At 39.6% G+C, this 57,671-nt stretch carries 55 protein-coding genes and 1 pseudogene (1 of these 56 running past the window's edge); 21 read left to right on the forward strand and 35 right to left on the reverse strand.

What is annotated here, in order from left to right; all coding sequences use genetic code 11:
- Both NL42_RS04295 and NL42_RS04300 read left to right on the forward strand, forming a co-directional pair.
- Positions 1 to 132 (forward strand): annotated as a pseudogene (locus tag NL42_RS04295) (MarR family winged helix-turn-helix transcriptional regulator); the annotation flags it as partial.
- A gap of 88 nt (positions 133 to 220) precedes the next feature.
- Positions 221 to 652 carry an organic hydroperoxide resistance protein gene (locus NL42_RS04300; protein WP_003655074.1) on the forward strand — a complete coding sequence of 144 codons (432 nt, stop codon included), beginning with the start codon at positions 221 to 223 and terminating at the stop codon, positions 650 to 652.
- Between the two features lie 60 nt (positions 653 to 712).
- On the opposite strand, the gene gspE is transcribed toward NL42_RS04300, so the two are convergent.
- Positions 713 to 2,203 carry a type II secretion system ATPase GspE gene (gene gspE / locus NL42_RS04305; protein ID WP_461311884.1) on the reverse strand — a complete coding sequence of 497 codons (1,491 nt, stop codon included), beginning with the start codon at positions 2,201 to 2,203 and terminating at the stop codon, positions 713 to 715.
- A 96-nt stretch (positions 2,204 to 2,299) separates the two neighbouring features.
- Between gspE and NL42_RS04310 the strand changes: the two genes are divergently transcribed.
- Together NL42_RS04310 and NL42_RS04315 are read left to right on the forward strand one after the other, a co-directional pair.
- On the forward strand, positions 2,300 to 3,121 hold the full coding sequence (locus NL42_RS04310; protein WP_016139202.1) for a hypothetical protein: 822 nt from the start codon (positions 2,300 to 2,302) through the stop codon (positions 3,119 to 3,121).
- 9 nt (positions 3,122 to 3,130) lie between these two features.
- Complete coding sequence (locus NL42_RS04315; RefSeq protein WP_461311885.1) at positions 3,131 to 4,048, forward strand: mechanosensitive ion channel family protein; 918 nt, start codon at positions 3,131 to 3,133, stop codon at positions 4,046 to 4,048.
- Here the strand turns inward: NL42_RS04315 and NL42_RS04320 are convergent.
- Positions 4,038 to 6,842 carry a DUF2339 domain-containing protein gene (locus tag NL42_RS04320; protein ID WP_461311886.1) on the reverse strand — a complete coding sequence of 935 codons (2,805 nt, stop codon included), beginning with the start codon at positions 6,840 to 6,842 and terminating at the stop codon, positions 4,038 to 4,040. The two genes, NL42_RS04315 and NL42_RS04320, sit on opposite strands and share 11 nt — an antisense overlap.
- Before the next feature lie 154 nt (positions 6,843 to 6,996).
- Between NL42_RS04320 and polA the strand changes: the two genes are divergently transcribed.
- Positions 6,997 to 9,768 carry a DNA polymerase I gene (polA, locus tag NL42_RS04325; protein WP_461311887.1) on the forward strand — a complete coding sequence of 924 codons (2,772 nt, stop codon included), beginning with the start codon at positions 6,997 to 6,999 and terminating at the stop codon, positions 9,766 to 9,768.
- Between the two features lie 55 nt (positions 9,769 to 9,823).
- Here the strand turns inward: polA and NL42_RS04330 are convergent, their stop codons facing one another.
- From NL42_RS04330 to ppx, 5 genes are read right to left on the reverse strand one after another with little or no spacing between them, the layout of a single operon-like run.
- Positions 9,824 to 10,393, reverse strand: coding sequence for a YggT family protein (locus NL42_RS04330; protein ID WP_309951929.1), 570 nt, complete (start codon positions 10,391 to 10,393; stop codon positions 9,824 to 9,826).
- 21 nt (positions 10,394 to 10,414) lie between these two features.
- Positions 10,415 to 11,251 carry a pyrroline-5-carboxylate reductase gene (gene proC / locus NL42_RS04335; RefSeq protein ID WP_461311919.1) on the reverse strand — a complete coding sequence of 279 codons (837 nt, stop codon included), beginning with the start codon at positions 11,249 to 11,251 and terminating at the stop codon, positions 10,415 to 10,417.
- Positions 11,223 to 12,506 carry a tRNA lysidine(34) synthetase TilS gene (tilS, locus tag NL42_RS04340; RefSeq protein WP_461311920.1) on the reverse strand — a complete coding sequence of 428 codons (1,284 nt, stop codon included), beginning with the start codon at positions 12,504 to 12,506 and terminating at the stop codon, positions 11,223 to 11,225. Before tilS ends, proC begins: the two co-directional genes overlap by 29 nt.
- A 56-nt stretch (positions 12,507 to 12,562) precedes the next feature.
- Positions 12,563 to 13,384 (reverse strand): acetyl-CoA carboxylase carboxyltransferase subunit alpha, encoded by an 822-nt coding sequence (locus NL42_RS04345; RefSeq protein ID WP_003655062.1) that lies wholly within the window; start codon positions 13,382 to 13,384, stop codon positions 12,563 to 12,565.
- A gap of 18 nt (positions 13,385 to 13,402) precedes the next feature.
- Positions 13,403 to 14,923, reverse strand: a complete 1,521-nt coding sequence (ppx, locus tag NL42_RS04350; protein ID WP_461311888.1) for an exopolyphosphatase — start codon at positions 14,921 to 14,923, stop codon at positions 13,403 to 13,405.
- A 278-nt stretch (positions 14,924 to 15,201) separates the two neighbouring features.
- Between ppx and trxA the strand changes: the two genes are divergently transcribed.
- Together trxA and rho are read left to right on the forward strand one after the other, a co-directional pair.
- The gene (gene trxA / locus NL42_RS04355; protein WP_003655060.1) at positions 15,202 to 15,528 is read left to right on the forward strand and encodes a thioredoxin; all 327 of its coding nucleotides are present in this window, start codon (positions 15,202 to 15,204) and stop codon (positions 15,526 to 15,528) included.
- 322 nt (positions 15,529 to 15,850) lie between these two features.
- The gene (rho, locus tag NL42_RS04360) at positions 15,851 to 17,119 is read left to right on the forward strand and encodes a transcription termination factor Rho (RefSeq protein WP_016139209.1); all 1,269 of its coding nucleotides are present in this window, start codon (positions 15,851 to 15,853) and stop codon (positions 17,117 to 17,119) included.
- Between the two features lie 164 nt (positions 17,120 to 17,283).
- Here rho and NL42_RS04365 read toward each other — a convergent pair whose 3' ends face one another.
- A complete protein-coding gene (locus NL42_RS04365; protein ID WP_336166107.1) occupies positions 17,284 to 17,436 on the reverse strand; it encodes a hypothetical protein in 153 nt (50 codons plus the stop codon).
- Positions 17,437 to 17,530: 94 nt separating this feature from the next.
- Here NL42_RS04365 and NL42_RS04370 point away from each other — a divergent pair, with 94 nt between their 5' ends.
- Complete coding sequence (locus tag NL42_RS04370) at positions 17,531 to 17,776, forward strand: hypothetical protein (protein WP_107880772.1); 246 nt, start codon at positions 17,531 to 17,533, stop codon at positions 17,774 to 17,776.
- Positions 17,777 to 17,931: 155 nt separating this feature from the next.
- Here NL42_RS04370 and NL42_RS04375 read toward each other — a convergent pair whose 3' ends face one another.
- The 3 genes from NL42_RS04375 to pheS are packed head-to-tail and all read right to left on the reverse strand — an operon-like array spanning position 17,932 to position 21,619.
- Positions 17,932 to 18,228 carry an integration host factor subunit alpha gene (locus NL42_RS04375; RefSeq protein ID WP_000126166.1) on the reverse strand — a complete coding sequence of 99 codons (297 nt, stop codon included), beginning with the start codon at positions 18,226 to 18,228 and terminating at the stop codon, positions 17,932 to 17,934.
- A complete protein-coding gene (gene pheT / locus NL42_RS04380; RefSeq protein WP_461311889.1) occupies positions 18,225 to 20,606 on the reverse strand; it encodes a phenylalanine--tRNA ligase subunit beta in 2,382 nt (793 codons plus the stop codon). Before pheT ends, NL42_RS04375 begins: the two co-directional genes overlap by 4 nt.
- A gap of 32 nt (positions 20,607 to 20,638) precedes the next feature.
- Positions 20,639 to 21,619, reverse strand: coding sequence for a phenylalanine--tRNA ligase subunit alpha (pheS, locus tag NL42_RS04385; protein WP_016139213.1), 981 nt, complete (start codon positions 21,617 to 21,619; stop codon positions 20,639 to 20,641).
- A gap of 157 nt (positions 21,620 to 21,776) precedes the next feature.
- Here pheS and NL42_RS04390 point away from each other — a divergent pair, with 157 nt between their 5' ends.
- The gene (locus NL42_RS04390; RefSeq protein ID WP_461311890.1) at positions 21,777 to 22,769 is read left to right on the forward strand and encodes a hypothetical protein; all 993 of its coding nucleotides are present in this window, start codon (positions 21,777 to 21,779) and stop codon (positions 22,767 to 22,769) included.
- Positions 22,770 to 22,775: 6 nt separating this feature from the next.
- On the opposite strand, the gene NL42_RS04395 is transcribed toward NL42_RS04390, so the two are convergent.
- The 4 genes from NL42_RS04395 to rpmI all read right to left on the reverse strand — a co-directional run bounded on the left by NL42_RS04395 (position 22,776) and on the right by rpmI (position 24,553).
- Entirely contained in the window at positions 22,776 to 23,279 is a 504-nt protein-coding gene (locus tag NL42_RS04395; RefSeq protein ID WP_461311891.1) for a GNAT family N-acetyltransferase, read from the reverse strand.
- A gap of 57 nt (positions 23,280 to 23,336) precedes the next feature.
- On the reverse strand, positions 23,337 to 23,894 hold the full coding sequence (locus NL42_RS04400) for an NADAR family protein (protein ID WP_461311921.1): 558 nt from the start codon (positions 23,892 to 23,894) through the stop codon (positions 23,337 to 23,339).
- A gap of 93 nt (positions 23,895 to 23,987) precedes the next feature.
- The gene (gene rplT, locus NL42_RS04405) at positions 23,988 to 24,347 is read right to left on the reverse strand and encodes a 50S ribosomal protein L20 (RefSeq protein ID WP_000124858.1); all 360 of its coding nucleotides are present in this window, start codon (positions 24,345 to 24,347) and stop codon (positions 23,988 to 23,990) included.
- Between the two features lie 11 nt (positions 24,348 to 24,358).
- The gene (gene rpmI / locus NL42_RS04410; protein ID WP_003655048.1) at positions 24,359 to 24,553 is read right to left on the reverse strand and encodes a 50S ribosomal protein L35; all 195 of its coding nucleotides are present in this window, start codon (positions 24,551 to 24,553) and stop codon (positions 24,359 to 24,361) included.
- A gap of 236 nt (positions 24,554 to 24,789) precedes the next feature.
- Between rpmI and nreB the strand changes: the two genes are divergently transcribed.
- Complete coding sequence (gene nreB / locus NL42_RS04415; RefSeq protein WP_461311892.1) at positions 24,790 to 26,043, forward strand: nickel resistance MFS transporter NreB; 1,254 nt, start codon at positions 24,790 to 24,792, stop codon at positions 26,041 to 26,043.
- A gap of 45 nt (positions 26,044 to 26,088) precedes the next feature.
- Here the strand turns inward: nreB and NL42_RS04420 are convergent, their stop codons facing one another.
- From NL42_RS04420 to thrS, 4 genes are all read right to left on the reverse strand, one after another.
- Positions 26,089 to 26,517 carry a YqaA family protein gene (locus NL42_RS04420; protein WP_016139218.1) on the reverse strand — a complete coding sequence of 143 codons (429 nt, stop codon included), beginning with the start codon at positions 26,515 to 26,517 and terminating at the stop codon, positions 26,089 to 26,091.
- Positions 26,518 to 26,574: 57 nt separating this feature from the next.
- The gene (locus tag NL42_RS04425; RefSeq protein ID WP_461311893.1) at positions 26,575 to 27,195 is read right to left on the reverse strand and encodes a glutathione S-transferase N-terminal domain-containing protein; all 621 of its coding nucleotides are present in this window, start codon (positions 27,193 to 27,195) and stop codon (positions 26,575 to 26,577) included.
- A 227-nt stretch (positions 27,196 to 27,422) separates the two neighbouring features.
- Positions 27,423 to 27,974, reverse strand: a complete 552-nt coding sequence (gene infC / locus NL42_RS04430; RefSeq protein WP_080592984.1) for a translation initiation factor IF-3 — start codon at positions 27,972 to 27,974, stop codon at positions 27,423 to 27,425.
- Between the two features lie 5 nt (positions 27,975 to 27,979).
- A complete protein-coding gene (gene thrS / locus NL42_RS04435) occupies positions 27,980 to 29,902 on the reverse strand; it encodes a threonine--tRNA ligase (protein ID WP_016139221.1) in 1,923 nt (640 codons plus the stop codon).
- Between the two features lie 394 nt (positions 29,903 to 30,296).
- Between thrS and NL42_RS04440 the strand changes: the two genes are divergently transcribed.
- Positions 30,297 to 31,934 carry an acyl-CoA synthetase gene (locus NL42_RS04440; protein WP_461311894.1) on the forward strand — a complete coding sequence of 546 codons (1,638 nt, stop codon included), beginning with the start codon at positions 30,297 to 30,299 and terminating at the stop codon, positions 31,932 to 31,934.
- A 47-nt stretch (positions 31,935 to 31,981) separates the two neighbouring features.
- Here the strand turns inward: NL42_RS04440 and yjgA are convergent, their stop codons facing one another.
- From yjgA to mazG, 9 genes are all read right to left on the reverse strand, one after another.
- A complete protein-coding gene (yjgA, locus tag NL42_RS04445; RefSeq protein WP_016139223.1) occupies positions 31,982 to 32,518 on the reverse strand; it encodes a ribosome biogenesis factor YjgA in 537 nt (178 codons plus the stop codon).
- Positions 32,519 to 32,520: 2 nt separating this feature from the next.
- A complete protein-coding gene (locus NL42_RS04450) occupies positions 32,521 to 32,790 on the reverse strand; it encodes an HPr family phosphocarrier protein (RefSeq protein WP_013198928.1) in 270 nt (89 codons plus the stop codon).
- Positions 32,787 to 33,638 (reverse strand): RNase adapter RapZ, encoded by an 852-nt coding sequence (gene rapZ / locus NL42_RS04455; protein WP_003655028.1) that lies wholly within the window; start codon positions 33,636 to 33,638, stop codon positions 32,787 to 32,789. Before rapZ ends, NL42_RS04450 begins: the two co-directional genes overlap by 4 nt.
- 24 nt (positions 33,639 to 33,662) lie before the next feature.
- Entirely contained in the window at positions 33,663 to 34,511 is an 849-nt protein-coding gene (gene panC, locus NL42_RS04460) for a pantoate--beta-alanine ligase (RefSeq protein WP_049837867.1), read from the reverse strand.
- 3 nt (positions 34,512 to 34,514) lie between these two features.
- Complete coding sequence (panB, locus tag NL42_RS04465) at positions 34,515 to 35,324, reverse strand: 3-methyl-2-oxobutanoate hydroxymethyltransferase (RefSeq protein WP_004794557.1); 810 nt, start codon at positions 35,322 to 35,324, stop codon at positions 34,515 to 34,517.
- A 46-nt stretch (positions 35,325 to 35,370) separates the two neighbouring features.
- The gene (gene folK, locus NL42_RS04470; protein ID WP_336166096.1) at positions 35,371 to 35,853 is read right to left on the reverse strand and encodes a 2-amino-4-hydroxy-6-hydroxymethyldihydropteridine diphosphokinase; all 483 of its coding nucleotides are present in this window, start codon (positions 35,851 to 35,853) and stop codon (positions 35,371 to 35,373) included.
- Complete coding sequence (gene pcnB, locus NL42_RS04475; protein ID WP_461311895.1) at positions 35,850 to 37,313, reverse strand: polynucleotide adenylyltransferase PcnB; 1,464 nt, start codon at positions 37,311 to 37,313, stop codon at positions 35,850 to 35,852. The genes folK and pcnB overlap by 4 nt, the downstream gene beginning before the upstream one ends.
- Positions 37,314 to 37,438: 125 nt before the next feature.
- Positions 37,439 to 37,843 carry a ComEA family DNA-binding protein gene (locus NL42_RS04480; protein WP_461311896.1) on the reverse strand — a complete coding sequence of 135 codons (405 nt, stop codon included), beginning with the start codon at positions 37,841 to 37,843 and terminating at the stop codon, positions 37,439 to 37,441.
- Complete coding sequence (gene mazG, locus NL42_RS04485; RefSeq protein ID WP_461311897.1) at positions 37,812 to 38,618, reverse strand: nucleoside triphosphate pyrophosphohydrolase; 807 nt, start codon at positions 38,616 to 38,618, stop codon at positions 37,812 to 37,814. Before mazG ends, NL42_RS04480 begins: the two co-directional genes overlap by 32 nt.
- A 111-nt stretch (positions 38,619 to 38,729) precedes the next feature.
- On the opposite strand from mazG, the gene NL42_RS04490 reads away from it, so the two are divergent.
- The gene (locus tag NL42_RS04490; RefSeq protein WP_461311898.1) at positions 38,730 to 39,503 is read left to right on the forward strand and encodes an SDR family oxidoreductase; all 774 of its coding nucleotides are present in this window, start codon (positions 38,730 to 38,732) and stop codon (positions 39,501 to 39,503) included.
- Positions 39,504 to 39,551: 48 nt separating this feature from the next.
- On the opposite strand, the gene NL42_RS04495 is transcribed toward NL42_RS04490, so the two are convergent.
- The 4 genes from NL42_RS04495 to cysM are packed head-to-tail and all read right to left on the reverse strand — an operon-like array spanning position 39,552 to position 45,053.
- On the reverse strand, positions 39,552 to 41,858 hold the full coding sequence (locus NL42_RS04495) for a RelA/SpoT family protein (protein WP_016139235.1): 2,307 nt from the start codon (positions 41,856 to 41,858) through the stop codon (positions 39,552 to 39,554).
- Between the two features lie 30 nt (positions 41,859 to 41,888).
- Positions 41,889 to 43,280 (reverse strand): 23S rRNA (uracil(1939)-C(5))-methyltransferase RlmD, encoded by a 1,392-nt coding sequence (gene rlmD / locus NL42_RS04500; RefSeq protein ID WP_461311899.1) that lies wholly within the window; start codon positions 43,278 to 43,280, stop codon positions 41,889 to 41,891.
- Positions 43,281 to 43,289: 9 nt separating this feature from the next.
- A complete protein-coding gene (locus NL42_RS04505; protein ID WP_461311900.1) occupies positions 43,290 to 44,108 on the reverse strand; it encodes a 3'-5' exonuclease in 819 nt (272 codons plus the stop codon).
- Positions 44,109 to 44,120: 12 nt separating this feature from the next.
- Entirely contained in the window at positions 44,121 to 45,053 is a 933-nt protein-coding gene (gene cysM / locus NL42_RS04510) for a cysteine synthase CysM (RefSeq protein ID WP_461311901.1), read from the reverse strand.
- A gap of 172 nt (positions 45,054 to 45,225) precedes the next feature.
- On the opposite strand from cysM, the gene NL42_RS04515 reads away from it, so the two are divergent.
- The 6 genes from NL42_RS04515 (at position 45,226) to NL42_RS04540 (ending at position 52,131) form a co-directional block, all read left to right on the forward strand.
- Positions 45,226 to 48,033 carry a GacS-like sensor histidine kinase gene (locus tag NL42_RS04515; RefSeq protein WP_461311902.1) on the forward strand — a complete coding sequence of 936 codons (2,808 nt, stop codon included), beginning with the start codon at positions 45,226 to 45,228 and terminating at the stop codon, positions 48,031 to 48,033.
- Between the two features lie 95 nt (positions 48,034 to 48,128).
- On the forward strand, positions 48,129 to 48,917 hold the full coding sequence (locus NL42_RS04520; protein WP_005302380.1) for a crotonase/enoyl-CoA hydratase family protein: 789 nt from the start codon (positions 48,129 to 48,131) through the stop codon (positions 48,915 to 48,917).
- 11 nt (positions 48,918 to 48,928) lie between these two features.
- Entirely contained in the window at positions 48,929 to 49,798 is an 870-nt protein-coding gene (locus NL42_RS04525) for an NAD(P)-dependent oxidoreductase (protein ID WP_461311903.1), read from the forward strand.
- 13 nt (positions 49,799 to 49,811) lie between these two features.
- Positions 49,812 to 50,606 carry a hydroxypyruvate isomerase family protein gene (locus NL42_RS04530; protein ID WP_461311904.1) on the forward strand — a complete coding sequence of 265 codons (795 nt, stop codon included), beginning with the start codon at positions 49,812 to 49,814 and terminating at the stop codon, positions 50,604 to 50,606.
- Between the two features lie 81 nt (positions 50,607 to 50,687).
- The gene (gene rsfS, locus NL42_RS04535; protein WP_336166077.1) at positions 50,688 to 51,089 is read left to right on the forward strand and encodes a ribosome silencing factor; all 402 of its coding nucleotides are present in this window, start codon (positions 50,688 to 50,690) and stop codon (positions 51,087 to 51,089) included.
- Between the two features lie 220 nt (positions 51,090 to 51,309).
- Complete coding sequence (locus tag NL42_RS04540) at positions 51,310 to 52,131, forward strand: SDR family NAD(P)-dependent oxidoreductase (protein ID WP_461311905.1); 822 nt, start codon at positions 51,310 to 51,312, stop codon at positions 52,129 to 52,131.
- A 63-nt stretch (positions 52,132 to 52,194) separates the two neighbouring features.
- On the opposite strand, the gene NL42_RS04545 is transcribed toward NL42_RS04540, so the two are convergent.
- The 3 genes from NL42_RS04545 to NL42_RS04555 are packed head-to-tail and all read right to left on the reverse strand — an operon-like array spanning position 52,195 to position 55,115.
- Positions 52,195 to 53,649 (reverse strand): NAD(P)(+) transhydrogenase (Re/Si-specific) subunit beta, encoded by a 1,455-nt coding sequence (locus NL42_RS04545; protein ID WP_017391250.1) that lies wholly within the window; start codon positions 53,647 to 53,649, stop codon positions 52,195 to 52,197.
- Positions 53,650 to 53,661: 12 nt separating this feature from the next.
- Complete coding sequence (locus tag NL42_RS04550; protein WP_003654992.1) at positions 53,662 to 53,976, reverse strand: proton-translocating transhydrogenase family protein; 315 nt, start codon at positions 53,974 to 53,976, stop codon at positions 53,662 to 53,664.
- Between the two features lie 11 nt (positions 53,977 to 53,987).
- Positions 53,988 to 55,115 carry a Re/Si-specific NAD(P)(+) transhydrogenase subunit alpha gene (locus tag NL42_RS04555; RefSeq protein ID WP_267531110.1) on the reverse strand — a complete coding sequence of 376 codons (1,128 nt, stop codon included), beginning with the start codon at positions 55,113 to 55,115 and terminating at the stop codon, positions 53,988 to 53,990.
- A gap of 239 nt (positions 55,116 to 55,354) precedes the next feature.
- On the opposite strand from NL42_RS04555, the gene NL42_RS04560 reads away from it, so the two are divergent.
- The 3 genes from NL42_RS04560 to NL42_RS04570 form a co-directional block, all read left to right on the forward strand.
- Complete coding sequence (locus NL42_RS04560) at positions 55,355 to 56,281, forward strand: DMT family transporter (protein WP_461311906.1); 927 nt, start codon at positions 55,355 to 55,357, stop codon at positions 56,279 to 56,281.
- 67 nt (positions 56,282 to 56,348) lie between these two features.
- Entirely contained in the window at positions 56,349 to 56,756 is a 408-nt protein-coding gene (locus tag NL42_RS04565) for a RidA family protein (RefSeq protein WP_461311907.1), read from the forward strand.
- Between the two features lie 18 nt (positions 56,757 to 56,774).
- Positions 56,775 to 57,671, forward strand: partial view of an MFS transporter gene (locus NL42_RS04570; RefSeq protein ID WP_461311908.1) — the 5' portion only. The gene runs 294 nt beyond the window's last position; only the first 897 of its 1,191 coding nucleotides appear in the window; it begins with the start codon at positions 56,775 to 56,777; the stop codon falls past the right edge of the window.

Consider the following 57,671-nt stretch of genomic DNA (forward strand, 5'->3'; position numbering starts at 1 on the left):
GAAGGAAAAAAATTAAAAGATCAGGCAATGAATATTCCAGCCGAAGTATTAGATGCAAGTTCATGTGATATGACAACGCTACTGGACCTAAAAGATCAACTTACTAAACTCCGTACAAACCTAGTCAAATAAACAGCAATTTTTTCAAAAAATGTACTTGTCAAAATATTTAAGTCGTGTACGATATATTTGTATTCAATTTATTTTAGGAATAAAAACGATGTCATTAGAAAAAGTTGTTTATCGCGCAAAAGCTAAGGCAACCGGTGGTCGTGATGGCCGCGCAACCTCATCAGACGGTGTATTAGATGTACAACTTGGTGTACCTAAAGAAATGGGTGGCGCTGGTGGTGCTGTAACAAATCCTGAGCAATTATTTGCAGCTGGTTATTCAGCATGCTTTTTAGGCGCTTTAAAATTTGTTGCAAACCGCGATAAATTTAATATTAGCAAAGATGCGTATGTAGAAGGCGAAGTAGGTATTGGCCCAATTCCTACAGGTTTTAGTATTGAAGTAACTTTAAATGTTTACTTAGTTGGCATGGATCGTGAAGAAGCTGAAAAGTTAGTTGCAGCAGCTCATATCGTTTGCCCATATTCAAATGCAACTCGCAATAATATTGATGTGAACTTTAATATTGTGACTGAGTAATTTTTTAAGTTTAAAAAAAATGCCCGAATCTTATCGGGCATTTTTATTGCACGTTACAAATTATGCTTCACTTGCTTCATTGGTTACTCGAAGCACTTCTTCGAGTGTAGTTTTACCTGTAAGTACTTTGCGTAAACCATCATCACGAATAGAGCCAGAGTACTGACGAGCATGATTTTCTAATTCATATTCAGCCGCATTTCCGTGAATCTGACGGCGCATAGAATCATCAACAGGCACGATTTCATAAATAGCCGTACGCCCATTGAAACCTAAATGAGAACAGTGATCACACCCTTGAGCCTGTGGTAACTTCAACATAGACTCACTATGAATATGCTGAAATACCTGTCTTTCGAAAGTATCTGCTTCACGCCATGTCATACAATGTTGACATAAGGTACGAACCAAACGTTGAGCAATCACTCCAATTAAAGAGCTCGATAATAAGAATGGTTCAATCCCCATATCTTTAAGTCGAGTGACCGCGCCAATAGCTGTATTGGTGTGCAGTGTAGATAAAACCAAATGACCTGTTAATGATGCCTGTACTGCAATTTCAGCAGTTTCTAAATCACGAATCTCACCAACCATGACCACATCTGGATCTTGACGCAACATTGCTTTTAAAGCACGAGCGAATGTCATATCCACTTTGGTATTAACTTGTGTCTGCCCAATACCTTCAAGCTGATATTCAATCGGATCTTCGGCAGTCAAAATGTTACGCGTATTGTCGTTTAGATCCGATAAGGCTGCATACAAGGTCGTCGTTTTCCCCGAGCCTGTAGGACCTGTTACTAAAATAATGCCATGGGGACGATGTACAAGTTGAGTTAAACGCTCATAGTCATTTGCCATCAGACCCAAATGGATCATATTAAGACGACCAGCTTGTTTATCAAGCAACCGCATTACAACCCTTTCACCATGTGATGAAGGTAAAGTCGAAACACGGACATCTACTTCACGACCAGCAAGACGTAAAGAAATACGACCATCTTGCGGCACACGTTTTTCCGCAATATCGAGTTTTGCCATGACTTTAATACGTGAAACCAGCAAAGGTGCCAACTCGCGGCGTGGCTGTACAATTTCACGTAATTGACCATCTACACGTAATCGTACAGATAGTTTCTTTTCGAAAGCTTCAATATGAATATCAGAAGCTCCTACTCGAATTGCTTCTGAAAGTAGCGCATTAATAAGACGAACAATTGGGGCATCATCTTCTTGATCCATCAGATCTTCTGTTTCAGGAACCTGATCAGCCAAACTCAATAAATCAGGATGGTCTTCTAAACCTGCTGCAACTTGTTGTGATTCCCCTGTATCGCCAGCATAGCTCGTACTTAAGAGCGTATTAAATTCTTGTTCAGTACATAATTGGTAGTGAGCTGGCTTACCTAGAATTCGTCTTGCTTCCTGCAATGCAATTTTTTCAGTATTTTGACGTCTAATAATAAATACTTGATCACCGTCATAACGAAATAAAACACCATGACGCTTGGCAAAACTATATGGAACTTGTATTTGTTTCAATATTTGCATCACAATTTATAATGATGAGTAAGATGATTTTGAGTGTACTCTAAGCAGATTACAGCGTGAAGTCTGTTTAACAACTCGGTAGAGGAATTTTACGTCTTGTTTGAAAATAATGAATATCAGCCTCGCCCCCAGAATTCCTTAAAATGGTGGGGAGAACAGCGCTTTGAAATTAATCAGTCTAAAGCATGGCAATTTGGTTCAATGCTTTTTCGTCTAACGCGCGGTATAAAAGAATGGCGTATCGAATATTATCGCCCATCTCTTCAAGACGATAATGAGCAAGATTGGCACCCAATCGCAGATCCGAATTTTGCCTTTCCGCATACTGTTCAAGTAGAACGCTACATGTTTCGGAAAACTAATCCGGAATTTCTACTTATGCCACGTCTGGCAGACCGCTCCGTAGTCATTAAACCTGTTGATCCGATCTACATTCCTGCGGGCCAACGCGGAACTCTTTATATTAGTACACCCCTATGGATTGCAGGTTTAGTCGAAAGTCAGCATGAGCCTTTGTTTGAGATTCCTCTAATTCAACCAAAAGACACATGGTTTGGCCCAAATGCTCAGCAAGGCGAAATTTGTTATGCCACTTCAGTAGATGGGCGTACCGATTTGAATCTGTTAACACCCCGTGCGTTTCGTGCTGTTACTCCAATTGATTTTCACAACACCAGTAATCACCAATTGCGCTTTGACCGCATGAACGTGCCCGTTACCGCTTTGCCTCTTTTTTACAGTGAAAGTACTGGTCGTTTATGGACTTCTCAAATTAAAGTTTATTATGAAGGCTCTGATCGTCCCGCACGCATTCGTATTGAAAATCGTACTCCACCACTTGCTGGTGAAGTGACTTATGTTCACCCACCACGTTCACCTGGTGGAGCATTATTCAATATGTTTGATTCATTCTTTTAAGAGGTTTATATGGCTGATATAAGTATTCCTAAGGATATCGCTGATAGCCTCACAAGTATATTTACCAATATCAATACCGAACGTATTAGTGAAATTTTAGTCGGTGTTGTGCTGTGTTTTATTGGTTTTGTTCTTGCCCGTATTATTTCAAATACATTTATTAGAACCATTGGCTCACGTTTTAATGCTCATCAACGTCTAGTGTGGCGCCGCGGTATTTTTTATTTTATTTTCTTACTCTTCATTATGACGAGTTTAAAAGAAGCTGGTTTTAAACTCAGTGTATTTCTTGGCGCAGCAGGTATTTTAACCGTAGCGCTCGGTTTCGCATCGCAAACTTCTGCAAGTAACTTAATCAGTGGTTTATTTTTGATTGGTGAAGGTTCATTTGAAGTCGGTGATACCATTCAAATTACCCTGATTCGTGGAAATACGATTGAAGGTGAAGTGATCTCGATTGATTTGCTTTCGGTTAAGCTACTTACATTAGACAATGTCTATATTCGTTTGCCAAACGAACAACTCATTCGCGCTCCCGTGCACAACTTATCTAAATACCCAATACGGCGTATTCCAATTACACTTGCAATTAACTTTCACGAAGACATCATTAAAGTTCGCGAGGTTCTACTGAATGTAGCAGCTCATTATCCTCTTGTATTAGATGACCCAAAGCCTGCTGTTACAGTGACTGCATTCAGAGAATCATCAATTGAGCTTTTATTTACAATGTGGTGTCGACAAGAAAACTCTTTAAAAGTTCGAGATGAGATGCAAGAACGAATCCGAAATGGATTTTTAGATAACCGAATCGAAATTCCTGTTCCTAAAATGGGATTGATTGATCGACCATCTAATGTTTTTGCTGAAGATGATATCGATCAATACAGTAATCAAAAAGAATTAAATCGAGAGCCTAAAGCTTAGGCTCTTCATTTTTCTGTACAGCGGATGATGGTGGTAATGGCGCAAGATAAGCAATAATCAACATTACCCCACCCGCTCCAATAAATGAAATGACTCGAGTTAAAGTCGCACTTTGTGATAGATCGAGCAAAATCAGCTTTAATACAACAATTCCTAAGAGTGCAGCACCTACAAACCACAATTGACGAATCATTTTTCGGCTAGAGAACGTGGTTAAAATGAATGCCAAGATTACCCAAAGCAATGTCAAACTTAACTGCACCAAGCCATTTGTCCAAATTGCAGTACTCCAGAGTGGTGTCGCCCAGTAATGGTGTAAGCCTCTGACCACCACACTACTGAATACCAACAACCCCACTAGAATTGTTGTAATTTTAAAAGTCCACTCCAGTGATTTATCTTGATCAAAAGCATGCTGATAAATAATAAAGAGTAGACCGGCAAATACTGAAATTGAAAAGAAATCAGTTAAGTTAATCAAAGGAACAAAGTAAAGGTACTCAGCAGAATGCCGATCTACACTCACCACAAGCAACCAAAGTAAACTTAGACACCACACCAGAATTTGATGTAACACTGTAGTTTTATGAGCCTTATACGCCCATAGTGAATAAACCACAGGAACGAAAGCCAAAGCAACAATTGGCATTTTTGGAAAGATCGCCAACCCCACCGTTGCTAATGCCAACCAACTTAAACCAGCCCACACCTTTAGATATCCAAACTGACCTGACTGTGGTTGAGCCATAATAAATAAAGCACTAAGAAGCGTTGCTGCAATGAGGAAAGTACCCTGCTGCAATATACTCGGCCATTTAAACATGCTGAATACTTGGCTGGTAAAGACCTCACCTAAAATTAACAACAATAACAGGCTAATTAAACTTAACTGTAGACTCTGCCATTGGACTCTTAGTTTGTAGTGAACGACTACACTAAATATTGATAATAATAGTATCGCAATCATCAGATATGGACTTAAGCCGTGATGTTGCCATTTCAAAATTTCTATACCAGCTATAGCACCTGCATACATCCCTAAGCACAAGAAAATACCGCTAAACATGCTGGCACTAAAATAGTGTTGTTCTTTACTGTTGAATTGCAATAAATAGAAAGCTGAAATAAATTGGGCCACTGCATAAATGCTTGTGCTTAGAGTAGGGAACTCTTCATTCGCCCAGAATTGATAAAACAATGCAACTGAACTGAGTAAAACTAAAATTACACCAATATATCGGCTTAAACGGTAGCGCTCAGTTACTCCCCATACAATTAGGGCCGTACCTTGAGCAACCCAACCAATCGCAGTCCAATGCGCCCCTTTCGCGAGTGGAAAAATTAACGCAAAAAATGCAACGGCGAGGATGAAAAAGCTTTTAGCAAGAACTGAAAGTTGAGGATGGGTCTTTTTGATCCAGAAAGTTAATACCGCATAGGTACCAGCCAAAACACCAGCACCAATCGTCAACGCTTGAGTAGACTCATGGACTAAATAGGCGTGTAGCGTAAAGCCTAGTACAGGCACACTAAAAATAAGACCAACATCTAAGAGTGGTGGTAAACGAATGCCTTCTTGTTGTTCACGTGCTGAAACTCGAGATATATTTTGGCTATAACGGACACTAAGCCAAATAAACAGTGCTATATGCAGCCATAGAATCCAATCTAATGTGTCAAATTTTGCTGGTTCTGCATAAAAACCTATCGCGCTACCGCCAATAAACATCGTGGCAAAGAAAGCAATCTGATTTAAGATTTTCCAAGGCTGAATAAAATTAACAGCAGCAACTGCTAAGTTAATTACCAAATAGTAGCTAAATAGGAAGACTACATCTGGACGATATTGGGGAATAACTAAAGGTGCTGCGTAAGCCATCCCAAGTGCTAAAATAGCTAAATAAATTGCCTGTTGTTTTAAACTTAAAAATACGGTGATTGCTAATAAAACAGTAAACAGAATACTTGCTGTAGTTAGATTGGCGATTACACCAAAATGATGTGAGAACACGAGTGTTAGGAATACAACAGCTAGTCCTACACCCTGCAATGCCACAGCAAAAAGCTGATTTTTCTTTTGCAAGCTATAACCAAATGCTGTTAATACACCTCCGGCAATCGCAATGAAACCAAGTTTTACGCCTAAGCTGAGCTGCCAGTGCTCGCTTGCGAAACGCAGTAATAACACTACCCCAACCATGAGCACAGCAACAGCAACTCTTAAAATTGGGTTGCCATGGACCATCCAATCAATTGCTGGTTGCCACCATGCAGTTTGTACCTGAGTTGGATATTCTTCTTGATTTAAAGGTGCTGTTTCAGCTGGGACTAACACGTCTGTATTATGGAAGTTAGCTTGCTCTAGTACGGGAGTTATAGTTTCTGTTTGTAGAGTATTATTTACATGAACAGTTTGTTTTGCTGACTCGATATACAACAGTCGAGTATGAAATGCACTAATCGTTTGGATCAGGCACAACAATAAAACCAGCAATGCACCGCCAGCAATCCACATCCAGTGATTCATATAGGCAACTAATGCAACCAAGGCGGCTGCATAAATCACTATTGTTTGCGTATGAATAGAATAAAGTGGCTTTTTCTGCTGAGAAAACTGTTGTTCTAAATGAGTCAGACGCTGATGCAGATTTGATAATAGCTGAACCAGTACTACCACGAGTGCAATAGATAAAGCAGCAACAGCACTCTGAAATTTAAAACCAATTGAAATGGCTAAAAACAAAGTCAAAGCGATCAAAACAATGATCATTCCCTGTTTGTCTTTTTTATACATGGGCTTAGCAATATGACACCTTCATTACATGTCATCTTACTTTAAGCCAATACAAGCGTATATTTATACATACAAAATACTGCAAAAATCATAATCCTGCATTCATAGCCGTTTTCACGTAAAATACCCGTAATTCAAATTAAGGAATTGTTCAATGCCACCATTTGTCTTGGTTGATGGGTCCTATTTTTTATTTCGTGCATATCATGCATTACCACCATTGACGACCTCTACAGGGTTACATACCAATGCAATACGTGGAGCAATTTCTGCGATTCAAAAACTTATGCGTCGTATGCAACCGACGCATATGGCAGTCATTTTTGACACTCCCGAACCAACCTTCCGTCATAAGCTTTCACCGATCTATAAAGGTGACCGTCCAACCATGCCTGAAGAGTTAGCTCAACAAATTCCATATTTACATGCATTGATTAAAGCTCAAGGGATTCCTTTATATAGTCTTCCGGGCGCTGAAGCAGATGACATTATCGGTACACTTGCTAAACGTGCTGTGCTCGAAGGCCATCATGTGCTTATCTCAACAGGAGATAAAGACATGGCTCAGCTCGTCAATGATCATGTCAAACTTGAAGATAGCTTTAAAGATCGCGTAATGGACACCGACGGTGTATTTGAAAAATTTGGCGTTTGGCCAAATCAGATTATCGACTATTTAACACTAATGGGTGATGCATCCGACGGTATTATGGGTGTCCCAGGCGTAGGTGCAAAAACAGCAGCTAAGTTACTGACTGAATATGGCACTTTAGAAAATATCATTGCCAACGCAGACCAGCTTAAAGGCAAAATTAGTCAAAATATCAAAGATAATTTAGACAATATTAAGCTTGATCATCAGTTAGCTAGCATTGTGTGTGATCTTCCTTTAGAGCTCGACTGGCATGAATTAAAGCTTATCGATCCAAATGTTGACGCTTTACGCAACTTATATACTGAGCTTGAGTTTAGAAATCAGTTACAGTCGCTTGATCATCCAAATAATCCAAACAGTTCTACTTATAAACAACAAGTTTCACAAGTAGTCGTTCAAGATGAAGTTAAGCCGGCTGATTCTATAGAAACCGAAGATCAGGCAAGCCTAACCAGTCAAGATGATCAGCTTGGAACTGCAAACTATCATACTGTTTTAACTCAAGAAGCATGGGATCAACTCTTGCAACGCATGCAAAATGCTGATCATTTTGCCATTGATACAGAAACTACAAGTCTTGATTACCGTATTGCCGAGATGGTTGGTTTCTCAATCGCCTTTGATGCACAAGACGCTTATTATGTGCCTTTAGCGCATAATTATGAAAATGCACCGCAGCAGCTGGACCGTGAACAAATTCTGGCTCAAATTAAGCCTGTATTAGAAAATGAAGCGGTTAAAAAAATCGGTCATCATCTTAAATATGATGCACACATTTTTGCAAACCACGGTATAGAGCTAAAAGGCTGGTATTTCGATAGCATGCTGGCATCTTATGTACTAAATGCAGCAGCAACTCGTCATGGCATGGATGATGTAGCTCGTGTCTACCTAAGCCATTTAACAACGACTTTTGAACAAATTGCTGGCAAAGGTGCAAAGCAGAAAACCTTTAATCAAATTGAGATTGAAGTTGCTGCTCACTATGCAGCAGAAGATGCGCATGTGACCTATCGTTTGTATGAAGTACTTTCAAACAAACTTAAGCCATTTCCTGAGTTAGAAAACATTTTATATAACATCGAAATGCCAGTTGCCCGAATTTTGTCAGGCATGGAAGAAGATGGCATTCGTTTAGATCATGCATTCCTAGATAAATTAAGTGTTGAATTTGCAAAAACTATGGAAGGTCTTGAAAACAAGGCCATGGAAATTGCAGATGAAACTTTTAATATTGCGTCACCTAAACAAGTAGGTGAAATCCTATTTGATAAATTAGGAATCAAAGGCGGTAAAAAGACTGCAACTGGACAATACAGCACCAGTGAAAGTGTTTTAGAAAAAATTGAACATCCTTTAGCGGAAATTATTCTAGAACATCGTGGTTTGGCAAAGCTAAAAAGTACCTATACGGACCGTCTGGTTGAGCAATCGCATAACGACACCCATCGTGTACATACGAGCTATCACCAAGCACTCACAGCGACAGGTCGCCTCTCCTCATCCGATCCTAACTTACAAAATATTCCAATTCGTAGACAAATTGGCCGTCAAATTCGTAAAGCATTCATTGCACCAGAAGCCCGAGTTTTATTGGCTGCCGATTACTCGCAAATTGAACTACGTTTAATGGCACATTTTTCTCAAGATGATGCTTTAGTACATGCGTTCAAGCACGGACAAGACGTTCACCGCCGCACTGCTGCAGAAGTATTGGGTATTGCAATTGAAGATGTAACCAATGATCAACGTCGTCAAGCCAAGGCAGTAAACTTTGGTCTACTGTATGGTATGTCTGAGTTTGGCTTAATTCGTCAATTAGGCTTCACACGTCAAGAATCGCAAAATTATATTAAGCAATATTTCCAACGCTATCCTGGCATCTATGAATATATGCAACGCACACGTCAAGTTGCATCAGAACAAGGCTTTGTTGAAACTATTTTAGGCCGTCGTCTATATACACCTGATATTGATGCAAGAAATGTGATGGTGCGCAAGGCTGCCGAACGTGCTGCCATCAATGCACCTTTACAAGGTAGTGCAGCTGATATTATTAAAATTGCGATGATTGAAGTAGATAAAATTCTGCCAAAAAATCAAGCAAAGTTACTTCTTCAAGTACACGATGAATTAGTTTTTGAAGCCGATCAAAACATTGCTGAAGAACTTTCCAAACAAATCGCAAAAGTCATGGAATCAGTTGTAGAAATTTCTGTGCCTTTAGTGGTTGAGGTAGGACAAGGTCTAAACTGGGATGATGCCCATTAATTAGCAGAAATAAAAAAAGGGCTGTTAAATACAGCCCTTTTTTTATTGAGTCAGCTTAAAGACCTGTTAAGAGAACTTTAGCGACTTCATTCATTAAAATCTCGGCAATATAGAGCGCCAAAAACGCCAAAATCGGAGATAAGTCAATCATTCCCATATTAGGCAATAAACGACGGAATGGCGCAAGTAATGGCTCAGCTAAATCTTGAATCACCTCAATATAAGGTGAACGAGATTGAGTAAACATAACCACCCAACTCAAAATGATTGTTGCAAAAATTAAATAACGACAGAAACGAATCAAGTCCTGAATCATAGTCACAAATGTCAGAATCAATAAATGAATCGGACTATTTGGCATAGACCCAGAAAGATACATCACACCGAAAATTTTCAGTAAATACAAAGTAATTAAAAGAACCAACGCAGCCAAATTAAATCGGCCTTTTGCGACCGTCGGAAAAATTCGGCCAAAAACATCAACAATCTTAGTCGCTTTTACGGTCGATAAAACCACAGGATTATAAGGACTTACTGCCGCTAATTGCATTAAAAAACGGAAAAAGACCAATAAAATCGCGACATTAATTAAAATTCCAAAAATTAGCGCAGAATTTGCACCCATAGTTGTCTTATCCTATTTAAGCTATTTCGCACTGTCACTCAATTCTTGAGCCAATTCTTGGCTACGCTTCTGAGCAGCAGCCAATGCAGATTGAATATTTTGGGAGATTTGTGCACGGTCAAAAACTTCAAGTGCAGCTTGTGTTGTACCATTTGGCGAGGTCACATTCTTACGAAGTTCAGATGGAGTATTTGAACTAGTAATTGCCATTTGAGCTGCACCTAACGCCGTTTGAAGAGTTAAAGCGGTTGCAACTTTTTCATCCAGTCCTAAATTTTTACCCGCACGGATCATACTTTCCATCAGATAGAAAAAATATGCAGGGCCTGAACCAGAAACTGCTGTTACCGCATCAATTTGAGCTTCGGAGTTTACCCAAATTGTTAAGCCTGTGGCCGCTAAAATCTGACTTGTTAATTCACGATCCGAAGCACCGACTACATCATTTGCATAGATACCGTGCGCACCTGTTTGAACCAGAGCTGGTGTATTCGGCATAACCCGAACGATTCGATCGCTATCAATTAAATTTGATATCGTTTGAATTTCAGCACCAGCAATAATTGAAATCACCAATTTATCTGATAACAAACCTTTCAACGGACGTAAAACTGTCGCCAAAACTTGCGGCTTTACCGCCAGTACGACAACATCAGCATTTTGAATTGCAGTCACGTTATCTTGTGTTACATGAACTTCTTTCTCTTGTAATAATTGACGGATCTGCTCAACAGGATCTGAAACAGTAATACGTGTCGGTGGTAAACCTCTTGAAATGAGCCCGCCAATTAAAGCTTGGGCCATATTACCGCCACCAATAAAACAGATATTACAATTTACTGCACTTGCCATAACCATATTCGCCATTTACCAGATTACAAGAATAAGAAATTAAATCTGGTTGCCATCCTCCTTGCTCACAATACGGAGACTGAGCCAACCAAAATCCTTTCGGTGTAAAAACCCCAAGCATAACATTATCTATGACTAATATTTGAATTGTATGACGAAGCCAAGGCAAAATATGTGCTTCTTGAATTGCTTTTTTTAATGGCCACTGGCCAACACGACCATATAAATGGACTTTTTCTCCACCTTGGCGTCGAATGATTGTTAGTTTTTTATTTAATAAAGATGGAGCCAAACCAATATTTTTCTGTGTAATCTGAAAATTTCCTGAAGCATAATGCACTATTTCTCCCATTTGGAAATGATGCTCCGATTCAGCTTCAACTGAACTTAATGTTTCAGCAAGAAAAGCCTGCTTACTCAATCTATAAAGATGATGTTGATAACGGACATAGTAAAACTGATTCCAGTGTAATGCTGCTTGTGCATCGGACTTTGAATCAATCACTTCATTTTTTAGGCGCTCGACCATTTCAAATGCAGGTCGATATTGCCCACTACTTTTCATCCAAACTGAAAGCAACTGGCGCTGACGGGCAGCTGATAAATCTAAAAGTTTAGTTAAGTCTAAACAATCAGCTGTACCACAATGTTTTAAATCAACTTTTAAAACTTCTTCTAAAATTTCAGAAGCATCTTGCATCAAATAACTGGTTCGACTAAGTGCTTGCTGCATTTTAGGAAAGCGGTTTTGTAAAAAAGGCCAAAGTTCCTCACGTGACCACGCCCTATCATAATGAATATCATAATTTGTAGGGTCATTTACATACTCAATTTCAAGTTGAGTAGTCCAATCGGCAATTTGCTCACGAGTTAAATCTAAAAAAGGACGCCAAATTGTCATGTCTACACGGTAATCAATGGACTGCATTGCAGCCAATCCATCAACACCTGCACCCGATAACAACCTCAACATTACTGTTTCAGCCTGATCTTGCTGATGATGAGCAAGCACTAAAATTTCGTTGGCTTGTAAATGTTGTCGATAAGCTTGATAACGTGCCTGACGTGCTTGAGCTTCCAAATTACCTTCGGTAACTTGAACTTTTTGAATAATAAAAGGAATATCTAAACGAGTAGCTTGTTCAGCGACTAGTTTCCCCCACTCTGCACTTTGTGATTGCAGTTGATGGTCGATATAAATTGCTCGGATCTTTTGAGGGAAAATTTGAGACATCAAATGTAGCAGCAGCATAGAATCCATGCCGCCACTACATCCAATAAGAAAAGAACTATTTTCTGAAAACAGTTGAGCCTGCTTTAAGACATTATGCCTAAATTTGCGCTGCCAAACTTCATTAAACGTTGATAACGTGCTTCGCATCGTTCATTTGCATCCAGTGGTAGCAATTCATCCAAAGCTTGCTTCAAAACTACTTTTAGGTTTTGCATGACTTGCTCAGGGTCTAAATGTGCCCCTTCGCCTTCATCTACTACATATTCAACAATACCTAGAGATTGTAATTTGTCTGCTGTCAAACCTAAAGCTTCGCTCGCTTGAGCCGCTTTTTCAGCAGTTTTCCATAAAATAGATGCGCAGCCTTCTGGTGAAATCACAGAATAAATACTGTGTGACAACATAATGACTCTGTCAGCCACACCAATACCTAAAGCACCACCAGAACCGCCTTCACCCAGTACTGTTGCAACAACAGGAACTTTCAAACGTGAAAGTTGAGCAAGGCTAGTTGCAATTGCTTCGGCTTGTCCACGCTCTTCAGCACCAACACCCGGGTAAGCACCCATAGTATCAATAAACGTGAAAACCGGAAGATTAAAACGTTCAGCCATATCTAATAGGCGTTGAGATTTACGGTAACCTTCAGGGTTAGCCATACCAAAGTTATGCTTTAATTTTTCACGGGTACTACGACCACGGTGTTGTCCAATGACCATCACAGGTTGACCGTCAAAACGAGCAAGACCACCTACCATCGCACCATCGTCACCAAACAAACGATCACCATGCAAGGCGTCAAACTCTGTAAAGATTTCACCGACATAATCTAGAAACTGCGGACGTTCAGGATGACGTGCAATTTGAACCGTTGTCCAAGCTTTGGACTGAGTAGATTTTTTCATAGGTCGAATATTATCCCTTTAATCGATAAATTTTTCCGACTGAATATTCAATTCAATGTCCCAATGCTTAAACTGCTCTTGCTCATCGTGCAAGTCGGCAACTAACAATGGCCATTGTTTGGCATCACCAGAAACACTAAGCTGCCATTGTTGATCATTTATGATGGTCAGTTCAATGGCAGGAAGCATCTGATCACTTCGACTATGGTTGAGTAAAACTGCTAGGCGAAGCAATAAACTTAAGTAAAGTAATTTATGACCACCAGCCTTCAAAATTTCGTTTTTTACATCATTTCGCAATTTACGACGATGGTGAGCAACTAAATGTGAAAGATGATTTTGGTCAATTTGCGAGAAACCTGGAATATCTGAGTGCTGTAATAAATAAGCACCGTGGCGATGATAACCACCATGACTAATTGCTAAACCAATTTCATGCAAATAAGCAGCTCGACGCAGTAAGTCACTGTCTTCACTGGTTAAATTAAGAGATTTCGCAACACCATCAAATAATTGTTGTGCTGTATTTACAACTCTTTCTGCTTGCTTCGGATCGGCGTTATAACGCCCCATTAAGGCCTGTACACTACGATCACGGATATCTTCATGTTTAAATCGACCTAACAGGTCATACATCACACCTTCGCGTAATGCACCATCAGAATATGCCAAACGATCAATTTCTAAAACTTCAAAAACTGCGTACAAAATTGCCAATCCGGCTGGCAAAACTGCTCGTCGATCTTCTCTTAGTCCTTCAAAATCAATTTCAGAAACATTTTTAAACTTAAGTAATTTATCTTTAAGTTTGTACAGTCCTTCTTGAGTGACATTTTCCTGTTCATCACTTAAGCCCATATTAACCATAATTTGGCGACAGGCTTTAATCGTTCCACTCGAACCAACGACTGTATCCCACCCTTCCATTTTATAAGTCGTTGCAATAGCAGAAAGTTCTTTACGGGCAGCAACCACTGCCTTATCAAATGATTTCTGGGTAATTTCCCCATCAGAAAAATAGGCCGTTGTATAGGCCACACAACCCATTTGCAATGACTCGGTGTAAATAGGTTCAAACTCTTCACCAATAATAAATTCGGTAGAACCACCACCAATATCAACAACTAAGCGACGTCCACCATTGGCCATGGTATGCGATACACCCAAATAGATCAGACGAGCTTCTTCTCGTCCCGCAATAATTTCAATAGGTTTAGGTAAAATTTCTGCAGCTTTTTGAATAAATTCATGACCATTTTTTGCCTGACGCAAGGCATTAGTAGCGACAATTCGTAAACGATTAGCTTGAACAGAACTCAATCTTCCAACAAAACGGGCTAAACATGCCAAACCACGTTGCTGAGCAGCTTCTGTTAAATTTTTATTTTCATCCAAACCAGCTGCAAGCTGTACTTTTTCTGACATCGAAGCAACTTTTTTAACTTCGCCATGATCTACCCGTGCAATTGCAAGGTGAAAGCTGTTCGACCCCATATCTATGGCGGCAAGTAATTCTTCATCAATCAAAAAGTCAGACATTATTGAACTAAACCCATAACAATTCACGCCTAGAGTAATTCACACGAATGCAATTGAAAAGCCATTTTCATCAACAATTAACTGTCATTTATATTTTTCTATTTATGAGTTGATTGTACAAGTCGATGATGAATATCGTGAGCATCCATTAGACAAATTTAGTGAAGCCTTGAATAATAGCATCAAACCCTTACATTGAACTAAGTAGCTATGTAATACTGATAGAGATAATTTTCTCCTGTAGTAATAGCACTTTTTCTAAAAATTGGAGCCGTACCATGTCTGCGACTATTGTAAATACAACTGATGATAACTTCCAAGCAGATGTTCTAGACGCTGAAACACCTGTACTTGTTGACTTCTGGGCAGGTTGGTGTGCGCCGTGTAAAGCAATTGCACCTGTTCTTGAAGACTTATCAAGTGAATATGCTGGTAAAGTAAAAATTGTTAAAGTTGATGTGACTTCTTGCGAAGATATTGCAGTGAAATACAATATCCGTAATATTCCTGCTTTATTACTTTTCAAAAATGGTGAAGTCGTAGCTCAACAAATTGGTGCTGTGCCTCGCTCTAAACTTGTTAGCTTTATTGATGAAAATGTTTAAGTCAAAATGCTAAGAATGAAAATACGCTATACTTTTTTATAGCGTATTTTTTTCGGCTATAAATTGACAAATTAACTCAGCTGGCTTATATTACATGCTCAAGAGGCACTGAAGGGAATCATCTTCGTCCGGCTTCTTACAAGACACAAACATAAAGATCGCCACTCGGCAACAGAAATTGTTTTTTCACATTTTTCTTCGAAACAATCAATCAGACTTCTGAATTGTTATTGTGTAAATACAATTGCGATAATCTTTTTTGTATGCGAGCGATTTTTCTTCTTTTTAAACCACACTCTACTCTTTCCTAATTCTGACCCTTATGAATTTAACTGAACTCAAGAAAAAACCAATTGGTGAATTAATTAAAATTGCTGAATTTATGGGCCTGGAAGGTATGGCTCGTAACCGAAAGCAAGACATTATCTTTGCCATTTTGAAACGCCATGCAATGAATGGCGAAGAAATTTTTGGTGATGGCGTTCTTGAAATTCTCTCTGATGGTTTTGGTTTTTTGCGCTCTGCCGCAGGTTCGTATTTAGCAGGTCCGGATGATATTTATGTGAGTCCCTCACAAATCCGACGCTTTAACTTGCGTACAGGCGATACCATCACAGGTACTATTCGCCCTCCAAAAGAAGGTGAGCGTTATTTTGCGTTGCTCAAAGTTAACCAGATTAACTATGACACGCCAGAAAATTCTCGAAATAAAATTCTATTTGAAAACTTAACCCCCCTTTTCCCAACCGAACAATTGGTTATGGAACTCGGTAATGGTACGACAGAAGACTTAACTGCTCGTGTTGTTGACTTAGTTGCGCCAATTGGTAAAGGTCAACGCTCTATTATTGTTGCACCGCCAAAAGCGGGTAAAACAATGTTACTTCAAAATATTGCTCAATCTATTGTTAGAAATAATCCTGAAGTATTCCTGATGGTTTTATTAATTGACGAGCGTCCAGAAGAAGTAACCGAAATGGAACGTACTGTTCGCGGTGAAGTGATTGCTTCAACATTCGATGAAGCTCCTGCTCGCCACGTACAAGTTGCAGAAATGGTTATTGAAAAAGCAAAACGTCTTGTTGAACATAAAAAAGACGTTGTGATTCTGCTTGACTCGATTACCCGTTTAGCACGTGCATATAACACCGTCATTCCTTCATCAGGTAAAGTCTTAACTGGTGGTATAGATGCTCACGCATTAGAGCGCCCTAAACGCTTCTTCGGTGCTGCACGTAATATTGAAGAAGGTGGATCTCTTACGATCATCTCAACTGCTTTGATTGAAACAGGCAGTAAAATGGATGACGTCATTTATGAAGAATTCAAAGGTACAGGTAACCAAGAGATTACGCTTGATCGCCGTATCGCTGAAAAACGCGTCTTCCCTGCCATGAATATTAAGAAATCTGGCACCCGTCGTGAAGAGCGTTTAATGGATGATGACAACTTACGTAAAGTATGGATCCTCCGTAAGCTTCTTCATCCGATGGATGAATTGGCAGCAATGGAATTCTTACTTGATCGTATGAAAGAAACGAAAACAAATGATGATTTCTTCGATCAAATGAAGCGTAAAGCTTCAACTTAATCGATTAATCTTCAATAAAAAACCACTCTTTTGAGTGGTTTTTTATTTGGTTGACAAGCTTTACACAAAAATACATTTTGCACTTTTTTATGTAAAATTATTTATAAGCTTTTGATAATAATTATTTTTGAATTAAAAAAAATAAGTTTTTTAGTAGCTTACCTCTACCTTTTCCAATACACTCGGGCTAATTGATTGTTTTTTTCTGTTAAAAAACAGACTGTTTTTCTCTTTTTCATACGTTTTTTTGACAGACGACAGTAGTATTTCAGCATTTGCAGTGATAGCATAGCGGCAGACCAGTTAGACTGCTCCATGCGTTGTTACCTAGCTACGTTTTAGGAATAATAAAAGCAAAACAGTCCAACTTAGGTTTTTTTAATCTCAAATCTTTTTTGTGAGAGTGATGCCATGTTATTCAAAAAATTTGCTGCTGTTGCTGCTGTAGCTGCTACTTTAGCTTTCGTTGGTTGTTCTAAGAAAGAAGAAGCTCCTGCTGCTGCTTCTGAAGCTGTAGCTGCTGCTTCTGAAGCTACTACTGCTGCTTCTGAAGCTGCTACTGCTGCTTCTTCAGCTGTTGATGCTGCTTCTGAAGCTTCTGCTGCTGCTGCTTCTGCACCTGCTGCTTCTGCACCTGCTGCTTCTGCTGCACACTAATCTATATATTAGATTAGAAAAAAAAGAGGACATTTTGTCCTCTTTTTTTACGCCTAAATTTTATGTTCCTAAAATTACTTTGCTTACTCTATCTAAATAAATTGACATCTAATCCTAGTTAAATAAAGCTATCTAAATAAGTAAAAAAAAGCAGATCAATCGATCTGCTCATTTCCAACGCGTTGTCTAAACTTCTGACCTGCTCTAAAGGTCACTACCCTACGTGCTGAAATTGGAATTTCTTCACCTGTTTTAGGATTACGTCCTGGGCGTTCGCGTTTATCTCTTAACTCAAAATTACCGAAACCAGAGAGCTTAACCTGCTCCCCTGCAATAAGTGCTTGGCTAATTTCGTCGAAGAACAACTCGACCATTTGTTTTGCTTCACGGCGATTTAAGCTGGTTAACTCACTTAAATGATCAGCCATGTCTGCTTTAGTTAATGCTGTCATGAGGCCCTCAATGTCGCTTGATAAGTGTTTTCTAACACTTGGATTATATTGTCCATACCAGATTTAATTTCAGCATCTTCAAGCGTACGTGAAGGATGTTGCCATAATAATGCAAACGCTAATGAGCGTTTACCTTCTTCGACACCCTGCCCCGTATACACATCGAATAACCATGTAGAGTCTAAAAGCTCTCCACCAGTTTTTTCGATTAACTGCTGAATATCTCTAACATTTATATTATCAGAGATTAAAAGCGCAATATCACGTCTAACCGAAGGAAAACGTGATAATTCTGTAAAATTAGATACATAAGATTGCAAAACCGCATCTTGATCAAGCTCAGCAACCCAAGTTGTGCTCAAATCTAGCTCATTCTCCAAAGATGGGTGCAAGTGACCTAAGTAACCAATTGATTTACCATCAACTAGAATCTCAGCTGATTGCCCTGGGTGCAACCAAGCACGCTCAGAACGTACATATTCAACTTTAACACGACCAGCAGCTAAAACTTCCTCCACCTCACCTTTGAAATCAAAGAAATCCATTGGTTGAGGCTTCACATGCCAAGATTCTGGTACTTGCGAGCCTACTGCCACTAGAGCCAAGGTAGGAGTCTGTTGCAAGTCTTCAATACTCTTAGCATTTTGATAATCAAAACGCAGTCCGAATTCAAAGAAACGAACACGACTTTGCTGACGGTTGAGATTATATTGTACGCAAGGAATTAAACTAGAAAGTAAAGTACTACGCATTGCAGCCAAATCACTTGAAATTGGATTTGCTAGCATCAGTGGCTTAACTTCTGGATTTAATTGCTTTTCAAGTTTAGCATCTGCAAAGCTAAAGCTAATTGCTTCTTGATAACCTAATGTCACGATCGTTTGACGCAGCTCAGCGAGCTCAAAGCGATCTTGGTATTTAGCAAATTTAACATCCATGCTTGGTAAGCTAATCTGGATATTGTCATAGCCATCAATACGCGCTACTTCTTCAATTAAATCTTGATAAATAGCCATATCATAACGATGTGATGGTGGTACTACACTCCATTCACCTTCAGACTTAACTGTTACTTTACACCCTAGTCGAGTTAAAGCATCTGCAATGAACTCACCCGCAACTTGATATCCCAATAATTGATCTACCTGAGTTTGTTTCAGCTCAATTGCTTCACGCTTAGGCAGTAGATCAGTTTTTTCAGCTACAGTAATTGGACCAAACTCGCCGCCTGCTAACTCTTGAATAAGCTGAGAAGCACGATTCATTGCAATTAAAGGTAATTCGAAATCTACACCGCGTTCATAACGCTGCGAAGAGTCTGTATGTAAACCAAAACGACGAGCACGCCCAGCAATCGCAAGTGGTGCAAAGAAAGCACTTTCTAGGAAAATATCAGTCGTATCATCAGTTACACTTGATGATAAACCACCCATAATTCCAGCAATTGCCAAAGCTTTTTGGTCATCAGCAATCACCATGATATCTTCTTGCAACTCAACTTCTTGATCATTCAGAAGTTGTAATTTTTCTTGTTGTGTTGCTTGACGAACATGTACAGTCCCTTCGATTTCAGACAAATCGAATGCATGCATTGGTTGACCCAATTCCATTAGGACATAGTTGGTCACATCAACCAAAATACTATGAGTACGGATTCCTGAACGTGACAAAGCCTGTGCCATCCACTCAGGAGTAGCAGCTTTTACATTAACGTTTTTAACGACACGCCCTAGATAACGCGGAGCACCTTCCGTACTGATAACTACTTTTTTCTCATCAGTAATGGTGGCATCAACCGTGTTAATTACGGGCTCATTCATTTGCAGCTTATTAATAACTGCAATTTCACGAGCAATACCACGAATACTAAAACAGTCACCACGGTTTGGCGTAATACTAATATCAATGACATTATCGTCGAGTTTCAAGTATTCACGGATATTTACTCCGACTGGAGCATCAGCTGGCAGTTCAAGTAAACCATCGATTTTATCTTCAAGATCAATCTCAGAAGCACCACAAAGCATGCCTTGTGATTCAATCCCACGAAGTTTACCTTTTTTGATTTTAAAATCACCAGGTAATACAGCACCAATAGTTGCAACTGGAGCTTTCATTCCAGAACGAACGTTTGGTGCACCACATACAATTTGTAAAGGCTCACCTGAACCAATATTCACTGTTGTAACACGTAGACGGTCTGCATCAGGGTGCTGTTCAACAGTGAGCACTTCACCAATTACAACGCCTGTAAATGGTTTAGCCACAGGTGCCAATTCATCAACTTCAAGACCAAGCATCGTCAACTGATCAGACAATGTATCACTATCAATTGCCGGATTAACCCAAGTGCGTAGCCAATTTTCGCTAATCTTCATCTTTATAAACCTTTTTTAATCCTGAAAAACTGTTAGGCAAATTGGCGTAAGAAACGCACATCATTTTGATAGAACATACGCAAGTCATTAATGCCATAACGCAACATCGCAAAGCGCTCTACCCCTAAACCAAAAGCAAAGCCTTTGTATTTATCAGGATCAATACCCGCGGCACTTAATACATTTGGATGCACCATGCCACAGCCTAAAACCTCTAACCAACGGCCACGTTCATCCATAATATCTACTTCTGCACTTGGCTCAGTAAACGGGAAATATGATGGACGGAAACGTACCTTTAAATCTTTTTCAAAAAACTCATTCAACAGGTTAATGAGTAAACCTTTTAATTCAGCAAAACTGGTGTTCTCAGCAACGTATAAACCTTCGATCTGATGGAACATTGGTGAATGCGTTTGATCTGAGTCACAACGATAAACACGGCCTGGACATACGATACGAATTGGTGGCTCACTTGTTTCCATTGTACGAATCTGTACACCAGACGTGTGCGTACGCAGTAAATGAGTGGCATCAAAATAGAAAGTATCGTGCATAGCACGGGCTGGATGGTGACCAGGAATATTTAATGCTTCAAAATTATGATAGTCATCTTCAACTTCTGGACCAGTCGCAACTGTAAAACCAGCTTTAGTGAAGAACTGACAAATTCTTTCTTGTACTTGAGTAACAGGGTGAACTGTACCAACGCGTTGACCGCGGCCCGGCAAAGTAACATCAATCGTTTCACTTGCTAGCTTTTGCTCAAGTGCTGCCTGCTGTAATCCCGCTTGACGTTCTGTTAAAGCAGTATTAATTGTTTCTCGAACAGCATGAATCGCAGCACCTTGTACTTTGCGTTCTTCAGGGTCCATTTTCCCTAATGCTTTCGATTGTTCTGCAAGCTGGCTTTTTTTCCCTGTAAATTGCACACGCACCTGATCAAGTGCAACAAGGTCTTGAGCTGCTGCAATGGCAGCAAGCGCTTCTGTGGTCAGGGCTTCCAGTGACATATTAACTCTCAAAGCAACAAATTAAAAAATATAATAAAACACTGCATTCTAACAGTTTTTCATCAGATTGATGAAGTTTATCCATCATGAAAAATGTATTAGGCAACAAAAAGATAAAACGTATAAGATAATAGCATCGTCAATGAGATCAACTATTATGGCGCTCAATCAAATTTGGAAACAACAACTTACGCTTGTAACATATGGTAATGAATACCTCCGTCAAAACTTAAGCTTTACCCAATGGCGACAACATCATATTTTTGACCACCATAGTTTTCAATTTCGTGACTTAGCTTCTCAGCATTTACTCGCTCAACATTTTCAAGTTTGGCTAGAAGCGCTAAAAAAACAAGGCACCACTCAACTCAGTTTACATTTATCAAGCCTTCTGAATGAAGAGCAAAATCCAAACAACAATGTTGAGCTTTTACCTTATACCCATTTTATCGTTAGCCATCAAAATGATAAGAAATTTGCATGGATTTTCGGCCATGAACTTGCTGAATGGTATAACAATGATAATGAGTTTGAAGCCCCTGCTTCACAAACCTGTGAGCTTCATTTAGAAACTTTCTGGCGTTTTGAACTAAATGAAAAATTATCAAAAAAAATTGAAGCTGATTTAAAAAATCCGCCATGGCAAGAAATAGCTGACTTTATGGATAGCGAATTATTTCGTAGTAAATATGCATCAGGGTTTGAGGAACCAGAATTTCAAAAAGCTCATTTTGATGGTACAAACATTACGAGCCAAGAACCAAGACTTGCTTTAATGCCAGAGAATTATCCTGCAGATTATGCTCATCAACTTTTATCTCGTACTCAAGCATTGGCCAATTATTTAGAACAAAAGAAACGCCTTGCAAATGACCCATTAGGAGAAGAGCTAGATCAAGAACAACTCATTAATTTAAGAAATTTTACGCAAAAAACTGATGATTTGTTTGCCAAACTTATTGTTAAAGCTGCTAATCACTACCAAACAGCTCAGATCGTACCCGTAGTTAAAGCCTCCCCATTCGAGCAATCAAATGAAAATCCACAACATTTGAAATCTCACCACCATAAAGGCACTGGTTCAGGCGTTATTAAGCTGATTATTCTAACGATTATTATTTGTGCTCTGGCTTATTATTTTGGGCTTTAACTTAGATTAGAGTTTCCATTGATAAAGTAATTCTGTTATTTCGAAGCCGAACTCCGGTAGTTCGGTTTCGCCAATTATTTTGGCTCCCATTTTTTCATAAAAAAACCGGCTTGGATTTCTATTAAAAACTTCTAAACGAATAAAACTGTATCCCTGATTTAAAGCACATTGATAGAAATTTTGGAATAACTCACGGCCTATGCCTTGTTTTTGAACTTCTCTTAAAAGATAAAAAGCAAGAATTTCAGCAATATTACTCTCTGGGTTTAAGTAACCATCGAGAAAGCCTTTCACTATTCCATTTTCAGTATAGATAAGTAACTTATGATCAGGGCTTTTGGTGATTTCTTTCCATAACTGTTCTTTATCTAGTACTTTAAGCTCATCCAATATTTCCTGCTTAAGCATACCTGTATAGGTTTCTTTCCAACACTGCACATGTACTTCTGCAATAGATAATGCATCCTTAAAAGTAGCTATACGAATTTCTCTTTCATTTAGTGATTGCAATTCGTTTCCCTCATGTCACTACTTTTAAAGTGAAGCACCAATTTGTTTCATACAAACTTATTCAGCTAAAAGCCGCTCTCGAACATGCATTAAAGCAAAACCCAACAAATTTAAGCCTTGCCATTGAGATGGATCTTGAATATATGGATGGTCTTGTGCCATACCAATTCCCCAAATTTTATCGACTGGAGATGCTTCAACCAAAATACGGTCTTTTGTGGCTAATAAGAATTCTTTCAATTTATGATGCTGAGAGAATTTAGCAAAGTTCGCCTGTACGACAATGTCAAACCGATTTTTTTGCCATACCTGTTCATCATAATTACGCACTTTACGTCCTAGCTGTTTGGCTTCATTCGGATGTTTAACCTGCAAGATCTGTGCAAAGATCTCTTCATCATTAAATAATTTTGCTTTTTGCGCCATCATATAGTGCTCAGCAGTAAAGTATTCATCACTTTCCACTTTAAATTGCGCAGGAAACCACTGGCTAAAACAGCTTTTATCAACAAGATCAGCTTGTTTAGGAGTATGCCCCCAGAAACATAAGTATTTAAACTGGTGGCCTTGCTGTACTTTTTGAATTAAGTCATTTAGAAATTTTTCGTCTTTCATCATTTATCTCTGATTATTATCTCTTTTTAAAATAGAACCATTAAAAATAAAAAAAGACCGCTAAAAAGCGGTCTCTTTTTTGAATCTCTAAGCTTATGCAGCTAATGCGCCTTTAGCTTTTTCAGCTAAAGCAGCAAATGCTACTGCATCATGCATAGCGATGTCAGCTAATACGCGACGGTCGATGATCACTTGAGCTTTTTTCAAGCCATCGATCATACGGCTGTAAGACAAACCGTTTTGACGAGCACCAGCATTGATACGCGCAATCCATAGAGCACGGAATTGACGTTTCTTTTGACGGCGGTCACGATAAGCATATTGACCAGCTTTGATTACCGCTTGGAACGCTACGCGGTAAACGCGTGAACGAGCACCATAGTAACCTTTAGCGCGAGCAAGAATTTTTTTGTGACGACGATGAGCCACTACACCACGTTTTACACGAGCCATTTATAATCTCCTTAGATGTATGGGCACATACGACGAACTGAGTTCACGTCAGAAACATGAACCATTACACAGCCGCGTAATTGACGGATACGTTTAGCAGATTTTTTGGTCAGAATGTGGCGCTTAAATGCTTGTTTGCGCTTGAAACCGTGTGCAGTCGCTTTGAAGCGTTTAGCAGCACCGCGGCGAGTTTTCATCTTAGGCATAACAACCTCTTTTGAACACCTGTTCGGAACGCTTGCACCATTGCAAAAACGACCTGCAGGTAAGGGAGCCGATATTCTAAAGCATCCCAACCTAAAACAAAAGTAAAATGCTCATTTTTTGATAGTAAATTGTCTATTTCATATAAACGATATTTTCTATAATCAATTATCAAATTACGAGAAAATCCACAAAATCATCGCCTATAATAAGTGCAATCTCTTAAATTCAAAAGAATATGAATATACAAAATGATGCTTTCGCTGCATTGCGGTATCGAGATTTCTCTATCGTTACGATCAATCAGTTTTGCTTAACGCTCGCAATTTTGATTCAAGAAATTATTGTTGCCTATTCATTATATCAAATCACCAAAGACCCACTGACTTTAGGGTTAATCGGACTCGCAGAAGCGATTCCTTTTATTGCCCTTTCTCTTTGGGGAGGCTATTTTGCAGATAGGTTTAATAAACAGATTATTATGAAAATCTGTTTATTTTTCTCGGTTCCCCTTCCCTTGGTTTTATGGTTACTTTTCCACTTACATGGTTTAGGGCATATCAGTGTTAGCTTCCTTTCTTGGGGTATTTATGCTGTTATTTTTGGTTTAGGAACAATCCGCGGTTTCTATAATCCTTCTGCAACTTCGTTAAAACCATTTTTAATTCCGCGTGAACTCTATGCAAATGGTGCGACATGGACAACCATCGGCTGGCAAAGTGGTGTAATTATTGGACCAATGCTAGGTGGTTTTATGCTTGCTTATTTAGGTAGGGAAACAAGCCTATTTAGTGTTGCTGCTTTACTCGCTATTTGCTTTATTTTAATTAATTTATTGCATAAACGTAGTTTTCCTAAAATTGAAACTAACAATATTTTAGAAAGCTTAGGAGAGGGTTTCCGTTTTATCTGGAAAACCAAAATTGTTCTTTGGGCGATTTCTCTGGATTTAGCTTCTGTTTTATTTGGCGGCGTTATCGCGTTATTACCAATTTTCGCAGAAGATATATTAAAAGTCGGCCCAGAAGGGCTTGGATATTTACGAGCAGCTCCATCTATTGGCGCACTCATTACCATGATTGCCTTAACCCGCTTTCCGCCAACTCAACATGCATGGCGTAACATGTTGCTTGCTGTAGCAGGTTTTGGAATATTTACTATTCTATTCGCCTTCTCAAACAATATGTGGTTATCTCTTTTTGCTCTTGCTATGACAGGCGCATGTGACAGTATTTCTGTTGTTGTAAGACAAACCATTTTACAAATTTTCCCACCAGAAAATATGCGAGGCCGCGTTGCTGCCGTAAACGGTATGTTTGTATCTTCGAGCAATGAGTTAGGAGCCTTTGAATCAGGTTTAGCGGCTAAATATTTAGGCACAATTACCGCTACAATTTTTGGAGGCTGTATGACGCTGGTGGTTGTGACTTTCTGTTGGCTCAAAACGAACGATCTATTTAAGGTAGACATTACCAAAAGCTCAGAAGATTAATTTAAATATTTATAAATCAAAGCATCTTCGGATGCTTTTTTTATTTTAAATAAAACCCATCATCACCCAGTAAATAAACAAATAGCGCCCTGCTTTGGCAATAATAACGATACCAAGGAAGCGCCAAAAATTTTCTTTGAAGAGTCCAGCAACCAAAGTAATTGGATCGCCAATGATAGGTGCCCAACTCAAAAGTAAGGAGTAAAAGCCATATTTATGATAAAAGTTTTGTGCTTGTTGTAAACGCTTTTCAGAAACTGGAAACCACTTTCGATGTTTGAATTGCTCTATCTTTAAGCCTAACCACCAATTGACACAAGAACCTAAGACATTACCTAAAGTAGCTATGCCAATTAAAAGCAAAGCTGAATGTTGGCCCTTCAACAATAAGGTTACCAGTACCGCTTCAGACTGTAGAGGTAATAAAGTGGCAGCGCCAAAAGCACTAATAAAAAGCAAAAAGTAACTCAGCATAATTAATTACACCAGACTACTTTTTGCTTTAAGGATTTATTAAATTCAAGCAAGAAATTAAGCCACTTTAATTGATAGTGCTTTTTGAACTGCTGGACGTGCTGTTAAGCGGACAATATATTCTTGTACGTATGGATAGTCTTCAAGCTGAATACCTTGCCATTCATAACGTAAAATCCACGGCAAGATTGCCATATCAGCAATCGAGTATTCCCCAGCAACAAACTTCTGACCAATCAGTTGTCTATTGAGCACCCCATATAAGCGTTTAGTTTCATTTAAATAGCGCTCTATGGCATAAGGAATTTTTTCAGGAGCAAATTTATTAAAATGATGATTTTGCCCAAGCATCGGTCCCAAACCACCCATTTGCCACATGAGCCACTGCTCAACCTCAACTCGCTCTTGTTCATCAGCTGGATAAAATAATCCAGTTTTTCTACCCAAATATTGCAAGATAGCGCCCGATTCAAATATAGAAATTGGCTCACCACGAGGTCCATTTTGATCAACAATCGCAGGAATTTTATTATTTGGGGAAATTCTCAGGAAATCTGGTTGAAATTGATCATTTTCTAAAATATTAATTGGGTAGAGGGTGTAATCCAGTCCCATTTCTTCTAAGGCAATTGTGATTTTATGTCCATTGGGAGTTCCCCAATAATATAGATCAATCATTCTATTTTCCTATTCATCATTATCATGACTGCGTCTTGCGTTATATCATGTTTTAAGAGGAACTATGATATTTCCCACACCAAAAAACACATAAAATTCGTGAATTGAATTTCTTAAAAAATATAGCAATTGTCTTAAATAAAACTGAATAAAAAAAGTTAAATGATGTTTTTTATTAATATGAGGATAAAAAAAAGCACTGCTTTTGCAGTGCTTTTTTTTGAGTATTACTTTTTCTTTTTCGGTCCAAGTAACATACCCATTTGACGGCCTTCCATTTTTGGTGCTTGTTCCACAACCCCAAACTCAGCCACATCTGCTTCAATTTTTTGCAATTGAGCTAAGCCAAGTTGTTGATGAGCCATTTCACGACCACGGAAACGTAAAGTGATCTTCACTTTGTTTCCTTCTTCAAGGAATTTCAAAATAGCACGAAGCTTAACTTGATAATCACCAACATCAGTTGCAGGGCGCAGTTTGATTTCCTTCACTTGCACTTGATGCTGTTTTTTCTTCGCATCTTTTTGCTTCTGCTTAAGGTCAAACAAGTGCTTGTTGTAATCCATAATTTTACAAACAGGCGGCTCGGCGTTTGCAACGATCTCAACAAGATCAAGTTCAACCTCTTCAGCAGCACGCAGTGCTTCACTTAATGAAACAATTCCTTTTTGCTCACCCTCAGCACCGACGAGGCGTACTTCTTTTGCACGGATCTCATCATTAATTGCTGGACGGTTGCTTTTTGCACCTTGTTGTTGGTTACGGTCAGGCTGTTTAATCTTTCTTACTCCACAATATACCGGCCGCGATCGGCGACGGCAGACTTCACTAAGTCAATGAATGCATCTACTGACATAGTACCTAAATTTTTTCCTGAGCGCGTACGTACATTCACAGTACCTTCTTCAACTTCTCGATCACCAAGAACTAACAAGTAAGGAATACGCTCTAGAGTACGCTCACGAATCTTAAATCCGATTTTTTCGTTTCTCAAGTCAGAAATAGCACGAAGACCATTTTCTTTGAGTTTTGCTACGACTTTCTCACAAGCTTCAGCTTGAGAGTCAGTAATATTCATAACACATGCTTGTAACGGCGACAACCAAGGTGGCATGAAACCAGCGTAGTGTTCAATTAGTATACCAATAAAACGTTCAAAACTGCCAAGAATTGCACGATGCAACATAACAGGTTGATCACGATCATTGTCTTCAGTTACGTAAGACGCATCTAAACGCTCTGGTAAGTTGAAGTCACACTGAATAGTACCACATTGCCATACACGTCCGAGACAGTCTTTCAATGAGAATTCAATTTTCGGACCGTAGAACGCGCCTTCACCTGGTTGTAATTCCCACTCAAGACCCGCTGCATCTAAAGCATCTGCTAAAGATTTCTCAGCCATATCCCAAAGTGCGTCATCACCCACACGTTTTTCTGGACGTGTAGAAAGTTTCATTTGCACTTCTTCAAAGCCAAAATCTTTATAAACATCTAAAGTGAGTTTAATAAAGTCTGCAACTTCTTGACCAATTTGTTCTTTAGTACAGAAGATATGAGCATCATCTTGTGTAAAGCCGCGTACACGCATAATGCCGTGTAAAGAACCAGATGGTTCGTTACGATGGCAAGAACCGAACTCAGCTAAACGAATTGGCAAATCACGGTATGATTTCAAACCTTGGTTGAAAACTTGCACGTGACATGGGCAGTTCATCGGCTTAACCGCATAATTACGACTTTCAGAATGAGTCGTAAACATGTTGTCCGCGTAGTTCGCCGCATGACCAGATTTTTCCCAAAGCGTAAAGTCTACGATTTGTGGTGTTTTAATCTCGAGGTAACCATTGTCTTGCTGAACTTTACGCATGTATTGTTCAAGAACTTGGTAAATCGTCCAACCGTTTGGATGCCAGAACACCATACCCGGTGCTTCTTCTTGCATATGGAACAAATCTAAGGCTTTACCAATTTTACGGTGGTCGCGCTTTTCAGCTTCTTCAATACGCTTAATGTATGCAGCAAGCTGTTTCTTATCAGCCCATGCTGTACCATAAATACGTTGAAGCTGTTCATTCTTCGCATCGCCACGCCAGTAAGCGCCAGAGATTTTTGTCAGTTTAAACGATTTTAAGAATTTGGTGTTTGGTACGTGTGGACCACGACACATGTCCAAATAATCTTGATGGTAATACAAGCCCATTTGTGTTTCTTCAGGCATGTCTGCAATCAAGCGCAATTTGTATTCTTCGCCACGTGCAGTAAATTCAGCAATTACTTCATCACGCGGTGTCATTTTTTTAACGACATCATAATCTTGGTCGATGAGCTTTTTCATGCGCTCTTCGACAGCTGCCATATCGTCTAATGTAAAAGGACGAGGCATCCAGATGTCGTAGTAAAAACCTTCTTCAATGACTGGACCAATCACCATCTTAGCTTCAGGGAATAGCTGTTTAACAGCATGTCCTACAAGGTGTGCACAAGAATGGCGAATGATTTCAAGACCTTCTTCATCTTTTGGAGTGATGATTTGTAAGGTCGAATCTTCGGTAATTAAGTCACATGCATCAACTAAGCGATCATTTACTCGTCCGGCAACAGTATTCTTTGCTAGACCGGGCCCAATACTTTGGGCAACTTCCATAACAGATACAGCGTGATCAAAACTCTTTTGATCGCCATTTGGCAATGTGATAATTGGCATAAAAAAATCCTTAAGGAGTGATGCCCTATACGAAGGAGCATTTCACCGCGAGATTATGATCGAGGCGAACCTCAAAATATAAAAACGGTGTAAAGCAAAATTAAAAATCCTGAAAGATTTTACACTTGTTCAAGCAAAGTGAAAACCTTTGAGCCCACAAAATCATAAATACATTTTGCTTATCAGGTAAACAGCAATAAATGACTTAAAAAATATATGAGGAAGATTTTTTAAACACACTCAGCACAAGTGGTTTAAGATGAAGAAAATAGCATTTTTGCTCATTTTCTGACTGAAGGATATTTCTCTTTAAGACTAAAGCATAGATGCGTTGATGAGTATTAAGTCATATTTTCAAAGAATGAATTAAAAATAGAACACGGAGTTGTTTACCATGGTTAGTGCTTATGATGAATTACCACGCACACCCGCAAACTTTGTTGCATTATCACCTCTACGCTACTTAGAACGTGCAGCTTATATTTATCCAAATCAGGCTTCGATTATTCATGGTAAGCGCCAAATTTCATGGAAAGAAACTTACCAACGGTGTTGCCAGTTTGCTTCTCAGCTCAAACAACTGGGAATTAAAAAAAATGATACGGTGTCCGTGTTATTGCCAAATATTCCAGCCATGGTTGAAGCACATTTTGCCGTTCCAATGGCTGGTGCTGTACTCAATACGCTCAATACACGTTTAGATGCAAAAACAATAGCTTTCATGTTGGAACATGCTGAAAGCAAAGTACTGTTGGTTGACCCTGAATTTGTTAACTTGGCAAGAGAAGCCCTCTCTCTTATTCCTGACCAACACATTATTGTGATTGATGTAGCTGATGATGAGTATGAAGGTGAAAATCAGTTTATCGGCTCTTTTGAATATGAAGAATGGATAGCCCAAGGCGATATTAACTTTGTATGGCATTTACCAGAAGATGAGTGGGATGCGATTAGCTTAAGTTACACATCTGGAACGACGGGCAATCCTAAAGGTGTTGTTTATCATCATCGTGGTGCTTATCTCAATGCTGCAAGTAATATCTTAGCTTGCGGAATGAAACCACGTGCTGTGTATTTATGGACATTACCCCTTTTCCATTGTAATGGTTGGTGTTTTGCATGGAGTATCGCAGCCAGCGGTGGAACCAATATTTGTTTGCGCAAAGTCGACCCAGAATTAGTCATGCAACTCATTGCAGAACATAAAGTTGATTATTTCTGCGGTGCACCGATTGTTCTTTCAATGATTATTAACTTATCTAAAGAGAAACAAACCAACTTTGATCATCATGTTGAAGTGATGGTTGCTGGCGCAGCTCCTCCAGTTGCTATTATTGAAGGTATGCGAAATATGGGGATTAACGTAAACCATGTTTATGGCTTAACAGAAACGTACGGTCCTTCTGCCTTATGTGCTTCGCAATCTGGATGGAATGAACTTTCAATTGCTGAACAAGCTCAACTTCATTCTCGTCAAGGTGTTCCCTATCCATTACAGGACAGTATGCGTGTGCTAGACCCCGAAACCATGCAGCCTGTACCGAATGACGGACAAACCATGGGAGAAATTATGTTTCGTGGCAATATTGTCATGAAAGGTTATTTAAAGAATCCTCAAGCAACTCAAGAAGCTTTTGCTGGCGGATGGTTCCACACAGGGGACTTAGCGGTTTGCCACCCCGATGGTTATGCAAAAATTACTGATCGCTCAAAAGACATTATTATTTCAGGTGGAGAAAATATTTCATCTCTAGAAGTAGAAGATGTGTTGTATAGGCACCCAGCTGTTTTAACTGCTGCGGTCGTCGCTAAACCCGATGCTCGTTGGCAAGAAGTACCCTGCGCATTTATTGAGTTAAAAATGGGCGCTACAGCAACGCCTGAAGAAATTATTGAACATTGCCAAAAAGAGTTAGCACGCTTTAAAGTTCCTAAAGATGTGGTCATTACAGAAATTCCAAAAACATCGACCGGCAAATTGCAGAAGTTTATTTTGCGTGAATGGGCAAAAGAACGTGCTGAGAGTATATAAATAAAAAAAGCGACGCCTTGAGCGTCGCTTTTTTTATTTAAGCGCATTTAGCCTTGATCGGACAATAATGCGATTTGCTGTACATAGTTAACAAATTTAACTTTTGATGCCTCGATTTCTGCTTCACTCAACTGTTGAGTTTTATCACGATTGATTCTCAACACATGTTGACGCAAGGTATGACGTTCCGATGCATTATAAATTTTACTAAATTCATTAATTGCAGGATCACCCTGTTCAATCATGCGGTCAACCCAACGCATTAATTGAGCCTGTCTTTTTGCGCCTTGCTGCGGGGTTAAATAAGACAAAATAACGGTCTCATCTTCATTGCGCAACAATTTACCAATACGTTGAAATTGGCGACGACGTGCTTCAAAAGAACTAATATTCTGCACTTCCATTAAAGCATCAATTAAACGCTCATCAACTGGAAGTTTCTGAATTTGTTTAATAGAAAGTTGCGCGAGTTGCTCACCTAAAGCAGCCATGCGTTGCACTGCTTTTTTCTGTTCGGTTTTACTTGCACGTCCTTCTAAAGAACCAAAATCTTCTTCACTATAACGTTGGGAACCACGTGCCACGATTAATCTGCCTCATAAAATTTTGCTGCGAATAACGCCAGTACTTCATTTAATGCCTGTTCTTCGTCGGTACCATCAATGACCAATCGCAAAGTGGTCCCTTTACCTGCACCTAACATCAGCAAAGACATAATATTTTTTGCATCTACCAAATGATCGCCTTTTCCAATCTGGATCGACGAACGAAACTTTGTAGTGACCTCTATCAGTTTCCCTGATGCACGAGCATGTAAACCGAGTTTATTAATTACATCAACAGTTGTGTCTATCATGACCAGTGCTTCATTTCTCTGTGTAAGACCTGAACAGACCATTCTGCCTCAAGTGCTTGTTTTAGTCTATCTACGATATAAACCGAACGATGTTGCCCCCCAGTGCAGCCAATAGAAATCGTCATATAGTGACGATGTCCTTCAGCAAATGCGGGAAGCCATTTTTTTAAGAAGTGAAGAATATCATCAAACATTTCGTTTGCTTGTGGACTTGCTTCTAAAAATTGTCTTACTGGCTCATCCAAACCAGAAAAACGTCTTAATTCTAAATCCCAATGCGGATTTGGTAAATGCCGTACATCAAAAACATAATCGGCATCTAAAGGAATGCCATGTTTATATCCAAAGGACTGCAATATGACAATAAGCTTATCTGACTGCCCTAATTTAGACAGTAAAATATGCTTTAAATCATGAACGCTTTTATCCGTTGTATCAATATGAACCGTAGCGCGGAACTGAATTGGAAGCAGCAACTGCTTTTCTTCATGAATACATTGCAACAGACTTTTAAAACGGTTGGCTAATGGATGTGGACGACGCGATGCACTAAAACGCGCAATCAAATCCTGATCTTGCGTAGTAAGATAAATAACATCAACCGTGCCATGTCTTTGTAATTGCTCAAAAACATGATCGAACTCTTGCATATCTGCCCGAGTACTTCTTACATCCACACCTAAAGCCAATTGCTCTAGGTTATTTTCATGATCTAGCTTTGCCACAATTTCAGGCAGCAATGCCAAAGGCAAATTATCAATACAGTAATAGCCCAAATCTTCTAATACTTGAAGGGCTGAAGATTTTCCTGAACCAGACTGTCCTGTCACGATAAGTATACGCTTCATGGCATGGCTGTCCTTTGATCTCTTTTATTGGGGTGTAAAGGCAACTTCTAAATTGTCAATCAAACGGGTTGCACCCAGTTTTGCCGCGACAAATAACACAATATCACGATCAAATTGAGTAGCAGGTAACAGATTTGTCTGACGAGCTTCGACATAATCAACAACAAAGCCATTATCTGTCAACTGAGTTTTGATATCTTCTACAACTTGTTGCAAATCTTTGCCTTGATGTAACTGTTGCTCAGCCTGCTTCAAACTTTGATAAATAACCGGAGCAATCTGACGGTGCTCAGCGCTTAAATAACCATTTCTTGAGCTAAGCGCCAAACCATCTGCTGCACGAACAATTGGCACGCCAATCACTTCTAAAGGAATATTTAAATCTTGTACAAACTGACGAATAACGGCTAACTGTTGGTAATCTTTTTGCCCAAAGAAAGCGTAGTTCGGTTGCACAATATTAAAGAGCTTAGTTACAACCAAAGCTACACCATCAAAGTGTCCTGGACGTGAACTACCACATAAAGCATCTGTGATCTGGCTTACACTGATGTTCGTTAAACGTGGTTGTGTACCGTACATTTGCTCAACTGATGGCGCAAAAATAATGTCACAGCCAACATCGGCAAGTAGGCGACTATCTTGCTCTAAAGTACGAGGATAGTTGTCAAAATCTTCGCCTGGACCAAATTGTGTCGGATTTACGAAGATGCTTACAACCACAACATCACATAGCTTTTTCGCTTCACGAACAAGTGTGAGATGCCCTTCATGTAGATTTCCCATTGTTGGGACAAAACCAATAATTTTACGTGCAGCTCTAGCAGGATTTAAAGAAGCTGCAAGACCTTGTATGGTGGTTTCTGTTTTCATGAATTACAGCTCAACGTGAAAAGTATGTTCTTTAGCAGGGAATGACTGATCCTGCACAGCAGCATGAAAAGCTTTAAAAGCATCTAAAATGGCAGTTTCACCTGATTGCTCTTTCATAAAGTTACGTACAAAACGCGCAACTCGACCAAAAGTTAAACCTAACATATCTTGTACAACTAATACTTGACCATCGGTTGCATTACCTGCGCCAATACCAATTACAGGCGTATTTGGGAATAATTCAGCAATTTCTTGACCCAACTGAGCAGGAACACATTCAAGTAATAATACCGCTGCACCGGCCTCAACCACTGCTGTACAATCAGCAATGAGCTGATCTGCTGCTTCACGCGTTCTAGCTTGTAATTTATAACCACCGAATACATGTACAGATTGAGGTGTTAAACCTAAATGTACACAAACAGGCACACCATTACGAGTTAAAACCTGCACGATTTCACTTAACCATGCGCCGCCTTCGATTTTCACCATTTGAGCGCCAGCTTGCATGACTGTTCTTGCATTTTGCAAAGCATCATTCAAGGTTGCATAACTCATAAATGGCAAGTCTGTCATAATCAAAGCATGCTGGTTACCACGACGAACCGCTGCCGTATGATAAGCCATATCTTCAACGGTTACTGGCAAAGTTGAATCTCGCCCTTGAATTGCCATTCCAAGAGAATCACCAATTAAGATTGTATCAATTTCAGCAAGTTCCATTGCTTTTGCCATGCTTGCATCGTAACAAGTTAGACAAGAGAACTTACGTCCTTCGGCTTTAAATTTTCTTAAGTCACTTAGACTAATCATGATGATATCCTCTACAGGAGTTTGCAGAACATAATGAATCGAGAGCTTAAGCCCAAGACTCATCCGCAAGTACAGTCAGTGTCGGCTGCTGTATCAGTTCTAAATTTTTAAGTGGCTGATCATTAATCTGTAAATCAGCATCTAAATCTAATAAAGGAATCACAACGAAATCTCGCTCTAAAATTCCTATGTGCGGCACAGTTAAGCGCTCATTGTGAATTTTTTCATTGCCATATATAAGCAAATCTAGATCTAAGGTTCGCTCACCCCAACGACGAAGTCGTACACGACCAGCTTCTTGCTCAAAACGTTGTAAATGATCCAGCAAATCTAAAGGTGCAAGATCCGTATTTAATTCTGCAACTGCATTTAAATAATTTGGCTGATCTTGAGGGCCCATAGGTGGACTTTGATAAAGTCTAGAAACTTTAACCATTCCTAACGTCTTAAGCTTAGCAATGGCTTCAGATAAAATTTGACGTGAATCGCCCAAATTACTTCCTAAACCAATATAAGTGGTTATTGTCATTGCGTTGGCCCAAAAACAACTTGGCTTAAATCGCGTTGTACCCGCTTACGTTTTAAAATTGGATGATCGCCCGTCACGCCTGCTTGTGAGGCAGTCGCTTTTTCAACAAACCGGCCTACAGCCTGATCTTGTCTAGTACGTTCTTTTTTCCCGCGGCGAGTGCGTGGTTCCGGAATATCAACCAAAGGTTCAATTTCCGTCTCAACTTTATTATTTTCGATAGGCTCAGCAGCAGCTTTACGACGGTTTTTAGCTTTCTGACGATTATATTGGCTAATAGCAGCTTCTTTTTCGTCATTTGACATTTCTTGGTAGGTTTCCCACCAGCTTCCCATTCCTTGTGTTGCGTCATCACCTGACTTTTCACGAAGTAATAAGAAGTCAAAACCAGCACGGAAACGAGCATGCCCTGCCAATGCTTCTATTTGCTGTGGTTTTGGATTAAGCAAACGAGTCTGCATTTCCCAAACTTCACGAATAAAAGTTTCTGCAAAACGAGGAATAACTGTGCGTGTTGCTTGACGTTTTAAAACATCTAAACCAGCTTGCGCACGGGCTTCAGCCGGCACAATGCCTTTAGATAAATAAAATTCACAACGCTCTAAAAACGGTTGCCACAATAACACTGCATAGAAAAATGCTGGGTTAATTGTTTTCCCAACCTGAATACGTTGATCTGTATTCTTTGCTGCTCTTAAAATAAATGGAGTGAGGTTAGGCTGAATATCTGCAAAAAGTTGCTTCCATACACCAAACTCAATCAACATTGGCAAAACACGCGCCAAATGTCCCATTGTGAAAAGCTTCTGAGATTCATCATATAAACGATGCGGAGAGACATCACGCAATAATTGCGTCATTTCAGCATTAAAGATATCGAGAATATTTGAATCAATTTTGAAATTTAACTTGGCTGCAAAACGTAAAGTTCGCAGCATACGCACTGGGTCTTCTTCAAAACGCTGTGCTGGATCGCCTAATAAACGTAGAGTTTTATTTTTAACATCGTCCATCGCTTTGCAGAAGTCGAGCACGATACTCTTACGCGGTTGGTAATATAGCGTATTGATTGAAAAGTCACGGCGAGCAAAGTCTTGTTCGATGGTACCCCAGTTATTGTCACGTAAAATCATGCCAGAGGCACTGGTAACTGCTTTTTTAGGAGGGGCACGGAATGTTGCAACTTCAATAAGCTCACGCCCTGAATAGACATGTGCCAATTCAAATCGACGACCAATGATTCGGCAACGTCTGCCAAAAACTTCTTTAATTTGAGAAGGTGTCGCATTGGTGACTGCATCGAAATCTTTAGGATTAAACCCTAGCATTAAATCACGGACACCACCCCCAACAATATAAGCTTCATAGCCAGCTTTATTCAGGCTATCGATCACATCTAAAATCGAAGAAGGAAGTTGGGCTGTGGACAAACCACATTTTGACGCTCGCAAGGTTTGCAAAAGACGCTGTCTCCTACGTCAGTACGTAAATAACAAGTTGTCGCTAATCATAGCTCTAACGCACACAAAGGGCAATTTGATTCTCTGTAGTTTGCGCATGAAATGACAATTGACAAACACATGATTTATAAACTCAACCGCGTTTTATTCTTTTCAAAAATGGCTGGACCTATGCCCTTTACGTTTTTAAATTCATCAATATTTTTAAAGCCACCATTCTTTTGACGGTATTCTACAATCGCCTGAGCCTTTTTCTCACCAATCCCTTTTAGCTTTTGAAGCTCCTCAATATTGGCTTGATTCAAATGAACTTGTCCTGAAGAATCAGTCATGGCTGGGCTTTTTGGAACATTAGAATGAGAGGAGTGCTGCATGCTCAACTTCTGATCATACATCTGCTGTTTAGCCTTCCACTCCTTAAAATTTTGATCGAAAGATTGAGCCTGAATAAAAGTTGATGAAATCAGGCTCCAAAATAAAATAATAAAAATATAACACTTACTCTTCCAAAGACTCATGTTGAGCTGCATGTGTTTTTTCCCCTAAACGTAATTGCCGCTTTGCCTGATTCCACAATTCATCCATTTCAGACAAGGTCATGTCCTCTAATGTTCTTTGCTGTTTTTGAGCTTGATCTTCAATAAAAGCAAAACGGCTTCTAAATTTATGTATTGTTGATAAAAGTGATGTTTCACTTGAAATCGCAAGTTTACGTCCAACATTGACTAATGAAAACAGGCAATCTCCAAATTCATCTTGAATTTCATCCATATTTTGATTTTTTAATGCCTGCTTAAACTCATCCAATTCTTCTTCTAGTTTTCCATAAGCATCTTCTACGGTTTCAAAGTCAAAACCAACTTTTGCGACATTTTCTTGAATTTCTTGTGCCTGTAATAGTGCTGGCCCATGCTTTATTTCATCTAATCTTGATTGCGGCTTGCCTTGTTTTTCTTGTTGTTTAATTTGTTTCCATAACTCACTTACTTGTTCTGGCGTTAAGTTATTAAATTGATCTGCCTGAAAAACATGTGGATGACGGCGGATTAACTTTTCACTTATTGCCTCAACAACATCTTGAAAGTTAAAAGCACCTTGCTCACTAAACATTTGTGATTGAAACACAACTTGTAACAACAAATCGCCTAGCTCATTTTTGATTTCATCGATATTACCCTGACGAACAGCAGCCTCAACTTCATATGCTTCTTCAATCGCATATTTGGTAAGAGTCATTGGGGTTTGAGCTTGATCCCACGGACATTTTTCTCGTAACTCTTTCATGATTTTAAGCAATTTATCCATGGTAACCCTCAAGTTTAAAATTCGGTCAGTCAAACTAAGATTTTAATTTGTTATGATCAAAATCAAAGCGATTAAATCAGTCGCACTATTGTACTGACAAAGAGAAAAAAGATGAGACACAGTATTCTGATTAGTGGCGCCGCTCAAGGTATTGGGGCAGAAATTGCACGAGTATTTTACCAACAAGGATACAAAGTAGGCATTTATGATATTAATGAATCACTTGCTCAAGAATTGGCAAATGACTTAGGGCTAAATGCATGTGCTGGCTATCTAGATGTTAGCGATTACAGCCAGTGGCAACTTATATTAAAAGAATTTACTGAATGGGCTGGCGAACTCAACATTTTAGTAAATAATGCTGGCATTTTATATTCTGGTGCATTTGAAACGACTGATATTAAAGCTCACCAAAGAACAATAAATATTAATGTAAACGGTGTCATCAATGGCTGTCACGCTGCTCTCCCCTATTTAAAGCAAGCTACTTTTGCACGTGTCATCAATCTTTCATCAGCTTCTGCAATTTATGGACAAGCTGATTTAATTTCTTATTCAGCTAGTAAATTTGCTGTTCGCGGAATTACCGAAGGTTTAGATGTGGAATGGAAGAAATATGGTATTCGTGTTTTAGATGTGATGCCGCTATTTGTACAAACTGCAATGGTTAAGGGTATGGATGCAGGCACAATTCAAAATATGGGGGTAGATTTAACTCCAAATGATATTGCTCAACAGGTACTTACGCTTGTAGAGAAAAAGGCTCATTTCTGGACGCCAACTCACACTCCGGTTGGCATAAAAACTAAACTGCTTTATCAACTCTCGACTTTAAGCCCTCAGTTTTTAAACCGACTAACCAATATTTATTTATCGAGAAAATAATCCAATATAAAAAAGGCTGTCATTTGACAGCCTTTTTACTCAATTTACTTAAACACCTTGAATCATGCGTCGCGCACTAATGATTCCAGGTTGCTGCTCTAAGCGTGCTAACAAACGAGAAAGCTGCGCTAATCCTTTCACTTCAATTAACAACTTCATATTGGCAATACCATCTGCCTCAGAAATTGTATTAACCTGACGAATATTGATTTGGTCAGAGAAAATCACTTGAGTTAAGTCTTTAAGCAGACCACGACGATCATATGCTTCAACCACAATTTGAACACTTTGACCACGTGTTGGCTGCATTTCCCAATCGGCTTCAACAGCACGCTCTGGTTCTTGCTTAATCATACGCTGATAGTCTGAACAAATGACTTTGTGGATACTGACACCACGGTTCAAAGTAATATATCCAGCGATTGATTCACCATGCACGGGCTGACAGCACTGAGCGATGTGCAACTCTACATTGTCTAAACCATCAATTAAAATTCCGTGGGCCGATAACGTATGGCTTGCACGCGGATTTAATGCCGGCTTAAGCACTAGTTCAGGTTCATCCTGATCTAGATGCATTTGGCGGTTCACCTGATTAATCAAGGCATGTAAGCTAATATCACCACTTACTAGACTCACCAAAATATCATCACCCGTTTTCACGTTAAAATGTGATGAGTAATCATTTAGGTCGATACTTTTTGGGTGAATCGCTAGACGAGCTAACTCTTTATTAAGAAGTTCACGGCCCACTTCAAGATTTTTACTACGATCTTGCTGTCTGAACCAATGACGCAGCTTGTCACGGGCACGAGAGGTTTTAATATAACCTAAAGAGTTAACCAACCAATCTCGGTTTGGATCACGATCTTTTTTAGTTAAAATCTCAACCTGCTCACCAGTTTTTAAAGTATAGGTTAATGGCACATAGCGCTGGTTAACTCGTGCTGCGTAACACTTATTCCCTACTTCCGTATGCACATGATAAGCAAAATCTAAAACTGTTGAGCCACGTGGTAGTTCCTTAATGTCACCATCACGACTGAAAACATAAATCTTTTCAAAGCCTTCAAAATCTTGTAGTTGATCAAAGCCTTCTGTTTCATCTTCGTTTTGATGTACTGTCGTGTCATTGCGTTCTTGGTAATGTTCAAGAACAGCACGCAATGAATGCAAACGATGGTTAAAGGAATGGTCTGTATTCTTTGAACCTTCTTTATAGTTAAAGTGCGAACATACGCCTAATTCTGCTTCGTCATGCATCTCATGAGTACGAATTTGTACTTCAAGCGATTTATTCTCAGCAATTACAGCCGTATGCAAAGAGCGATAACCATTTGCTTTCGGGTTGGTAATATAGTCATCAAACTGATGCGGAATATGACGCCAGATTTGATGAACAATACCCAAAGAGTGGTAACACTCAGGAACACTATTGACCAATACACGCAAGGCACGAATATCGTAAAGCTGATCAAAACTCAGGTTTTTGCTTTTCATTTTTCGATAAATCGAATAAATGTGCTTCGCTCGACCTGTGATTTCTGACTCGATTCCGTAAGACGCTAACTCATTTTTTAAACGATCAATCACGAACTGAATATAGTGTTCGCGCTCTAAGCGTTTTTCATTCAGTAATGACGCAATTTCTTTATAACGATCTGGAGCTAAATAGCGAAAAGCGAGATCTTCAAGTTCCCATTTAAGCTGAGCAATACCGAGTCGATGTGCCAATGGCGAATAAATAGTAAGAATTTCACGTGCTACGCGTTCTTGACGTTCACGAGATGAATTTGCAAGCTCTCGTAAAGAATAGGTACGTTCAGCAAGTTTAATTAAAACAACACGAACATCTTCGGTAACCGAAATCAGCATTTTATAAATGCCACTTAAATGTTCTCGTTGATTGTTATTAAAGTGATCTTCTAACCGTTTATTTTTCTCAATGAGTTCCGAGAGCTTACCCATTGCCAAAGCGCCTTTGACAAGGTTATAGACCTGATCTCCAAATTTCTTTTTTACTTCTTCTATATCAGTAATGTCTTCACGCACACTACGATAGAGCATGGCTGCCGATAGAGTATCTTCATCTACATGGAGATGTGCCAAAATATCAGCCATTCCAACGCCAGTAGCAAAAGTATTGGAACGATGATTAACCGTTGAGTCTAACTCTTTTTGCAGGGTTAAATGAGCAACCTGCTCAAGCTGTTCAAGCTTCGCCCCATCTAATATTTCACGCACCCGATCCAACCATGAGGCTAAACCGATTTGCGTTTCGGCGGCATGCTCTACAGTCGTTTCCTCGGACAACTCTGTTAGTTGTTCAGGTAACTGTTCACGTACTGTGACCATACCATTCTCCTCAATATGTAACTCATGTTTTTAATCGTTTATCTCTTGAATTTTTTCAAATAGTGCAATGGATTCAACATGTTCTGTGTGCGTAAACATGTCCATCACAGCTGTTTTTTTTAACTGGTAACCATGTTGGACCAAAACACCCGCATCCCTTGCCAGTGTAGCTGGATTACATGATACATAAACGATTCTTTTTGCTCCAAAATTTGATACATACTGCATAATTTCATATGCACCAGCACGAGGAGGATCAATCAATAATGCATCAAATCCTTGATTTGCCCAAGAATGATGCGAAAAATCTTTTGTTAAATCTTGTGAAAAGAAGGTTGCCTGCACCAAACTATTGCTTTTTGCATTAGCTGTTGCGCGCTGAACCATATCTTCACTCCCTTCCACACCAACAACCTGACCACTCTCTCCAACACATCGTGCTAACGGGAGCGAAAAGTTGCCTAAACCACTAAATAGATCAAGTACTTTTTCACCTGGTTGCAATTGAAGCAATTCACATGCCAATTGAACCATTTGTTCATTTACTGTGGCATTGACCTGAGTAAAATCCAATGGCGAAAAAGCAAAATTTACATCAAACCGCTCTAAGGCATAGTGTAAACGTAAAGCACCTTTTTCATCATCAATACGACGAATACTTTCAGGTCCCTTAGGCTGTAAATACAACTGCCACCCTTTGTCTAACGCAAATTGCTTTAATTGGTTGACATCAGAATTGTTTAATTTTTCTACATGACGAACCAATAAAGAAATTTCTTGATCACCTTTTGCTAATTCTACATGACCTATATGCGCTTTGCCTTTTAGACTTTGGAGTAAAATACGCAGCTCAGGCAAGCTATCTGATAGTTTTTTATCCAAAACACTACAAGTGTAGATAGAAGTTAGTCGATTACTATGATGTTCACGAAACCCCATAATTAAGCGATCTGGCTTCGGCAAATAACGCACACCTATTCGAGCACGACGACGATAATCGCTTTGTAAAGATCGAATCGGCTCTAGCCACTGTTCAGGTTGGATGCCTGCAAAATGTTGTAAATGTGATTGGAGCACACTTTGCTTTAAGCGGATTTGTTCATCAGGATCGATATGCTGCATGCTACAGCCACCGCAAATTCCATAATGAGGGCAAATTGCATCTATGCGATGAGTTGACGGCTCTCCTAACAACTGCACCATCTCTGCTTCTTCAAGACGCTTCGCTTGATGGGTAATCTGAGCCTTTACAGTTTCTCCGGGCAATGCATAACGAATAAAAACTTTTTTGCCATGCTTATCTGCTGGATGATCAGGATGAGAACCATAATGCGCAATTCCTCGCCCCTCATGAGAAAGTGTTTCAACTTGAAAAATATATTCAGGTTGTTGAGGCTTGCGAGATTTGGCTTGTTGTTTCAAAGGATGAACCTAAAAATCTGAAGAATTAAAATAGTGTGAAGTAAATTCACTATGTTTTGAGGTACGTTCCCATACTTCAAGAAAATCTGCTTGCTGAGGAATATTTCTCAAATAATCAATACTAGAATTTACCCAATCATTATGCTCATCTACTGTTAATTGTCCTTTTAATAACAACCAACGTACATAGACAAACCATGTATTGAGTACATCCCCTTCGCAATAGCTGGTCAATTTCAACCACTGCTGATTACGAACATATTCTGGTACATGATAACCCGATTCACCGCGTTTGCCCGGCAAACCTAAAATGCAGGCAATATCATCCAGCTTTTGAAAATTACGCCCATTAAACATTGCCATCACGTCCATTAAATCAATGTGGCGATGGTGATAACGGTTTTGGTAATTATTAAAACGCTTCTGGCTATCAATCTCACCTTGATCAAACAAGCCCGGTGCAGAAAGCCCATGATACATTGCGCGAAACAGAATAACGGGTAAATCAAATTGTGAGCCGTTCCAACTCACTAAAGTGGGATGACGCTTATCAAAAATTGACAAGAATTTTTGCAAAATCTCAGCTTCAGAATATTGTTCACGACTAAAAGAGAATAATCTAAAACCTGACTCATCAATCCATAGACCAGAAATACAAACAATTTCATGCAAAGGTAAGCGCTGAAAATCCATGCCTGATTCTTGACGGCGCAGTTTAGTCAATGCTTGCTCTACATCAGCCTCTGGTAAATCAAGATGATATAAATGCGCTCCCGCTTTTAAATCAGTTAAAGTTTCAATATCAAAAACTAAGGTTGGGAAACGCATTATTTCTCTCAATTATGAGTTGTCGTCCTGCACTGAAAACAATCCTGTAGACAAGTAGCGGTCGCCACGGTCACAGATAATGCAAACAATAACAGCATCTGGATTTTCTTCTGCAATCTTGATAGATGCCCATACCGCACCGCCTGAAGATGTCCCCGCACTAATGCCTTCCATCCGCGCTAATTTACGCATGGTTTTTTCAGCATCAATTTGTGGAATATCAATAGTACGATCCACACGGCTACTATCAAAAATAGTAGGTAAATATTCTTTTGGCCAACGGCGAATACCAGCAATACTTGATCCATCTGCTGGTTGCAAACCAACAATTTGAATATCTGGGTTTTGTTCTTTTAAATATTTAGAAACACCCATGATGGTACCAGTCGTACCCATTGAGCTTACAAAATGGGTGATTTTCCCACCTGTTTGTTTCCAAATTTCAGGACCTGTTGTTAAGTAATGGGCTTCAACATTATCAGGATTACCAAACTGATTTAAAACGTGCCCTTTGCCTTCTTTTTCCATTTGCAAAGCTAAATCACGTGCACCTTCCATACCTTGCTGCGGTGTTACTTCAATCAGCTCTGCGCCATAAGCCAGCATCGCACCTTTACGTTCCTGACTCATGTTGTTCGGCATAATAAGTTTCATTTTATAGCCACGCATTGCAGCAACCATTGCCAAAGCAATACCTGTGTTCCCACTGGTTGCCTCAATCAAGGTGTCGCCTGGCTTAATTTGACCACGTTTTTCTGCCTGCATAATCATGTTATATGCAGGACGGTCTTTTACAGAACCTGCCGGATTATTGCCTTCTAATTTTGCTAAAACCATCGCTTGCGTATGAGAAGCTAATCGCTGCAAACGAACTAGAGGTGTCTTACCTACATAGTGATCTAACAAAAATTCGTCGGCTAAAAAGTCAGGTTGTGTATTACTCATGATCAATACCTATATCGAGGTGCGCCTATTGTATGAAAAAATGCTCGGTACTGCACCCATTTCAATATGCTTTTTCATGAAAGCGATTAAAGCTCGGTCATTTATAAAATGCCGTCTGTTTTAAAATAAAGCGTGATAAGATGCCGTACAGAGAGATAAATCTGATGTAGCCATGTCTAATTTCAATAAAACCATATCGAAACGCTTACGTCTGAATCATGCATATGGGCAATTGATTGCTCTAATTTTTGTGCCGATTATGATTTTAACAGGAGTCGGTGCTTTTCTGGTTTTAACTGAAACATCACATTCGGTAAAACAACAACAGCTACATCACGCCTCAGCAATTTTAGCTCGCTACAATCAAATTGCGAAAGATCTATATACGCTAGTCGAACTAGAGCCCGATGAATACGATCATGCCCAGCACATCATGCAAAGCATGTTTAGCGAAAAAAATCTTAAACGCGCGGTATTAATTGATAACAATGGACAGACTTATTTAAGTATTGGTTATCGTGATAATCGTTATTGGCCGAGCTTTCCTAGTAGTAATAATTTTTTTGGTCCCATCTCTTATAACCACAACAATATTTATGGACTGCAAATTAGCAATAAAGCTGGAAAAGCGCCTGTCTGGTTAGTGATTGAAATGGATAACCAGCCTCTAGAGTTGGCACGTTATCGTATTATGATTGCTCTCGTCATTACTGGATTAATGACCCTACTATTACTTTTACTTTGCTTAAATTTTTATTCTCGTCGCTGGATTGCGCCGATGTATGAAATTCGCATGCAGTTACAACGTCTAAATGCAGATACTCTAGATCAGCACCTCGTCATTAACAGTACTGGAGAGCTACGCTTACTACAACGCGATATTGCAAATGTTGTTAAGCGATTGCACTTTAGCTTTCTAGAATTAAAAGAACACACTGAACAAACAGAAGAAGACTTACGCAGAACACTAGATACCCTAGAAGTCCAAAACATTACCTATCGTCAAGCACGTGACCAAGCGATTTCATCAAACCAAGCAAAGTCAGTTTTCCTTGCCAATATTAGTCATGAGCTTCGAACACCTCTCAACAGTATTGATGGCTTTATTCATTTATTGCTTCGTCAACAAAATTTAAATAACGAACAAAATCTTTATTTACAAACCATTCGCAAGTCATCTGCCCATCTATTGGCATTAATTAACGATGTATTAGATTTCTCGAAAATTGATGCGGGTAAGCTAGAACTAGAAACAGCACCTTTTGATTTAGAAGAAGCCATTTTTGATGTCATGGATATGCTATCTCCACTGGCCGCTCAAAAACATATCGCCATGGCTTTTTACTATGCGGACAACATTCCACAGCAAGTGATTGGTGATGCTTTACGCTTCAAGCAAATCCTGACCAACTTGATTTCTAATGCAATCAAGTTCACTCCAGATGGTGAAATTATTGTTCGTGTTCGTATGGAACATGATGATATTGGGCAATGTCTGCTTCATTTCAGTGTTCAAGATAGTGGTATTGGTTTAAGTGGCACAGACCGTAAAAAACTATTTGAATCATTCTCGCAAGGCGATGCTTCAGTTACACGTCAATTTGGTGGTACAGGTTTAGGTTTAGCTATTTCTAAACAACTTGTTCATCTCATGCATGGTCAAATTGGCTTTGAAGATAACCAAGAACGTGCTCCAACTGAAAAAGGTTCAACCTTCTGGTTTACCGCACAATTTGTGGTAGATGAAGATTACGAAATCGAACATCCTCACTTTGAGCATTTACAAGTGGTGTCGTATCTTGCGCACCCTGCTACAGCAAGTGTTTTACGTTACTACCTTGAAAACTACCATGTTCCTCATATCGAAACACAATCGATTCTGGACTTGTTTAGCCGTTTAAAACATCTTGATCAGAAAGATAATACATGGCTTATCGTTGATCATAGCGGTGATACAGAAGCGCTATTAAAAGAAATCCGTAGCCGTTATCAAGGTAATTTAGCAGTCTATGGCTATCAAATGACGCTTGAGCCAAACATGCTCAGTGAATACCGTGCTCGCCCTCTCTATCAACCATTAAGTCGAAGCGGACTCATTCAGTTATTAAATGATCAACCTATTTTTGAAGAAGAACAGCAAGATTTTAATGGTCAGGGTTTACACATTCTGGCAGTAGATGACCATTTACCAAACTTAATTGTTTTAGAAGCTTTGTTGGGTGAATTAAACGTTAAAACAACTAAAGCACTCAGTGGCCAAGAAGCACTTAACCTAATCCAAGAGCGAATTGATCAGAAACTTAAACCTTTTGATTTAGTGTTTATGGATATTCAAATGCCGGTTATGTCGGGCATTGATACCACTCGTGCTATTCGTTCTTTAGAGTCAACGCTCGATGGAGAAATGCAGCTTCCAATCATTGCACTAACCGCCCATGCGCTTGCCGATGAAAAACAAAAACTCCTTAAAGTAGGCATGAATGACTATGTCACTAAGCCAATTCAAATGGAGCAAATCATCCAGATCTTAACGCAATGGACTAAAAACAACTTTACAGCAAAAGCCTTAGATAAAGACCATCATGTCGTTGCAGAAGCTTTAGATCCACAAATTTTAAATTGGCAACAAAGTTTGCAGCTTGCGGCAAATAAAGAAGACTTAGCACAAGATCTACTTAAAATGTTAGTTGATAGTTTTCCAACTGAACTAGACGAAATGCAGCAGCTCATTGAGCTTGAAGACTTCCCTCAACTTGAGCATGTTTTACATCGCCTCTATGGTGCTACTCGCTATGTAGGTGCCCCAAAACTACAACAAGTAACGGGGGACTTTGAGCAATTTATTTCAACACTACGTAAAGAACGCCGTATAGCAGATGAAGGCTTCATTGAAGAAGTTATGCAACGCTTTGATGAATTAGGCCTTGTGGTTAAAGAAGTAGAAAGTGCCGCTCTCCAGATCTTGGTAATCCCCGACTAACATATCTATCAAATAGGTATGACTGGGCTGTCATGTTTCCATGATTACAGCCATGTTATGCTCCGTTCATCTATAAAAAAAGAAGCGGGAATCTCATGGCACTCTTACGTATTGAAAAAAATAATGGCATTGCAACGGTATATTTAAACCGTCCAGACAAACGCAATGCGATGAGCTTTGCCTTATTAAAAGAGTTAGTTTCAACTGCAAAAGCAATTAAAAAGGATAGAGATATTCGCTGTGTTATTTTGACAGGCGAAGGAAATGTGTTTAGTGCTGGCATTGACTTATCTGACCTCAACAATCCCAAAAACTCTGCTTTTGCCATTTGGGAACTTGTAAAACCAGGACAAAGTCTTTTTCAAAAAGCATTTCTGACTTGGCAGAATTTACCCGTACCTGTTATTGCTGCATTAGAAGGATATTGTTTCGGCGCGGGTATGCAACTTGCCTTGGCTTCCGATATCCGAATTTCTCATCCGGAAACAAAAATGTCGATTATGGAAAGTCGTTGGGGTTTAGTCCCTGATATGGGACTTACGCGCTCATTAAAAGGTTTAATTAGCGTTGACCTAGCAAAAGAACTCACCTTAACTGCCCGTGTTTTTGATGGGAATTATGCAAAAGAAATCGGTCTTGTGACTCACTTAAGTGACTCGCCACTAGAAAGAGCAAATGAGATTGCAGCTGAAATGTTGCAGCGTTCACCTGATGCTCTCACAGCGGCAAAACGTGTACTTGATGCAATGGAGCATCAACCAGAAAAATCATTGCGTCTCGAAAAAATCTGGCAACTTAAATTATTACTTGGTAAAAATAGCAAACTTGCTCGTAAAAAAGACAAACATCCGGAAGTTAATTTTTTACCACGCCAATATAAATAAGAGCTTAAATTATGAATTTTGATCGCAACACCCCTATTGCTTTTTTAGGTATGGGGCTTATGGGAAGTCGGATGGCAACCCGCCTTATTCAAGCCGGCTTTCAAGTTGCGGTTTGGAATCGAACCTTCTCTGCATGTGAAGGACTGATTGATATCGGTGCACAAGCTTTAGAACTTTCAAATATTGGTGAGTATCCCGTTATTTTAACCTGTCTAGCAGATGACAAAGCTGTAGAGGCCGTATTTGAACAAATTCACCCTCACTTAAAAGCTGAGCAGGTTATTGTTGATTTCTCGAGCTTATCTGTTGCTGCAACAAAAATACTTGCCCAAGTAGCTGCCACACATCAAATAACATGGATTGATTCACCCGTATCCGGTGGAACAGTGGGTGCAGAACAAGGCACCCTTGTCATTTTTGCAGGTGGTGATGCTCAAACCATTACCCACCTAACTCCTATTTATAATGTTCTATCCCAGCGCGTGACCAGAATGGGAGATACAGGAACTGGCCAAGCCACCAAAATTTGTAATCAACTTATTGTTGCAGCCAACAGCGCCCTGATTGCAGAGGCTGTCGCGCTTGCAGACCGAGCTGGTGTAGATACAACATTGCTTGCTCCTGCTTTAGCGGGTGGATTTGCTGACTCTAAACCCTTTCAAATTCTTACCCCGCGTATGGCAACACATACATTTGAGCCAATTCAGTGGAAAGTTCAAACATTATCTAAGGATCTTAACAACGCAGTAACATTGGCTCACAATGTTAATTTAGACATCCCAGTTGCACAAAAAGCTCTATTACAGCTACAAACTCACCAAAAAAATGGCTTTGCTGAGAAAGATTTAGCTACTATGATTCAATTAATAGAGCAAAAATAAACGGAGTTTGAGTATGGGTCGTCTTGCAGTCAATTTATCCATGATTTTTACCGAAGTTCCTTTAATCGAACGCTTTGCTCTGGCGTATGCACAGGGCTTTGAATATGTAGAAATTCAATTTCCTTATGAATTGGCGATTTCAGATATTCAAACTCAACTCGAACACTACAATCTTAGCCTTTGCCTAATTAATGTACCTGCGGGTGATCTTATGCAAGGCGGAAATGGTTTAGCAGGCGTACCCGGCCAAGAAATAGCTTTCCGTGAAGCGTTAGAGTTAGCCATTAGCTATGCTACCGCTTTAAAAGTTCCACGTATCAATATATTAGCAGGTAAACAGCCTCTAGATGCCGACTTACTTCCTTGCTTGAAAACATTAGCAGCTAATTTGAAACTTGCCTGTAATGTGCTCAGTGAATACGACATAGAACCCGTTTTTGAAATGATTAACGGTACAGATATACCCCGCTTTTTAGTACAAAATATTGCGCAAGCACAAGAAATGCTAGAAGCGGTCAACGACCCTACTCTAAAAATGCAATATGACTGCTATCACATGGCGATGATGGGCGAAGATATACTTGAGGGTTTACAAGAGAATATTAACTCAATTGGACACATTCAATTTGCGGATTGTCCGGGCCGTCATGAGCCAGATACAGCTCAAATTCCCTATGAACAAATTTTTTCTTGGCTCAAGCAAAGTTCTTATCAAAACTATATTGCAGCAGAATACAAACCTGAAAATACTTCAAATCAGTCATTTACTTGGAAGAAAAAATATTTTTCCGATGATGTAAATATATAAACTGTTACGAGTTCTGTTTGAAATTTAGTGCGAAAACGACTATATTAGATAGTGAGTAATTGTCAGGAAAATATACCCTATATGAATTTAGAACCATCGCCCAGCGTGTCTAATTCTCACGATTTCGCAATGAATGCCTCAAATAAAGACGTACAAACTTGTCTCGAAGTCGTTCATGACGCTTTAGTTGATGTAAAAGCAAAAGATATTCTCCAGTTAGATGTTAGCTCAATTAGCAATGTCGCTGATGCTATCGTAATTGCGAGCGGCACCTCTACTCGTCATGTGAAAGCACTCGCAGACAACGTTGCAGAAGAAGCTCGAAAAGCCGGTTTCCGCCCGATTGGCGTTGAAGGTGAACGAGATGCAGAATGGATCTTGATTGATCTCGGCTTTGTTGTAGTACATGTGATGCTACCAACAGCTCGTAAATTCTACGATTTAGAAAGCTTATGGCGTACCGCCCCAGAGTCGGTTGCTTAAAATTTTGCTTTTAAAAAAAGCGGCTCTTTTGAGCCGCTTTTTTATTTATCTGTTAACCATATTAACAGCTCTCAAATAACACCCTCAAATACCTCAATACCTACTGCAAACAGTCAGTCATCAGCCATCTTTAAAATTGACATGACAAATTGTCAGATTTACAGCAATATACAAACTCTTGAAGTCCCCACCAATAAATAGCATAACTGGAGTACAGAAAGTGAAGGTATTAATTACAGGCGCCAACACAGGTATTGGTTTCGCCACAGCAGAACAACTCGTTAAACAAGGGCAACATGTTATTTTAGCGTGCCGAAATCCAGAAAAAGCTCAAGATGCACAAAATAAATTACGCGCCCTTAACCAAGGACAAGTTGATTTAGTTTCCCTTGATTTAAACAATCTTGAATTGACTCAAAAAGCTGCTAATGAGATTGCCGACCGCTATGGCAGCCTTGATGTACTCATTAACAATGCAGGGTTATTTGCAAAAACCAAACAACTAACTGTTGATGGTTTCGAGCAGCAATTTGGCGTTAATTATTTAGGCCATTTTTTACTAACTCAAAAACTACTTCCAGTTTTACAACAATCGCCGAAAGCACGTATTGTTCATCTTGCATCAATTGCTCACTGGGTGGGCTCAATTAAACCCAACAAGTTTCGTGCCGAAGGTTTTTACAATCCCCTGTTCTATTATGGACAATCTAAACTTGCAAATTTACTGTTCAGCAACGCCTTAGCAGAACAGCTAGCTGAAAGCTCAATTACCAACAATGCATTACACCCCGGCGGTGTTGCTTCTGATATTTACCGCGAATTACCAAAACCAGTTTATGCTGCCATGAAATTAGGATTAGTTCCCACTTCAGTTCCAGCAAAACTCATTACAGAAATGGCAATTGGAGATGCATGGCAAAACCGCAATGGTGAATATGTCAGTGCGCACATGCCCGACTGGAAATCATCACATGCCAAAAACCAGCAACTGGCACGCGACCTCTATCAACAATCACTAAACCTTGTAGAAAAATTTCTTTAAACAAATAAGCTAAATAAAAAAAGCCACCCGAGGGTGGCTTTTGCAATCCTGATTGAGGTCAGATTAGTGACCGCCACCATTGATTGCTTTTGTCATATCTTCCACAACTTTCTTCGCATCACCAAAGATCATCATCGTTTTTTCATTGTAGAACAAATCATTGTCTAGACCTGCGTAACCTGTAGCCATAGAACGCTTAATCACCATGATTGTACGCGCTTTATGTGCTTCAAGAATCGGCATGCCATAAATTGGTGAAGTTGGATCATCTTTCGCAGCTGGGTTTACTACGTCATTTGCACCAATTACAAGCACCACATCTGTTGCTGGGAAGTCTGAGTTAATCTCATCCATTTCCAAGATATCTTCATATGCTACGTCTGCTTCAGCAAGTAATACGTTCATATGACCAGGCATACGACCAGCAACTGGATGGATTGCAAAACGAACGCGAACACCTTGCTCTTTTAGAATTTCACACAATTCTTTTACAGCATTTTGTGCACGACCTTGCGCCATACCATAACCAGGCACAATCACAACGCTGTCAGCATTTGACATCAAGAAACCAGCATCATCGGCAGAACCAGAACGATGGTTACGTTGAACTTGCTCACCTTTAGCAGCAGTAGCAACCGCTGCACCACCCATTGCACCACCAAACAATACATTGATGATCGAACGGTTCATTGCTTTACACATGATGTACGACAGAATCGCACCAGATGAACCCACGAGAGAACCCGCAACAATCAACATGTTGTTTTCAAGTGTAAAACCAATACCTGCCGCAGCCCAACCCGAGAATGAGTTAAGAAGCGATACTACTACAGGCATATCACCACCACCCACTGGTGCAATCCATACCCAGCCAAATGCAAGCGCAAGTGCTGTCATTGCCCAGAAAGCAGTCATGTTACCAGTCGTGAAGAAGTAGAAACCACAAGCCAACATCGCAATAAAGATAAGCGCTTGAACAGGTTTAACCCATGCACCAGAAATCGTTTTCGCCCATTTTTTTGCAGCCAATTTACCGTACGCGAACACAGATGCAGTAAAGGTAATCGCACCAACAAAACAACCTACGAACAATTCAAATAAGTGAACACTACTCATGTGCACATGTTGCACACCAGCCGCAGTCAAAGCCGCCTCATTTTGAGCAAACAATTCAGTTAATTGGTTATTATGCAAAATTGCAGCAATTGCAATGAGGACAGCAGCCAAACCAACTAAAGAGTGCATGAGCGCAACAGTTTCTGGCATTTGTGTCATTGGCACAGTACGAGCACGTGCAATACCTACGATTGCACCGAGCACCATTGCACCAACAATCATCCAGATGACTGGGTTATTCGCAACAAAGAAGGTCGTTACCACTGCAATCGCCATCGCGATCATACCGTAACGGTTACCTTGAATTGCTGTTTTAGGGCCAGACAAGCCACGAAGCGTCAAGATAAAGAGGATTGCTCCAACAAGGTACAACCAGTTTGCATTTGCTTGAATAAATTCCATGTCAAAGCCCTCTTATTTCTTTTGCTTAGGCTTGAACATTTCCAGCATGCGTGCAGTTACTGCAAAGCCACCGAAAATATTAATGCTTGCCAAAAATACTGCAATCGCACCAAGTACGCTCACCACATTCACACTTTGAAATGCAACGTTAGCATCTACACCCAAAATAGGTAGACCCACAGTTTGCAACATCGCACCCACCACAATAATAGATGACAACGCATTGGTTACAGCCATAAGTGGCGTATGTAAAGCTGGTGTAACACCCCAAACTACATAATAACCTACGAAGATGGCAAGGACGAAAATTGTAATAGTTTCAACCATGAGAAATCTCCTTAACCACGCTTAAGCAGTACTTGACCGCCATGAGTGACCAATAGGGCTTTTTGGATTTCGTCTTCTTGATTAATCGCAAAGTTTTTCTCTTTGTCGAATAAAGTTTCTACGAAATTGAATACGTTACGCGCATATAGTGCGGAAGCTTCTGTCGCTACAGTTGCCGGAATATTTGGAACACCCAAAATTTTCACGCCATTTTCTGTAAACACAGTCTCGCCCACTTTAGAGCCTTCAACGTTACCACCAGTTTCAACAGCCATATCTAAAATGACAGAGCCTGGTTTCATCTTGGCAACAGTTTCAGCCTTAATCAGACGCGGTGCATCACGACCCGGCAACAATGCAGTTGTAATCACGATGTCAGCGTTAGAAACAGCCTTGTCAACAATCGCGGCTTGGTCTTTGATGTATTGCTCACCCGGCATCCATCCATAACCATTTTTAGCGGCATCTGCTGCACGTTGTTGCTCTTCTTCAGACATTGGTACGTCTAACCACTTACCGCCTAAAGATTCAACTTGATCTTTTGCTGTAGGACGTAAATCAGTTGCTTCAACAATTGCACCTAAACGTTTTGCCGTTGCAATTGCCTGAAGACCTGCAACGCCCACACCCATAATCACAACACGAGCAGGTTTTACAGTACCAGCAGCAGTCATAAGCATTGGGAACATGCGCTGATATTCAGCGGCAGCAAGCAAAACTGATTTATAACCAGAAAGGTTTGCCTGAGAAGACAATACGTCCATGTTCTGCGCACGAGAAAGCGTACGAGGAAGCAATTCCAATGCAAAAGCAGAAACTTGCTGATTCGCAAACTGATCTAGCTCGGTATTACGATAAGGATCAAACATTGCTACAACAGCAGTATTTGCTGCAAGTTTTTGAATTTCCCCGCCTTGTGGCGCACGAACTTTCAAAATAATTTGACTACCCGTATAGGCATCATCCGTAATGGTTGCACCGACCTGTTCATAAGCACTGTCAATGTACGCAGCCTTTACACCGGCACCACGTTCAATCACAACGCTATGACCAGCGCTAATCAACTTCTTTACTGTCTCTGGCGTAGCAGCTACACGATTTTCACCGACGACAGTTTCGGTTGGGATTCCGATTTGCATGAGCGTTCCTCAAGCTAATTTCTCATTGTCAAAAACATTGCAACCTGCAATGTTTCCCCCATGTGTATTCTTTGTACAGAATTTGGATTCTAATTGAACTTTTTTAAAATACCACCCAATATTTATTTAATAAATACCCATATTTTGAACTGATGATTCACGATATTTGATTTGAGGTGTAACATAGGAAGCTTTTTCTTTTTTTTGCAGACAACAGTCTCTCTTATACAGTCTTGTATATGAAAATTTCGTTTTCTTCGTTTCAAATCGGGTCTTTTTTTGCTCTTTGCTCTGCTTTTCTATTCAGTACAAAAGCAATCTTCATTAAACAGACTTATGCCCTTTCTCCATTAGTCGACGCTACAGTCCTGATGGCTTTACGCATGTTAAGCGCTTTACCGTTCTTTCTACTTATTTGTTGGCTTAACAGGCATCATAATAAGGGCATAAAAAAGAAGGATTGGCTAATTTTAATTTTTGCCGGTCTATTAGGCTACTACTTTGCAAGTTGGCTCGATTTTATGGGTCTCATGTTTATTAGTGCCTCTCTAGAACGAATTATTCTATTTTTATATCCCACGCTTACTGTCATCGTCTCAAGCTTACTCTACAAACAAAAATTAGATGCAAAAAGTTTATTTGCCATTTTTCTTAGTTATGGTGGAACCGTGCTGGTCATGCTTCAAGAGCACAACAACGCACCAATTCAGGGCAACTTCTGGCTAGGTACAAGTTTAGTATTTGCAGGTGCGGTAGCTTTTGCGGGCTATTTACTACTGACCCCGCCATTAATTAAAAAATTTGGTTCTTGGAATTTCACAGGTTTAGCTTTAACAGTCGCTTGTATCGGTACATTAACGCACTATGTATTAAGCACTCCTCAGCCTATTCAACTTCTATTACAACTTCCATCCAGTGTAATTTGGTACGGCGTCGGACTTGGCTTCTTAGTTACCGTCTTGCCTACCGTTATGCTCATGCAAAGTATTGAAAGACTTGGAGCCTCTCAATCAGCAATGATTGCTTCAATCGGACCTGTTTTAACGATTTTGCTTGCGGTTATATTTTTAAATGAACATTTAAATATGTGGCAATGGGCGGGTTGTCTTCTCAACATTATGGGTGTGATGATGATTACACTTAGAAAGAAAAGACTAAAACATTAAATTTTCTTGACCTCAACTTAAGTTGAGGTTGGATACTCATCTAAATTTGAATGAACGGTTGAGTTCCATGAATAAAGAAACTTTTAAAATCATAAATCCATCAACTTTATATGACCCTACCCCAAATGCTTATAGTCATGTGGCTGTAGTAGAAAATTTTAAAAAGATTATTCATATTGCAGGTCAAGGAGGCGAAAATTCAAAAGGTGAATTAAGCCCAAATTTTGAAGAACAAGTTATCCAAGCCATTAATAACATTCAACATGCTTTACAAGCTGCCAATGCAGAGCTTAGTAACATTGCAGTGTTAAGAGTTTTAGTTGTTAACCATTCGGATGAAAAACACCAAATTTTAATTAAAGTTATGCAAAATTTATGGAAAAATCATCCTTTTCCAGCCTGTACACTCATTCCTGTACCACGCCTTGCATTAGAGCATATGCTCATTGAAGTCGAAGCAACCGCATACACCTAATAAAATCGAGAGAACATCATGTCTACCCCTGAAGATATCAGTCAGAATAAACCATTGCTTTGGTTGATGGCAGCAGCATGTGGTTTGTGTGCAGGTGTGAACTATTATTGTCAGCCCCTTATTCATTCGATTCAACAAGACTTTGCTGTTACTCAAGCACAAGCCGCATTGACCGTTACATTTGCTCAGGTGTCTTATGCCCTCGGACTGCTCTTTATTGTTCCGATGGGTGATATCGTCAATAAAGCCAAGGCTATTCCATTTTTAATGGTGCTTTGTGCAATTGGCCTATTTACTTCTGCTTTTGCTGTGAACTTGCCTATGCTATGGATTGGTACAATTTTAGCGGGCTTGTTTTCGGTTGCTGCTCAAGTGCTTATTCCACTTGCCACAATGACTGTAAAACCTGAAAAAACTGGCGAGATCATTGGTTTTTTAATGAGTGGTTTATTGGTTGGGATTTTACTCTCTACCAGTCTAGCGGGTTTATTCTCTAACTTATTCCACTGGAAAGTCGTCTATGTGGTAAGTGGCATATTAATGTTACTACTGGCATACACCTTAAAAAGTCGCTTGCCTTATGTCTTGCGTATGAAAATGAACTATGGACAGATCTTTGGTTCTATGGCTCAGCTTCTAAAAGAGGAAAAGCGTTTATTAATAAGAGCCCTTACAGGTGGCTTTGCATTTGCATCAGTCAGTATTCTGTATTCCACCATCGCATTACTCCTTACCTCAGCACATCATTTACCTGATCTCTTTATTGGACTAGTACCTTTAGTCGGTATCTTTGGTGCCTTATCAACACGTTACATTGGTAAATATGCCGATCAGGGACGTACCACTCTCCTCACATGGATGGGCTGTGGTTTATTCCTGTTAAGCTGGCTCTGCTTTTATTATGGACAAACTTTG

The sequence above is a fragment of the Acinetobacter sp. GN11 genome (genome assembly GCF_054823985.1).

Coding starts and splice junctions, on each gene's coding strand:
- NL42_RS04495 (WP_016139235.1), bottom strand. CDS start 41,858: ATGGTCACAGTACGTGAACAGTTACCTGAACAACTAACAGAGTTGTCC.
- NL42_RS04440 (WP_461311894.1), top strand. CDS start 30,297: ATGGTTAGTGCTTATGATGAATTACCACGCACACCCGCAAACTTTGTT.
- cysM (WP_461311901.1), bottom strand. CDS start 45,053: ATGAGTAATACACAACCTGACTTTTTAGCCGACGAATTTTTGTTAGAT.
- panC (WP_049837867.1), bottom strand. CDS start 34,511: ATGAAAACAGAAACCACCATACAAGGTCTTGCAGCTTCTTTAAATCCT.
- trxA (WP_003655060.1), top strand. CDS start 15,202: ATGTCTGCGACTATTGTAAATACAACTGATGATAACTTCCAAGCAGAT.
- polA (WP_461311887.1), top strand. CDS start 6,997: ATGCCACCATTTGTCTTGGTTGATGGGTCCTATTTTTTATTTCGTGCA.
- nreB (WP_461311892.1), top strand. CDS start 24,790: ATGAATATACAAAATGATGCTTTCGCTGCATTGCGGTATCGAGATTTC.
- pheT (WP_461311889.1), bottom strand. CDS start 20,606: ATGAAGATTAGCGAAAATTGGCTACGCACTTGGGTTAATCCGGCAATT.
- NL42_RS04520 (WP_005302380.1), top strand. CDS start 48,129: ATGGCACTCTTACGTATTGAAAAAAATAATGGCATTGCAACGGTATAT.
- rpmI (WP_003655048.1), bottom strand. CDS start 24,553: ATGCCTAAGATGAAAACTCGCCGCGGTGCTGCTAAACGCTTCAAAGCG.
- NL42_RS04550 (WP_003654992.1), bottom strand. CDS start 53,976: ATGGTTGAAACTATTACAATTTTCGTCCTTGCCATCTTCGTAGGTTAT.
- rplT (WP_000124858.1), bottom strand. CDS start 24,347: ATGGCTCGTGTAAAACGTGGTGTAGTGGCTCATCGTCGTCACAAAAAA.
- NL42_RS04370 (WP_107880772.1), top strand. CDS start 17,531: ATGTTATTCAAAAAATTTGCTGCTGTTGCTGCTGTAGCTGCTACTTTA.
- rsfS (WP_336166077.1), top strand. CDS start 50,688: ATGAATTTAGAACCATCGCCCAGCGTGTCTAATTCTCACGATTTCGCA.
- folK (WP_336166096.1), bottom strand. CDS start 35,853: ATGACAATAACCACTTATATTGGTTTAGGAAGTAATTTGGGCGATTCA.
- NL42_RS04505 (WP_461311900.1), bottom strand. CDS start 44,108: ATGCGTTTCCCAACCTTAGTTTTTGATATTGAAACTTTAACTGATTTA.
- NL42_RS04425 (WP_461311893.1), bottom strand. CDS start 27,195: ATGATTGATCTATATTATTGGGGAACTCCCAATGGACATAAAATCACA.
- thrS (WP_016139221.1), bottom strand. CDS start 29,902: ATGCCAATTATCACATTGCCAAATGGCGATCAAAAGAGTTTTGATCAC.
- pheS (WP_016139213.1), bottom strand. CDS start 21,619: ATGTCACTGGAAGCCCTGACCACAGAAGCGCTTGCTGCCATTGCAGCA.
- NL42_RS04420 (WP_016139218.1), bottom strand. CDS start 26,517: ATGCTGAGTTACTTTTTGCTTTTTATTAGTGCTTTTGGCGCTGCCACT.
- mazG (WP_461311897.1), bottom strand. CDS start 38,618: ATGGATAAATTGCTTAAAATCATGAAAGAGTTACGAGAAAAATGTCCG.
- NL42_RS04450 (WP_013198928.1), bottom strand. CDS start 32,790: ATGATAGACACAACTGTTGATGTAATTAATAAACTCGGTTTACATGCT.
- NL42_RS04320 (WP_461311886.1), bottom strand. CDS start 6,842: ATGTATAAAAAAGACAAACAGGGAATGATCATTGTTTTGATCGCTTTG.
- NL42_RS04480 (WP_461311896.1), bottom strand. CDS start 37,843: ATGCAGCTCAACATGAGTCTTTGGAAGAGTAAGTGTTATATTTTTATT.
- NL42_RS04560 (WP_461311906.1), top strand. CDS start 55,355: ATGAAAATTTCGTTTTCTTCGTTTCAAATCGGGTCTTTTTTTGCTCTT.
- tilS (WP_461311920.1), bottom strand. CDS start 12,506: ATGGATTCTATGCTGCTGCTACATTTGATGTCTCAAATTTTCCCTCAA.
- NL42_RS04365 (WP_336166107.1), bottom strand. CDS start 17,436: ATGGAGCAGTCTAACTGGTCTGCCGCTATGCTATCACTGCAAATGCTG.
- rho (WP_016139209.1), top strand. CDS start 15,851: ATGAATTTAACTGAACTCAAGAAAAAACCAATTGGTGAATTAATTAAA.
- rapZ (WP_003655028.1), bottom strand. CDS start 33,638: ATGAAGCGTATACTTATCGTGACAGGACAGTCTGGTTCAGGAAAATCT.
- ppx (WP_461311888.1), bottom strand. CDS start 14,923: ATGTCTGACTTTTTGATTGATGAAGAATTACTTGCCGCCATAGATATG.
- NL42_RS04315 (WP_461311885.1), top strand. CDS start 3,131: ATGGCTGATATAAGTATTCCTAAGGATATCGCTGATAGCCTCACAAGT.
- NL42_RS04555 (WP_267531110.1), bottom strand. CDS start 55,115: ATGCAAATCGGAATCCCAACCGAAACTGTCGTCGGTGAAAATCGTGTA.
- NL42_RS04515 (WP_461311902.1), top strand. CDS start 45,226: ATGTCTAATTTCAATAAAACCATATCGAAACGCTTACGTCTGAATCAT.
- NL42_RS04490 (WP_461311898.1), top strand. CDS start 38,730: ATGAGACACAGTATTCTGATTAGTGGCGCCGCTCAAGGTATTGGGGCA.
- NL42_RS04525 (WP_461311903.1), top strand. CDS start 48,929: ATGAATTTTGATCGCAACACCCCTATTGCTTTTTTAGGTATGGGGCTT.
- NL42_RS04565 (WP_461311907.1), top strand. CDS start 56,349: ATGAATAAAGAAACTTTTAAAATCATAAATCCATCAACTTTATATGAC.
- proC (WP_461311919.1), bottom strand. CDS start 11,251: ATGGTTATGGCAAGTGCAGTAAATTGTAATATCTGTTTTATTGGTGGC.
- NL42_RS04400 (WP_461311921.1), bottom strand. CDS start 23,894: ATGAAAGACGAAAAATTTCTAAATGACTTAATTCAAAAAGTACAGCAA.
- NL42_RS04300 (WP_003655074.1), top strand. CDS start 221: ATGTCATTAGAAAAAGTTGTTTATCGCGCAAAAGCTAAGGCAACCGGT.
- gspE (WP_461311884.1), bottom strand. CDS start 2,203: ATGCAAATATTGAAACAAATACAAGTTCCATATAGTTTTGCCAAGCGT.
- NL42_RS04530 (WP_461311904.1), top strand. CDS start 49,812: ATGGGTCGTCTTGCAGTCAATTTATCCATGATTTTTACCGAAGTTCCT.
- NL42_RS04390 (WP_461311890.1), top strand. CDS start 21,777: ATGGCGCTCAATCAAATTTGGAAACAACAACTTACGCTTGTAACATAT.
- panB (WP_004794557.1), bottom strand. CDS start 35,324: ATGATTAGTCTAAGTGACTTAAGAAAATTTAAAGCCGAAGGACGTAAG.
- NL42_RS04345 (WP_003655062.1), bottom strand. CDS start 13,384: ATGAAAAAATCTACTCAGTCCAAAGCTTGGACAACGGTTCAAATTGCA.
- NL42_RS04330 (WP_309951929.1), bottom strand. CDS start 10,393: ATGGGTGCAAATTCTGCGCTAATTTTTGGAATTTTAATTAATGTCGCG.
- NL42_RS04375 (WP_000126166.1), bottom strand. CDS start 18,228: ATGACAGCATTAACTAAAGCAGACATGGCTGATCATTTAAGTGAGTTA.
- NL42_RS04545 (WP_017391250.1), bottom strand. CDS start 53,649: ATGGAATTTATTCAAGCAAATGCAAACTGGTTGTACCTTGTTGGAGCA.